Raw genomic sequence first — 57448 nt, 5'->3', positions numbered from 1 at the left:
CCGGATGGTCCAAGTGCCGGAAGGGAGGAAACTTTGGCTGGTCGACGGAGATGGCGCTACATCCCCACCGCGGCCTGTCGTCGATGGTCGACCGCAAGGGCGCCAATGGACCGTGAAAAGCCCTTCAGATGGCACTACTTTGCGGCCACATACCTCGTGACTTTCACTGGTCAAACGTCGCAAGCGCCCGTCGAAGCGACAACGGTCGCCCGGTACCTTTGGAAGGCATATGAGCGGATCAAGAGGCCGGCCGGGCTGAATCCTTTGGATAGCGTTGCATTGTTCGGCATGCTGGAAGCTCTAACCGATGGGATCGCAATCGAAATGGCCGACTTTCATCGTCTAATGCTGAAGATAAAGCTACTGGGTGCCTTACCAGAGCATGCGTTCTTCGCGTCCGGAAACGAGCTCGACCAGATGTTCATCCAGCTGAAGCCCGGGTTCATCGAACAGGTCGAGAAGAACGAACGTACACTCTCCACGACGGAGAATGCAGGAGCATGAAGAACGACCCGGACCGTCTCGAAGCAAGGCATCCAATGCCGTCTCAAGAAGCTGAGCTCCTAAACGAGATCGGCCAGCTCGGACGGGCGCTTTCAAAGGCTGCGAAAGTTGCCCAGACGGCGGCCGGAGGCAGGCCGGACTGGACGGACGTCGCCGACCTAGGGTTGCTGCGGGACAAAGCGCGATCGATAGCTGAACTGTCGAACCGGCTCGGATCTCTCCATGCCGATTGGACGCAGCGGGCGGATCAACGGTTTCTCGAGTTGGAGAGCGATCTGCGCGATGCCTGCTCGTCGCATGGGTGGCACGTGGATGGCCAATGGCCGACCCTCTACGTGGAGCGCGCATTGTCCATCGCCATCGATGACAAAAAGAAATCGGTCTCAGTGGCCGGTAGACGGGTCACACAGTCAAGGGTGGCAAGCGTGATCGCCGCCCTTGAACCACTGGTCCGTGAGCTCCTTCCTCACACATTCTCCTCAGAGAGGTTCATCAACGACGTTGCGGGCGCATATGACGAGGCTCGATCAGACTCGACGCAAGTACCGATCCTCGCCGTCTATCGCAAGCTGATCATCCGTATCCAAAGTCCAGTATTCTGGAAGGATGCCCGGGATGAGACATTCACGAGCCTGACTCTCGATCAGTTTCGCGCAAGGCTCTCCCGCGCATTGGAAGAGGGCGTCACCACCAGCGCCGACGGTCGTGATCTTCGGCTGTTGCCCCCGTTGGACACCAAGGATTCTCTCTTTCTCTATCAGCCAGCCGAGGCGAGGTTCGGTTACGTCGGCCGTATCGAATTCTTGTCCGCGAAGTCGGACGCACGGTAGCACCATGCGCGATACGACTGATAGGACGTCACCGTCCACATGTGACCAACCGTCACCCGCCATGGCGCGGGCATTGATCCGAAGCCTCAATCGAGGAACGGCGATCGCAGAAGGCTTGAAATACATTCATGTGGGCCATGAGGCATGGCTGGCAGCCCAGGACGAACTCCTCGCGGAGGTGGCAGAGGACACACACTCCGACACGAAATTCGTCCGCGGTGTTTATGGGGCAGGCAAGAGCCACTTCCTCGCAATGGTACAAGCCTCTGCCCGTACCCGCGAATGGGCCACATCCCACATCGAATGTAAGGTTGATGGCGTTCAGATCGACCGCTTCGAGACCTTGTATCCGCGCATCACGCAAAAGCTACTGGCGGCAGATATTCCTACCGTGGTGCGGGACTCGTCTGATGCGCCTGTGGATTCGATGCGGTTCGTTTTGGAAAAGTGGGCGCGCGCGCAGGCTGGACTCGTCGGGATCCGGGATGATGGTCTGACTCGTCCGTTCGATGCCGACGCACGACTCTACTCTCGCCTTGAGGCAGGCCTATTGCGCAGCAATCTTCCTCCCGATTTCATCCGCGCCACAATCGCCTTCGCCCGCGCTTTCCTAGCAGCCGACTTTCAGACCATGAGTAGAGCGTGCGCGTGGATGGGAGGAGCCAACGAGCGGGTCGAGCTACCCCTTCGATACGTTCTGAGGCCAATGTCTAGCGATCGCAGCAATGGCTCGATGGCGCTTCGCCCGATCGGCAAGGGAACTGCCAGAGATGCGATGCGCGGTCTGCTCTGGCTCTTGCGAGCGGCGGGTTACACGGGTTTGGTGCTGTGCATCGACGAGGTGGAAGAGCTCGCGAAGCTCGGATCCCGCCGGCGGCAAGATCAAGCATTGCAGGCATTGCGTGAGTACGTCGATCACGCCGGCGGGGAGGGGGGATTCCGGAACCTGTGCATGTACCTCGCCGCAACACCAGAGATGTTCGAAGGAGAGAACTACTTTCCTCGGTATGACGCACTGGCGACTCGCATACAGCCGCTCGGTCCGCGGATAAATTGGCGTGGTCCCGTCATCGATCTAGACCGGACGCCGCTCGACGCAGCGCAAATGCGAGAATTGGCGGGGCGAATCTGCAAGATTCACCATATCGCTTACGGTCGATCTGACAATACCGACCTCTCACAGGAATTGGTGTCGAACCTGGTAGTAGGCGTACTCGAGGCCCGGTACCGCGTAGCAAGGCCACGCCTCCTTGCCCGCGTCTTCGTGGATGCGCTGGAACGGGCGCGCCAGGAAAGGCAGGCGCCCAGACCGTCCGACATAGGAGACATCGTCGCGCGGGCGGCCGGCCAAATCGCCAAGGAGGCCGCCGGGTGACGGGCCTATCTCGAGCCGCGATACGGCGTCTTCGGAGCGGTTTGGTCCCGAGTTGGGAATTCGAGTTCCTATCGGTCGGCTATGACGACGTACGGCGGGCCGTGGAGTCATCGTTGGGGGAGTTGAAGCAGTCGGGTCGAGCGGAACCATTGTTCGTGCGGGGCGAATGGGGAACAGGGAAATCCCATCTGCTGTCGTTCATTCAGGCAACGGCTGCGAAGAGCGGCTTTGCGAGTGCGATGGTCGAACTAAATGCAAGAAGCGCAGCACCGAGCCACCCCCAACGCTTCTTTCCTGTCCTCGCGGAAGCAATGCGTGTTGGGACCTGCGGAGGCTTGCGGGCCGCGGTGATCGAACTTCTGCATCGCACTGAGACCCGCCGTGCACTTCGGGAGTTTGCCGAAACCTCTCGTGCCGCCGATCTCGGCCGAGCAATCACGAGCCTTTGCCGTGAGTACGAGCTAGGCAATCGACTAGAGCTGAGCAACCACCCTGCATGGAGGCAACTATATGGAGCGGACCTCTGTTGGTCGGATAGTCCATCGAAACGGGAACGAGCGCTGGCTCGCATCGAAGCGGTTGCGTGCCTTTTTCGCGCAGTGGGTCTGAATGGATTGGTGCTTGTGCTCGACGAAGCCGAGACGATCGATCAGCTTTGGAACGTTCGCTCTCGCTCGTGCGCGTACGGAGTGCTTGAGCGGGTTTGCAGAATGGAAGCTACCTGGTGTGTCCTGAGTACAACGATGCGGTTCGATCGTACGGTTGCGCGAGACCTGGATGACGCCATCACTACGAATTCTCTTGCGAGGGAGTTTCTGGCTACGTGGCGCCGCGGGGAACGTCGCACGGTCGAGCCACCCACTGTCGACGCACGGAACGCCCAGGATCTCGCCGCTGCCATACAATTGCTTTACGAGAGTGCGTTCGCGCAAGTGCCCGATAGCGAATCCGCGGTCGAGCGATGCCTGAGCAGTTGGGCTAGAAATCCCAGCCGCAACCCTCGTCGTTTGATCCGGCTTCTTGTCGACGAACTCGATTGCCGGCGACCGCTTCTTGATGTCGGTGAATGCGCTCACGCAACGCGGGGTTAGTAGTAACCATCCCATCCGGTGTGCGCTTGATTCTCGTGAGGAACCCCAGTGACCGATATGCTCAATAGAGCGGCACGTAGCGCATTGATGTCGCGAATCAAGGGGAAGAATACGAGTCCCGAGCGCACCGTACGAAGCCACCTGCATGCCGCTGGATTCCGCTTCAGACTTCATGATCGGAATCTGCCTGGAAGTCCCGACATCGTGCTACCGCGACTTCGAACAGCAATATTCGTGCATGGCTGCTTCTGGCATCGGCATCAGGGCTGCCACAAGACCACAACGCCCTCGACGCGTCGTGCGTTCTGGACAGCCAAATTCGAAGCGAATGTGAAACGAGATGCCCGAAAGATTGCCGAGCTGAAGGCTTGGGGATGGCGCGTTGTCGTCGTCTGGGAATGCCAAGTGAGCAAAGGCACCTTAGAGAGCCTACTGTCTGGGCTCCATCAAATGAAATTCAAATCGGAGCATTCCGACTTCCTGCAACCTAAAGCCCCTAAGAAAGGCCGACAGCATAGTTAGAGCGAGCCTCGATGCTCTGCTCGACTTGCGTGACGTTCAAGAGCAGCAAGGAATCCGCGAGGCAATCTCAGGCCGCTATTGCGAACTCTGCGCACGAAGCCGTCCGTTGCCTTCACTGACAAAGGTCGTCCTTCGTGCCTTAGAAAATTCATGAGGCTAGCTCTATTTGCAAATGGGTTTTCAGATACTTTTGAAACTCTGCGTCCATCGCCTAGATTCCACGCCGCATTCGGCCAGCGATCTCGAGCCGACAATTCCGGATCGTCCTCACCGCTGTAGTTGCCGGGCTTCAGGAGGCGTTTTCCGAGCCACTTGGCAACGGGCACCGTGACTGCGTTGCCGATCAACCGCCAGCGGATGGAAGCTCTTTCCACAGTTGAAGCGGGGTCGGTCCATCCAGCCGGGAATCCCTGAAGCCGTTCGGCGTCCCGAATGTGAGGAGTTGCGACGAGTCCTTCCGGGAACAGGATTGCGGGTGCCGAAGGTATGCCTAGACCAGAACCACCCTTGAGCGGAGGTACCGAATCTACCGCTAGTCCAACTCCAGCGTTCCCTTCCGTCCAATAGAAACCCAGCGGTACGGTCAGTAGGGCTGTAACCGATGTCAAGGGACCGGCATCATCTGCCAGGAGAACCGCGCGTGGATCGTACTCAAGAGAGGCGACTATGAATACTCTACGCCTCCTCTGAGGTACGCCAAAGCAGAAGCTGTCGACAATGCGGTAAGCCCAGTGATAACCGAGCGATTCTAGACTCTCGATGATCTTCTTGATCGCGGAACCTCGATCAAGTTGGAGCATGAACGAGACGTTCTCGATGATCACCCACTGTACGGGTCGTTTTCGAAGAAGGCGGAAGACATGTTCGACGAGAGATGATTGGCCGCCGGCGATGCCTTTCTTGTCTCCGACCTGCGTCAGGTTCTGGCACGGAAAGCCAGCGCAGACGAGCTCAGTCTCGGTCGGCAGCGATCGCATCGTCCGGACGTCTGCTGCCAGCGGTATTCCAGGAAATCTCTTCGCCAATACCGTCGTCGCCGCATCATCATTTTCGCAAAGAAGTACGGTGTGATGGCCTGCTTTGGACAATCCAAGTTCAAGACCGCCGATGCCTGCGAACAGTCCTGCGCAGGCAAGGGTCCCGCTGAACGCCTCGTTGCGCCGTTCAGAAAGTGACTTTGGGGGGCTGGCACTGGAAGAGGCTTTGGTCATTGGTCCTTGCCTGGCTTGCGGCGCTGGCTTGCAGAAAACAACTCGACCTGCACAGCGAACCCCTCACGGTCGAGATGCTCTCGAATGAGGCGTCTGATCAGCGTGCTCTTCTTGTGCCCACGGGCTTCGCAAAACGCTTCGAACCGCTCTGCTTCCCGGGATGGCATCAATACGGAGATCTTTGTCGTCTCGGACACCGGCCCTCTCCGCAGCTGTCAGACTTTCAGTCCTTTTTCCGGTGCGGTCAAGTGCACATAAGTGCGCACTATTGCGCGCCTGCCAGCACCTGAGTGCCCGTAGCGAACGGTGAGGCTGTTAACGGAACGACGGGGGCCGCGAGAACCGGGGAAGGCTTTATCGAATGGGTACTGCGATCGAATGTCGGTTTCGGCGGCTGCGGGTCTGCGCTTTGCTACGCGGCCGTACGAAACAGCCCTCCGTGGCTTGCTACAGCCAGTGCACTATCCGAAACGACTCGCCGCAAGTTGAGATCAAATCCTGCCCCCGCAACCAATCACGCCCGCTGACCCCCGGTCAGCGGGCGTTTTGCTTTCTGGCGTCGCCGCTGCGCGATCTCCCGATAGAGCGCCTCCGGGCTGACGGCGATCTCAGTGGCAAGCGTCCTCCAGGCACCCCGACCCGGCAGCTGCTGTCCGGATGCGGCGAGCCAGCCGTTGAGGCGGTCGGCCACGGTCCTCAGCGAGAGGATCTCGGCGCGCTGTCGCGCCCGCTGGACCTCGTGCGCGAGACGCGCCGTCCAGGCATTCGCGAGATCGCGATCGGTCGACAGCGCCCGTCGCAGTGTGGACTTGTCGATTACCCGCGTGCGGCCCGCGCACAGCGCCACGGCGTCGCAATGGTATCGCTCAGAGAAGAGCGAGGCTTCCGCCAGCACGTCGCCCGGCCGGGCCCGCTGCAGCGTGAGTTCGCCGCCGCCACCGAGGCTGCGCACCAGCCGTACCTCGCCTTCGAGCACCACGTGGATAACGGTCACACGGTCGTCGTGTCGAAACAGCGCCTGGCCGGCCTTGAAGGCGCGCTCGCCGGTGGCGAGGCGGGCGAGTCTGTCGATCAAGTGGGCGGACATGATCTCCATCATGTCCTCGTCGCCGCCCTCGTGGCAACGGTGGCCCGCATGATCAGGGTTCTCATCGTTCTGCTCGTCGCCATGGCGTCCGTGCCGACGGCCGCCCAGCATGGTGGGCACGGCGCCGCCGCGCCCTATGCCGGCCAGCAAGTGCGCGCCATCAAGAGCCTGTCGGCGGAGGATGTCGAGGAGTTGCGTCGCGGCGGCGGCTGGGGACTGGCCAAGGTGGCGGAGTTGAACGGCGTGCCGGGGCCGGCACACGTCCTCGAACTGGCGGACAGGATTGGCCTGTCGGCCGAGCAGGTCGCGTCAGTCCGCGCCGTGTTCGAGCGCATGCGCGTAGCGGCCACCCGCGAGGGGGAGCGGTTGATCGGCCTCGAGATGGCGCTCGAAACGAGTTTTCGCGAGCGCACGGTGACTGATGAGACGCTGCGCCGCGCGCTCGGGGAGATCGAGCGCAGCCGCCTGATCCTTCGATACATCCACCTCGCCGCGCACCTCGAGACCGCATCCCTGCTCATGCCCCCGCAGATCGCGCTCTATAACGACTTGCGCGGCTACGGCGCCGATCCTTGCCGGGACGTTCCCGTCGGCCACGACCCGGTCCTGTGGCGCAGGCACAATGGCTGCCGCTGAGACTTAACGCGTCGTCGATGCGGGGTTGATCCAGCGGAAACTCGGGCTGCCGACGCCGGCGAGGCGCTTCAACGCCGAAGAATCGCCAGTCAGGGTGCTGCGGAAGAACGCGACCTCGAACGATCCGATGGCATCGTTCATCGCACGTCGCTTGAAGTTCGTTCGGAACATCCGGCTGCGGCGCAGGGTGAACAATCCGTCGGACAGGTCGTCGTGGTCGGCGTCCTCGAACAGCACCCAGTAGTTGCCGGGCTGCCGCATGCGGCGCTCGTTGCGCGGGATGTCCCACACGCTGAGCAGGGCGTAGTTGCGCACGACGGGATCTGCCGATTTCAGTTCCGATTCGGGAGGGAAGGCCTCCTGGCTCGAGATCAGGAAATAGGCCTGCGGGCCGATCCGGTCCGCCGGAGGCCCGAACAGGGCGCCGTCGACATTGATGATCGCGACGATGCGCGGATCCTCGAGCCCGGCCTGCAGCGCCGACCCGCCCCCCGCCGAATATCCCAGCACGCCGACCCTGGCGAGATCGAGCCGCCCCTTCGCGAACGGCGCTTGTCCGTCGGCCAGGGCGTCGAGCACAGCGACGATGCGCGACGCCTGCCTGACGACATGCCGGCCGCCGCGCTCGATCGTCTCGGCCAGTTCGGTGTCGGTTGCCAGTTCGAGCGACTTGCCATGATCGGGATCGTCCGCCGCGATGGCAGCGAAGCTGTCGCAGCCGACCACGACGAAGCCGTGGCTGGCGAGGTTCTCGAGCTGGATGCTGCTCTGGCTGCGGGTGGCACCCCAGCCCGGTGAATAGAGCACGAGTGGCGCTGGGCCGAAGCCGGCGAGCGGCGCGTCGACCAGGATGCTGCCGGCGCGTGGCCCCTCGGCGGGATACCATACGGTCGTCTGCAGCGGCCGGCCTTCCCTGTCCTTGAGGACGAGTTCCATGCGGCCCACGGCGTGCGGGCCGGCGGGCGACGGCCGCCGCGGAATGAACACGTACCAACCGACGACGACCGCGACGAGCGCGACCAGCAGCGCGATGCGGACGAGGTTCATCCGTCCTGATGACTTTCGGCCTGGGCCAGAAGCGGATTGAGAGCGGCGGCGATCTGCGCCGCCGGCTTCTCGCGGAACATGTCGAGGTGAGCGCTGGCGATCTCGACCTTCTGCAGCCGGCCGGTGACGAGGGGTTGCCAGCCCATCAACTCATCGAACAGCCGGCCGCGCAGCGTCTCCTGGCTGCGGAACAGGACGGTTTGCAGCGCCGCGGGCTTGGGGCGGTGGCGCGCCGCCGCCTCGTAGATGTAGTTGTCGAACCAGTAGCCGGCGAACGGCTCGGCGTCCGGGGGCGGTCCGCCGGGCGCGTCATGGCCCAGGCGCCGGAGGATGGGCTTCCAGAGCAGCTCCTTGAGGCCGATCTCGCCCTTGCGGTACTGCACGATGCGCTTGCGCCGGGCCTCGAACTGGAGCCGGCGATGGCGTCGCTGCTTGTCGCGCTCCGACATCGTCTCGCGATAGCCCGGCGCCCAGGTGTCGAACAGCGCGACGAGCAACACCCTCTCACCCATCGCCTGGAGCTGGCGTGCCGCCTCGAAGGCGAGCGCGCCATAAACGCAATGACCGCCCACGACGTACGGCCCGCTGGGCTGCGCCCAGCGAATGAGACGCACGGCGTAGGTCGCGAAGTCGTCGAACGTGCACCACGACAGGTCAAGCGGACCGTCCGGATGATAGGCCTGGATGTCGATGAAGGGCCGGTCCGCGCCGAGCTCGCGTGCCAGCAGGTAGTAGACCGACTGGTTGTTCATCACGATCATCGGGGTTCGGCTGCCGTGGTCGTGGAACCGCACGATCTGACGCGACGGTTCCTGGACGACGATGAGCGGCTGGTCGGCCGTGGGCTGGTCCGCCGCCGCGATGGCTCGTTGGGGGATGCCGCGCACCGCCGGGCACTCGGTCCACCTCCGGTCGGGAGTCGTCACGATGGCCTCGAGGCAAGAACGCCACATCTCGAGGAAGTCGCGCACCGTCGAGGCGTCGAAGAGGGTCGCGTCGGCCTCGCACGACATGCGCCAGCCTTCGTCGCGACCGATCACGTAGAAATTCAAGTCCCACTGGGTGCCCGACGAGAACGAGGGCACCGAGACGAGCGTGAAGGCGCCGTCAGCGCCCTCGGTCTCCGACGTGCCGGAATAGGATCGGTGGACGACGAGGTTGACGGCCTGCAGCCGCGCCCCGGCGGGCCGCGGCACCAGGGTCGAGGCGATCTCGAACGGCAGCCTTTGATGCTGCAGCGCCTCCTGCGCCACCTCCGCCGCCTTGCCGGCGAGCGCTGCGAGGTCGGCACCGTCGTCGATCGGCAGGCGGAGCGTGATGGAATTCACGGTCGGGCCGGCCAGCGCCTCGGCGGCGGCCTCCTGGCGGTTGGCGACCTGCGAACCGAACACGATATCGGTCCGCCCCGTCAGGCGCCGCAGCATCAGCGCGAGCGCGGCCGCGGCGAGACCAAACAGCGTGACGCCGTGGCGGTGTGCATAGGCGTCGATGGCTGCGCTGAGCGTTGGCGGCATGAGGATCGATGTGATCTCGCCGTGGTCGCCCCTGCGGTCCGCCGGCTCGTGATCGGGAGGGACGACCGTGCCAACGGCTCCCTGCAGCTGCCGACGCCAGTAAGCGCGCGACTCGTCGAGGTCCGAGCTCGCGAGCAACTCGCGCTCCCACAGCGCATAGTCGGCGAATTGCAGGTCTGGTGCCGAGGCGTCGGGCATGGCGCCGGCCTCGATAGCAAGCGCGGCGGCGCGGAACTCGGCGACCAGAAGGCCGATCGACCAGCCGTCGGCGATCATTCCATGGAACGTGAGCAGCAGCATGCTGCGATCGGCGCCGAGGCGCAGCAGCGAGGCGCGCAGAAGCGGCGCCTGGGTGAGATCCATAAGCTCGAGCGCCTCGATCCTGGCGATCTCCTCGGCGCGCGCCAGGCGTTCCTCTTCGGAGGCGAGCGCCGACAAATCGACGTTGCGCAATTTGATCTGGCACGATGGATGAATCATCTGGGCGAGCCTGCCGCTGTCTTCGCGGAAGGACGTGCGCAGGATCTCGTGGCGCTGGACCAATGCGCGCAACGCCCCCTCGGTGGCCTCATGAGACAGCCGGCCCTCGACCAGCCAGCGCATGGCGACGTTCAGTCCGTACGGGCGCCGCGAATGGGCCACCGCCCAGAATCGCTCCTGCAGGAGCGTGCAGGGAAAGGTCGCGGCCGCGGTGGCGTCGCGGGACGCCTGTGCATCATCCTGTCGACCGATGCTCATGACGGCAGGTTACGCCGCTGCGCCCCATGCCGGAAGTCGGCGAGCGACGGCGCCGTCCTGGCACCAGGGCTGCGGGACGCCTTGCCTTTGCCCTCGACGATCTTCGCCAGGGTCGCCACGGACGGATTCTTCATGAGATCCCGCGGATCGACGGGAACGCCGTCACGGTCGAGGCGGGCGGCGATGCGGAAGATCTGCAACGAGTCGGCACCAAGCGCGAAGAGCGGCTCGTCCAACCCGACATCGGGCCGCCCTAGGACTTCGGCCCAGACCGAGGCAATCCCGGTTTCGATCGGCGTGCGGGTACGCTCCGATGGCGGGTCGGGCGACGACGGCGAAACCGGCAGCGGAATCGGCAGGGCGTTGCGGTCGAGCTTGCCGCTGGACGTGAGTGGCAGGGCAGCAAGTTCCACCCAATGCGACGGCACCATGTAGTCCGGCAGACGTTCGGCGAGCGCGGCGCGCAGCTCGGCCGTCCGTCCGCCGGCCGGCGCGACGTAGGCAACGAGCGAGGCGTCGGAGGTCACGTCGCGGCGCAGCAGCACCGCACAATCGCGCACGCCCGCGAGGGAGCGCAACGCGTTCTCGATCTCCTCGAGTTCGATGCGGAAGCCGCGCAGCTTGACTTGCCGGTCGGCCCGACCGCGCAGCTCAAAATCTCCCGACGGCAGCAGGCGCGCCTTGTCACCGGTGCAATAGAGGCGCTGCGGCGGGCGCCCCGCCAGCGCGATCGTTCGGAAGGCCTGTTCCGTGAGTTCGGCGCGGCCGAAGTAGCCCTTCGCCAACCCGTCGCCGCCGATGAAGAGCGTACCCAGCGCACCGGCCGGGACGAGCTGGTCCCGGTCGTCGAGCACGTACAGCCGGGTATTGGCGATCGGCCGGCCGATGGTCACGGCGGCTCCGTCGCGCCGCACCTCGTAGCCCGACGAGTAGATCGCCGTCTCGGTCGGTCCGTAGAGATTCCACAGACGGCCGCCACCCGCCAGCAGCCGGTCGGCCAACTCCCGCGGCAGTGGCTCGCCCGCGGTGATCATGCGCAGGCCCGGGTGCGAGTCGAAGCGCGCCTCGAGCAGCATGCGCCACAGGGTGGGCGTCGCCTGCATCAGCGTCGCGCGCGACTTGTCGGCCAGCGCGACGAGCTCGAACCCGGTCTTGACCTGGTCCGTGTCGGCCATGACCACACGCGCACCCGCGATCAGCGGCGTGTAGAGCTCTGTCGCCGCGACGTCGAAAGTGACCGCGCTGGAGGCGACGACAACGTCCTGGGCCGTGACCTCGCACATCCGGGCGACGCAGGTGATGATATTCGTCAGCGCGCGATGGCCGAGCTCGACGCCCTTGGGCGTGCCGGTCGAGCCCGACGTGAACAGGATGTAGGCCGACGCCGACGGCGACACGCGGGGCAATGGTTGGCCGCCCGGCGCACTGTCGGAGGCCAGGCCATCGAGGCTCACGGCAAAGGCATCCGGCGCGACTGCCCTCAGGCGGCCGTCGAGGCAGACGATGCCGTCGATCCGGGCCGCCGCCGCGATCTGGCGCAACCGCTCGATCGGCTGACTCGGGTCGAGCGGCACATAGGCATGACCGGACTTCATCGTTCCAAGCAGGGACACGAGCAGCGCGCGCGAACGGTCGACGGCAACGGCGATACGACCCTGCCGCACAGGACCGGCCTCCAGCAGGGCGTGGGCGAGCGCCGTCGATTGCCGGTCGAGCTCGGCATAGGTGAGGCTGCCGGCGGCGTCGATGCAGGCGACCGCGTCCGGCGTCCGCGCCGCCTGCTCGGCGAACAGCTCGTGGACACACTTGTCGCTCGGGTAGGCCGCCGCCGTGTCATTGACTGCGTCGAGCACGAAGCGCTCCTGCTCGGCCGACAGGAGCGGCAGGCTTTGCAACGGCGTATCGGGAGCCGCGGCGATGGACTCGAGCAGACGCCGGTAGTGCGCAATCCAGCGCGCGATCGTCGCCTCGTCGAACAGGTCGGTGTTGTAATCGCAATCGACGCGCAGCCCGGCCGAAGACTCTATGACGTTGACGAAGACATCGAAGTTGACCGCGGCCTTGCCGTTGGGCGTGACCTTGGCGCGTGGGCCGCCGAAATCGAGCACGTCGGCGATGCGCTCGAGATTGAACTGGATCTCGGTCAGTGGCATGCGATCGGCCGACCGCTCCACCGGCAGGGCACGCACCAAGGTCCCGTAGGTGCATCGCGGATGGTCGAAACCCTCCAGGATCCGCAGCGCCGTGGCCCGGACCTGCGTGGCGAACGGCGTCTCCCACGACAGCGGCGCGCGGAAGGGCAGCATGTTGACGCAGTGGCCAACGAGGTCGGGTTGGTCGTCGGTGGCCTGGCCCGCCACCGGCACGCCGATCGCGATGTCCGCCGCGCCGGTGAGCCGGCCGACGACGGTCTGCAGGGCCGTGAACAGCACGGAGAAGAGCGTGGCGCCGTGCGCGGCGCCAGCCTTGCGGACGGCGGCGAGCAACATCGCATCGAAGTGCGTGGCGTAGGAAGCGCCGGCATAGGAGCGCTGGGCGGGGCGCGGCCGGTCGGTCGGCAGGTCGGGTAGGGGCGGGATGTCGCGAAAGAGCGAAGTCCAGTATCCGAGATCGGCCGCGCGCGCCTGCGGCGACGCCGCCAGGGTACGGGCATACTGCGCGAAGGATGGCGCTTCCGGCAGCGCAGCGCCCTGACCCGAACGGGGGGCGCGATAGCAGGCCGCAAGCTCGTTCAGGATGATGTTGATCGACCAGCCGTCACAGACGATGTGATGGGCGGTGAACAGAAGAACATGGCGATCTGGCGCCAGGCGCAGCAGCTGCGCGCGGACCAGCGGCCCTTTCCACAGGTCGAAGGGTGTGCGTGCGTCGGCTCGCACGACGGCGGCGCACGCGGCGTCGGGGTCGGGCGCGGCCGACAGGTCCTGCAAGCCGACGTCGAGCGTCAGCCGGGGGACGAAGTGCATCTGCTCGTCGTCGCGGCCGACGCGGCCGCGTAGTGCTTGGTGCCGCGCGACGACGGCGTCGAGCGCGGTCGCAAGCGCACCGGCATCGAGCTCGCCCTCGAAGGCGATGCTGATCGATTCGTTGAAGGCGCACGACGCCTCGTCGCCCATCTGCACCGCCGTCAGGATCTCGATCTGCGGCTCGGTGAGGGGGGCGGATTCCGGCCGCGCGGTGAGCGCAGGCACCGACGACCGAACGGTGTCGAAGATGCCGCCGGCCGCGAGCGCGTCGAGCGAAGCGGTGAAGGCGCGCTCGATGGCGGCGATGTCGGCGTCGCTGTGCTCGGTCGTCAGGAAGCAGGGATAGGCTTCCTGCACATGCACCCCTAGCAGCCGCATCTGTGGCCAAAACAGCGAGGCGAGCGGGCCGTCCGCGGCGAAGTTGAGGTAGAACCAGCTCGAATAGCCTTCGGCGCGCGCGGCGAGACCGCGGCGCTCTAGGTCGCTGTTGAGCCGGTCCACCAGCCCGCCCATGCGCGTGGCGAGCCGCTCCTGCAGCGACGGACCCTGCGCCCGCAAATGCAGCAGCACGGCCTTGGCGGCGGCCAGCACCAGCGGATGGCGCACGAAGGTGCCGGCGAAGAACGTCGGCGCCGTCTCGGGCACCGACTCGTCGCCATAGCGCCACGTGCCGCCATCGAGCGCGTCCATGAAGCGCGCCTTGCCCGCCAGGATTCCGATCGGCATGCCGCCGCCCACCACCTTGCCGTAGGTCACCATGTCGGCGGCGACGTCGAACACCGCCTGCATGCCGGCGGTGTGGACGCGAAAACCGGTGACGATCTCGTCGAACACCAGTGCGGCGCCCTTGGCCTCGGTGATGGTGCGCAGGCGCTTGAGGAACTCGACCGGGCGCAGCGCCGGGTGCCGGCTCTGGACCGGCTCGACCATGACGGCGGCGATGTCGGCGCCGTTGGCCTCGATCCAGTCGAGGCTGCGTGGATCGCCGTAGGGGAGGACCGTCATGTTCGCGACCGACTCGGGTGGGATGCCCGGTGCGACCGGCAAGGCGCGCGGCGCGCCGCCGCCGCCAGCCTTGACCAGCACCTCGTCGAACTGGCCGTGGTAGTCGTTGTTGAAGACAACGACCCTCTCGCGTCCGGTGACGGCGCGTGCAACGCGCATCGCCGCCATCACCGCCTCCGAGCCGGTGTTGCAGAAGGTGACACGCTCGCTGCCCGTCAGCTCGCGCACCAGTGTCGCGACTTCGCCGGCCAGCGGCGTCTGCGGTCCGATCGGAAAACCGTCCTGCAGCTGGGCGGCGATGGCCTCGGTGACGAAATCGGGTGAATGGCCGAACATGGTCTGGCCGTAGCCGTTGACGAGGTCGACGTACTCGTTGCCGTCGACGTCCCAGATCCTGGAGCCCTTCGCCTTCTGGGCGATCACCGGATAGACGAGTTCCTTCCAGTCGCGCCGGAAGCCCGCGGCGGTGCGCGGATCGGCAAGCACGTCGCGGTCGCGTTGCGTCCTGGCCTTGGCAAGCGGCGTGCGTTCGTTCACGCGGCGCACCAGCTCGTCGACATAGGCGCGTTGCGCAGGCGTCAGTTCCTGCGTACGAGCGGAGGGGCGGCTCACGCTGACGCGCGCGGCCGCCGGGCTGTCGGGAATGGCCGGCGGAGGTGAGAGTGGCGTGCTGCTGGGCACCTGGCCGTGCAATGCGCGCAACTGTTCGGCGAACAGCGCCTGCATCGCCTTGAGTTGCACCTCGAAGAGCGTCGCGGGCGAACCTGCTGCGGATGCCGGAGGGGCCGACGCCGGCGCGGCGGATGCCGGTTCGGGCGATGGCGGCAGCATCGAATCGAGATGCTTCGCCAGCAGGGCGGCAGATGGCAGATCGTTCAGGAGCTGGCGAAAAGTGATTTTGGTCTGGAACTTCTTCTCGATGGCGCGCGCCGCCTGTCCGAGCAGCAGGGAATCGAAGCCCAGTTCCACGAAGGTGACCTGCGGGTCGATGTCCAAGACGCCGGAGTGTTCCTGGAGGATGGCCACGACCTGATCCTGCAGGGTGGTGACGCGGGCCACGGCGGGCCGGGCCGGAGCGACGGTCGTCGCTGGCGCGGCGGCGACGACGGGTGTCACGGCAGCGGGGGGCATCGCCATCGTCCGCTCGATCCAGTGGCGGGTTCGCTGGAAGCGATAAGTCGGAAGGGAAATCCGCCGTCCGCTCGTGCCGGCGGAGGCCCAATCGGCGACGAGACCCGCGCACCACAGCGCGGCGGTGGCCGGCGCGAGGTCGCCGGCATCGGCGTCGGCTACGCTCGCGGTCACGCCCCGCAACGACTTCCGGCCGACCATCTGCACGGCAAGCGACGACAGGCCATGGCCCGGCCCCACTTCCAGCAGGAACGGCTCGGTTCCGCGTGTGGCGGTCGCGACGGCGTCGGCGAAGCGCACCGGCGCGCGGCAATGGCGGGACCAATAGGCAGGATCGGTCGCCTGCGCGTCGCTCGCCCAGTCGCCGGTGACGCACGACGCGAAGCGCAGACGAGGCGCCGACAATGGCACCCCGCGCACGGCGGCTTCGATCTCGGGCAGGGCGGGGTCGACGGCGCGCGAATGGAAGGCGTGCGATACGGCAAGCGGCCGACAATTCACGCCCTTGGCGGCCAGACGGTCGTTGAGGGCCTGGACGTCAGCCGCCGGTCCGGCGGCGACGCAGAGCGACGGTGCGTTGATGGCGGCGATGTCGAGCGAATCGCCGAGTTCAGCCTTCAGTTCGGACTCGGAGAGACGGACCGCCAGCATGGCACCCGGCGTCATGGCCTGCATGATGCGCCCGCGCTGCGCGACCAGCCGGCAGCCTTGCTCGAAGGAGAAGACGCCTGCCAAGGCTGCGGCGACGAACTCGCCGACGCTGTGGCCCACCATGGCATCGGGCTGCAGGCCCCATTCCATCCAGAGTCGCGCCAAGGCGTACTCGAAGATGAAGAGCGAGGGTTGCGCCACCAGCGTCGAAGTGTCGGCGGGTGCGGCCGGATCGAGAAGCTGGGCGCCTAGCCCGTCGCCGACTATGGGTGCGGCGATGGCGATGCCCCGGTCGACCAGGTCGCGAAAGCCGGCGTGGTCTCGGTAGGGACCGCGCGCCATGCCGGGGAATTGAGCGCCTTGGCCGGGGAAAAGGAAGACGAGCGGCACCTTGTCTTGGGTGACGGACGCCGATGGCGGCGGCGCGCGCAGCGCCGCGATCGCCTGTTCGCGCGACGCGACGGCGACGGCCGCACGCTGCGCAAAGACCCGCCGTCCAGCCTGCAAGGTGAAAGCGACGTCTTCGAGCGCGACATCGGGATGGCGCTCGAGATGGTCGGCCAGGGCCGATGCGGCGGCGGCGAGAACCTGTTCGTTGCGGGCGGAAAGCGGCAGCACGTGGCGCTTCCGCTGCACCGGACGCGCGACAAGGGCGGGTGCTTCCTCGAGCACGACATGCACGTTGGTACCGCCGACGCCGAATGAACTCACGCCGGCGCGGCGCGGGCCGCTTTCCTGTAGCCATGGCTGCGCCGAGGTCGGGACGTAGAACGGACTGCCGGCGAGATCGATGTGCCGGTTCGGTCTGACGAAGTTGGCCAGCGGCGGGATCTCGCGCTGCTGCAGCGCCAGCGCCGCCCTGATGAGGCCGGTGACCCCGGCGGCAACGTCGAGATGTCCCACGTTCGCCTTGGCCGAGCCGAGGGCGCAATGCGGTCGGTCGACCGTGCCGAGGTCGAAGCCGCGCAAAAGGCCGGTGAATTCGATGGGGTCGCCGAGCGGCGTCGCGGTGCCGTGGCACTCGACGTAGCCGATCGACCGGGCATCGACTCCGGCGGCGGCCAGCGCGGCGGCGATGACCTCGGCCTGGCCCTGCACGCTGGGTGCGGTGAAGCCCACCTTGTCGCTGCCGTCGTTGTTGACGCCGTAGCCCCGGATCACCGCGTAGATGTGGTCGCCGTCCTCGACGGCGTCGTCGAGACGCTTCATCAGCACGAGCGCCGCACCGTCGCCGAAGATTGTACCCGCGGCCGCGTCGTCGAACGGGCGGCAGACGCCGTCGGGCGAGACCATGCCGCCCTCCTGGTGCAGGTAGCCGCGCTTCTGCGGAAAGGTGATCGACACGCCGCCGGCCAGCGCCATGTCGGTCTGGTGGAGCAGCAGGCTCTGGCAGGCCTGCGCGACGGCGAGTAGCGAGGTCGAGCAGGCGCTCTGCACCGTCATGGCGGGTCCATGCAGGCCGAGCTTGTAGGCGATGCGCGTGGCCAGCGTATCGGGCAATGCGCCGAGCAGCGCATCGTAGGAGCCGACCTGGTAGTCGCTCGCGAACTTGTCGGCGCCCTGTTGCCCCGCCAGCACATGGGTCAGGAGATAGGTGCTGAGGCTGCAGCCGGCGAACACGCCGATCGCACCGGGATACCGCGCCGGATCGTAGCCGGCGTCTTCCAAGGCCGCCCAGGCGCACTCGAGCAGAAGCCGGTGCTGCGGATCGGTGAGGGCTGCCGCCTTGGGCAGCATGCCGAAGAACTCGGCGTCGAACTTGTCGACGTCGGCCAGGATGGGACGGGCGCGGACGAAGTTGTCGGCGTTGCGGATGTCGGCGGGAAACGAGTCCTCGAGCTCTGTGTCGGAGAAGCGCGTGATCGATGACACGCCGTTACGCATGTTCGCCCAGAACGTGGCGAGATCGTCGGCGCCCGGGAAGCGGCCGGCGATGCCGACGATGGCGATGGCGTTGTCGGGCAGGCTCATCGAAGGGTTCGCGCGCCGCGCAGCCGCTTGAGGGCGGCGGCCTGCTGGTCGGCCCGCCGGCGCGCGGTGCCGGCGATCGTGCGGGTCGCACCTCGATCGATCGCGCGCGCCAGCTCGCCGACATTGGGATGCTGGAAGAGCGCAAGCACCTCGACGTCGGGCCACGTCCGGGCGATCAGGGCGTGTGCCTCGACCAGTTTCAGCGACGTTGCGCCGAGATCGAAGAAGTTCGTCTCGAGGCCGATCTGCGGCGTTCCGAGCACGCGCGCGAGGATGTCGGCCAGTGTGCGTTCTGTGGCGCCGTGCGCTGACGCGACGGTTGGGCCGGGGAGGGCGCTGCTCGGCGCCGGCAGGCGGGCGACGTCGACCTTGCCATTCGTCGTGAGGGGAAAGGCATCGAGCACGACGATCTGCGCCGGTTGCATGTGCACGGGCAACAGCCGCGCCGCCGCGGCGCGGGCGGAGGCTTCGACCGAAGGATCGGCCGTTGCGCCAGCCGCCGGCTTCACGTAGCCGGTGAGGAGCGGCGCGCTGCCGGTGCCGCGTGTCGCCGTCACCACGGCGTCGCCGACCTCGCGGGCGCTGCGCAGCACCTCTTCGATCTCGCCGAGCTCGACCCGCTTGCCGTCGATCTTCACCTGTCGGTCGCGTCGGCCGACGAATTCGATCTGGCCGTCGGGTCTCAGGCGGGCGAGGTCGCCGGTGCGGTAGAGCGTGGCGCCCGGATAGCCGGGATCGGGCACGAACTGCGCCGCGGTGAGACGGTCGTCACCGAGATAGCCCGACGCGAGGCCGAGCCCACCCGCGTAGAGCATGCCGGTCTCGCCGTCCGGCACGGGCTTCATGTCGTCGTCGAGCAGACGCACGTAGGTGCCGGCGATCGGCCTGCCGATGGGGACCGGCCCGTCGCCCCAGCCCTCGCGTGGCACCGGGTAGCAGCAGGTGAAGGTCGTGTTCTCGGTCGGTCCGTAGCCGTTGACGATCCGGCAGTTCGGCAAGGCGGTCAGGGCGCGTCGCACATGCGTGGGCGACAGCACGTCGCCGCCGGCGAGGAGCTGGCGCAGGCCGGCGAGCGCATCGAGCTGATGGTCGACCAGCATGTGAAACAGGCCGGCGGTGAACCATGCGGTGGTCGCGCCGTTGTTCCGGATGGCGTTGGCGATCTCCTGCAGGGAGGGCCGTGCTCCGCTGACCAGCACGGCTCGCGCACCGTGCAGCAGGGTCCCCCAGATCTCGAGGGTGCTGGCATCGAAGGCGAGGGGCGAGTTGTGCAGCACGACCTCGTCGGCGTCAAAGTGGCAGTAGGTCTGACCGCTGACCAGGCGCACGACGGCACGATGCGGCACGCGCACGCCCTTTGGTCTGCCGGTCGAGCCCGACGTGTACATCACGTAGGCGATGTCCTCCGGCCTCGCGCGATCGGCCAAGCCGTCGGCCGATTCTTCGCGTGCGGCCGCCATCGCTTCGCCGAAACCCACCACCGGCACCGACAAGGACGTCGGCCCGGCCGCTGCCGAAAGCACCAGACGGGTGCCGCAATCACGCACCATGGAATCGATGTAGGTCGCGGGCATGGCCGGGTCGAGCGGCACGTAGCCGGCGCGGCACTTTAGCATCGCAAGGATGGCGACAAGGGAGTCCAGCGAGCGGCCGGCCAGCAGTCCCACGAGGTCGCCGTCGCGGACGCCCTGCCGTTGCAACCAGCGCGCAAGCTGGTTCGACCGCTTTTCGAGTTCGGCGTAGGTCAGGCTTCCTTTGTCCTGGATTGCCGCCACGGCCCCAGCCGCTGAAACGAGCATCGAAGAGAAGCGGGCGGTGATCGTCTCACCGATCGCGTCGAAATCGAAGGCATCGGCGCCATAGCGGGTGGCGCCCCCCACGCCTGGTTGCGAACCTGCCATCGGGTTGCTCACCGCCCCACCTGAAGCATTGCGTCGGCCATGCCAGCCCCGGGCACGTGCCGTTCCCTATCCCCGTTGCAAGCGTAGCAAAGTCGGCAATGAAATCAATGTTTTCAGGCTATTCCGCGGCGACTTTCAACGGTTCTTGCAGTCGTCTGCGGCATACTCTCAGCGCGTGGAGAGGCTGCCGAAATCGATCGTGCGCAGGTGATCGGCCAGGCGCAGGGCAAGAGCCACGATGGTGAGCGTTGGCGGAGCGGCGCCATAGGTCGGGAATACCGAGCTGCCGGCGATATAGAGGTTAGCCATTCCGTGCACCCGGCAATTCGGGTCGACGACGCCCGTCGACGGGTCTGTGCCCATCCGCGTCGTGCCCATATGATGGTCACGCGGATGATGGTCCTCCCAGGACTCGTCGTCCCGGAGAATCCAGTCGTCCATGTGGAGCCGGCCGAAGCCCAGGCGTGCCAGCTCCTCGCCCAATATCCGGCACAAATGGCGCGACGTGCGCTTGTCGATCGGCGACAGCCTCCAGTCCAGGCACACCTGCTGCTGGCCCAATCTGTCGCGCTCCGTGTCGAGCGTTATGCGGCTGTCGGGGTTCGGCGCGGTTTCACAGTAGGTGCTGACGCCGAACACGAGTTCATCCGTCACGTAGCGCCAAAGCGCGCCGGCGGTGCCGTCGAGGTCGCCGAGAACGGTCGCAATGGCGCCGCCCAGGCCGCCGAGGTCGCCGCGCGCGAGACCTTTGCCGGCCGCGCGTAGGGCTAGGTAGCCGCGACTTTGCTCGTCGGCGCACTCCATCATGGCATGAGCATTGAGCAGCTGCTCGCGGCGCTGCAGGTCCGCCGGCAGGGCGGGGGCGAGCCTGAGCGTCGCCTCCTCGCGCTCGAGCTGCACCGACGCGGGCAGGCTGTAGGCCAACTGACAGGAGCCGCCGTCTCTCGGCACGACATAGCCCATGATGGCGCCGACATGGTCGGCGAAGAAGCGCCCGACGAGGTCGCGTTCGTTGCCGAGACCCTGCTTCGCCACCCCGTTGGAGGCCAGCAGAAGGCGCGCGTTCTCGATGCCGCCGCAAGCCAGCACGACGACTTTCGGATGGATGATGCCGGACTTGCCGTCCAGCGTCCGCAGGCGCAGGACCGCCACCCGGCGGACATCGTTCGTCGCGACGATCTCGACGAGATTGGCATTGAGCAGCACGTCGACGTTTGCCGCCGTCTGCAGGTCTTCGAGATAGCGCAACCCGAAGCGGGTGGGCGGCCCGATCGTCCAGTTGACGGTGACGAGGCGCCGCGCGTCGAACGGCAGGAGGCCGGGCACTCTCGACACTGCGTCGTCGTCGTGGATGTAGGGCCCCAGCTCGCACAGCGCCTGGGCGCGCGCATAGAACGGTTCGAGCTCGTCCCGCGTCAGGGGCCAACCGCTGTGGGGAACCCAGGCGCGCTTCTCGAAGTCGATCGCATCGAGGGGGCGGCAGTAGGAATTCCAGTGGTTGGTGGTGCCACCGAAGTAGCGCAGGCGGCTTTCATCGAGCGGAATGTACGGCAACCCGATGCTCCTGCCCTTGTTGAGCGCGAGCGTTTCCGGTTCGGGTTCGAGTCCGCCGCTCTCCACGAGGCAAACGCGGCGTTGCGAGCCGGCCAGCGCGAGAGCCAGGCTGATGCCCGCCGCGCCGGCGCCGACGATGCAGATGTCGGTGTCGACGATCGTGGTGTCGTCGAGTTGACGAAGGTCTCGGAACATGGGCGACCCGTCAGATCAGGCTGGCGAGTGCGCAGAGACGGGCCTCGCTGCGGGCCAGCAGCCAGCCATCGATCAGGACGGTGTCACCCCTCGAAAAATCCTCGCGTCGCCGAACCTCGACGATGCCTCGCAGATGAGAGACCGCTGCCGCACCTCCGCCGCTCGGCAGGGGCCCTCCGAACAGGGCGCGACATAGAGCGCTCGCCGAACGGTCTTCGGGCGCGATGGCGAGGTAGCGCCGACCGATCAGGCATGCGGCATCCCAATGGGCGATCAAGCTCCGGAGCCCGTCGCGCCGCGGCGCCATGCCCGAGGCGGGCGTCGCGAGCAGGCCGCAGACCAGGAGCGAGGTGACCAGGGAGCGTCTCGGGATCGTGTACTGGAGCATGGTCCTGGCCATCCGTTGAGAGGCGAGGCCATGCTTGTAGCAATGCTCCGCGGTGGCGTGCCTGAGGCAAAGCCGTGACCGGTCTCAGGGAACGTGAAGAATGCGACGAACGTCGATCGGCGCGGTCTCCTCGGGCGTGACGAAGACTCCGAGATGGCGCGCGATCGTGCCCACGCGACGCTTGCTCGACAGGACCGCCAACGGCACCGAGAGAAGCAATCCGCTGACGACGGGCAGGATCCACGGTACATAACCGGGCGCGAGCAGGCCGAGCGCGACCAGGGCCGCCAAGCCCGTCAGTACGTGGCCGGCATGACGCCGGAGTGCGACCGGCCAGGGCGTGTCACGGTCGCCTCGCGGCTGAGGGGGCCAGCCCACCGCGTTCCCGGCCAGGATGCGTGCGACGAACGTCGTGTGAAACAGCATCAACACCGGCGCCAGGAGAGTCGACAGGACGACTTCGAAAATGAAGCTGACGATCAGGGCGGCCCGTCCGCCGAAGCGCCGCGCCGAACGCGTCGAGCCCAGGCGCAGGATCAGCGACAGCGACTTCGGTCCGAGCAGCAGGACGAGCGTGAAGCCGAGCAGCCCGTAGATCTCCGGCCAGTGATACTGCGGCCAGTTGGGAAACAGCGACCGCGTTGGACCGAAGTAGACTTCGCCCGTCAGTTGACGATCGACGACCATCGCCGAGCTCAGCATGAGAAGCGCGAGCCAGAGCGGTGAAGCCAGATAGGAGAATATGCCCATCCCGAGATGCAGCCTGCTCATCCAGTGCAGGCCCGGCGCGCCGAGCAGGCGGGCGTGCTGGAGATTGCCCTGCACCCAGCGCCGGTCGCGCACCGCGTAGTCGAGCAGGTTGGTCGGCAACTCCTCGTAACTGCCGCGCAGCTCGGGCAGCAACCAGCAGTACCATCCGCCGCGTCGCAGGAAGGCCGCTTCGACGAAATCGTGGCTGAGGATCTCGCCGCCCAGCGGAGGCTGCCCCTCGAGCGTCGGCAGCCGGCACAAGCGGGCGAACGCCGACGTCCGAAGGATGGCGTTGTGCCCATAGTAGTTGGCCTCGCTCGCCTGCCAGAAGCTGGTTCCCACGGCGAGCATCGCGCCGGTCAATCGGCTGGAGAACTGCAGCGCGCGGGCGAACAGGGTCTCGCGACCGGCGGGCACGATGTGGGTCTGGATGATCCCCGTGCGGGGGCTGGCCTCCATCAGCGCCGCGAGCCGCACAAGGGTGGTGCCCTGGACGAGACTGTCGGCATCGAGAACCACCATGTGTGGATAGCCGGTGCTCCGCGACGTCACCCATTCGGCGATGTTCCCGGCTTTGCGGCCTTCGTTCGACGGCCGCCGGCGGTAGAACAGCCTGTCCTCGGCGCCGAGCTCGCCGCGCACGCGCCGCCAGATTCGCTCCTCGTCGTGCGCGATGGAGGCGTCGCGGGTGTCGCTCAGGACGAAGAAGTCGAACGCATGAAGCTGGCCGGTCGCCTCGAGCGAGCGGTGCATGACGGCAATCCGCGCGAAGACTTCGGCCGGCGCCTCGTTGTAGACGGGGATGAGGACGGCGGTACGCTGCCGCAGGAGCGGCGGCGCGCCCTCCGTCGGACCCGCGCGGCGCAGCGAGAGCGGGTGCAGCCGCAGCGCGCCCAGCACGAACCCCAGGACGCCGGTCCAGAAGGAAAGGGCGATCCAGGCGAACACCAGCGCGAAGACGGGCAGGAAGGCGATCTTGAGGAACTCGGGACCGCGGGCGCCGACGATCGTCGAGGCCAGGAACGTGCCGGCGGTCGTCGTGACGGCGACCAGGACCAGGACGAGCAGGCGGCGCCAGCCCGCGCGCTCGGCGAAACGGTCGAGGCACCAGGGATCGCCGGCGCCGTTCATGGCCGCCAGGTGTGGATCCAGGTCTCGGTGAGAGTCGTGCCGCGCAATTCGAGGGTCGCGCGCAGGTCGGTGGGCTTCCTGCCGTCGGGCTCGAAGTCGATGAACACCCGCCAGCGCGCCCGCGCCGGAAGGGGCTCGACGTAGGTTCGCATGAGCCTGCCGGTCGTCAGCGACACGTTGGCCGTGACCGGCTGGGCCGCGGCCATGCCCTCGAGCTCGCCGCCGGCGAACTCGACGACCAGACGGCGTTGACGCGGCGAGTCGGGCACGGCACCGGATCGCGTGGCGACGACCCGGGCCAATGCCGTCGATGCCGGCTCGTCGGCGAGCGCGAAGACCCTGTAGCGATACTCCTTGCGCTCACGCTGCTTCGCGGGCCATCGCGATACCCAGAAGGCGACGACATTGTCGTTGGTCTCCGCCTGGCTGGGGATCTCGACCAGCCGGACCTCGCCGTCGCCCCAGTCGTCCTTCGGTTCGATCCAGATGCTCGGCCGATCCTGCAGGTTGGCGCCGGTGTCCTGGTAGTGGACGAAGTCGCGCTCGCGCTGCAGCAGCCCGAAGCCCCGCGGGTTGGTGTCGGCAAAGGAGGAAACCGCCAGGGACGACGGGTTCGAGAGCGGCCGCCAGATGTGCTCGCCCTTGCCGGTGTGCAGGGCGAGGCCGTCGGCATCGTGGATCTCGGGTCGATAGTCGTCGCGCGACGGCGCCGTCTTGCCGGCGAAGTACATGGACGTCAGCGGCGCGATCCCGAGGGTGCCGACGTCGCGGCGGAGGTGGAGGATGGCATGCGTGTCGACCACGGTGCGCTTGCCGGGCCTTATGACGAACGAGAAGGCGCCGGCGACGGAGGGCGAGTCGAGCAGTGCCCAGACCGTGACGCTTGCCGCGTCCTTGCCCGGCTTCAGGATCCAGAACTCGCGAAAAGCCGGGAACTCCTCGGGTCGTCCCGAGGCGGTATCGACGGCGAGGCCCCGGATCGAGGTTCCGTAGACCTGGCCGCGACCGATGGCACGAAAGTAGCTGGCGCCGAGGAAGGACACGATCTCGTCGAACTTGTCCGGACCGTGCAACGGGTGGGTGATGCGAAAGCCCGCCAGCGCGAGTTCGCCGGGCGGTGCCTTCAATCCGGTGTCGCTGAAGTCGAAATTGTCAGGCGAGAGTCCGACCGGCCGGACGGTTCCGTCCTCGATGACGGAAATCGCCACGGGCTTGTCATAGATGAACCCTGCGGGGAAGAACTCCACGCGAAAGGGGCTGTTCGCGTCTCTCCACACCGCGGTGTCGGTGCGCCAGCGCAGGGCCCGATACTGGTCGTAGCCAAGCTCCCGCATCGGACCGGCGATGGACTTCGATTCGCGATAGGGCTCGCCCGCCAGCTTGGCCGCCATCGCCTCGACCGAGGCGAAGGTGAAGATGCCGTCCTGGGCGCGAGACGGCGGCGCGGCGAGCGAGCAGGCAACGAGCAATGCGAGGAATAGCGCCACGGCGGACTGCATGTCGCCCGCTTGAACGTCCCTGACTGCTCGCGGGTTGCCGGCACGCTAGGCGCGGCGCGCAAACGTCTCTAAGCTCGCGCGACGGCGATTCGATCGGTGCCTTCTTGCCTCTGCTTTCCCGCCTGGCGTCCTACTGGGGCGTGACACGACCACGCCGGTTCGACCGGGCGATTCCTGCCTCTCTCGGCGGCGCGGGCTTGATCGCGACCGCCGCTGCCGCGCTTTGGTTCGCCGCGGCCGGTGAGCTCGCGCCGACCGGTCCGCGTGCAATCTACCTGCTCTATGTCGCGATCCTGTTCGCCGTCGCGCTCGCCGCGGTGCGTTGGCCGCGGATCGCCGGCACGCTCCTCGTGCTCGGCGCGATCGACCTGTGCTGGGGGCTGGCGTCTCCCGGCTTGCTGCCGCCATCCCGCGCCGAGCCCCAGCGCTTTGCCTGGCATGCGCTGCTGCAGGTCGTTCCCATCCCGTCGCTGGACATCGTCAGTTCCAACGGCCTCGCGATCCGCCACAGCTCGCAAGGCACGCGCGGCCGGGATCCGGGGCCGGGCGGCCTCGCGGGACGCACCGTCGTGGCGACCTATGGCGGCTCGACCGGCTACGACATCGGTGTCGGCGAGGGTGACACCTGGAGCGACCGCCTCAACGAGGCGTTGGGCCGCGCGCGCTACTTCGTCGTCAATCATGGCGTGCCGGGTTACACGACGGTGGAGCATCTCCTTCAGACGGCCTTCTACCAGGAGAAGTTCGGACGGCTCCCGTCCTGCGCGGTCTACTACGTCGGCTGGAACGACCTGCGTAACGCGCACATCCCCGCCCTCGATCCGGCCTATGCCGACTTCCATCTGCCGAGCCAGGTCGATTCGCTCAAGGTGCGGCGCGTCGGCGGCGGCAACGTGACCTTCTCGCCCTTGCTGACGGTGCTGGCGCGCGTGCTGAGCGCCGAGGTCGACACGGTCCGATATGCCGTCGATCCCTATGCCTACCCGCCGCGCTCGGGCGACGATCCGGCGCTGACCGCGCTGTTTCGGCGCAACGTGCAGTCGATCTCGCGGATCAACCGCGAGCGCGGCGTGGCGACCGTCTGGGTCGGCCAGCTCGTCAACCGCGAGCGCCTGGCCGGCGACGGCCGCTACGGCTGGCTGCCCCTGGTGCGCGATCGCGACGTATGGCCGATGCTGCAGACCCTCAACCGCGTGCTCGCCGAGACGGCGACGGCCCTCGGCGACAGCGTCGTCATCGTGCCGCCCGACACGTTCGGCCCGGACGATTTCGTCGACAACGGACATTTCTCCGCGCGCGGCGCCAGGCGCTTCGCCGACGCCCTGGTTCCGGCGGTGCGCGAGGCCTGTCGCTAGGCGGCGGCGAAGAAGCCGTGCAGGGAGTACGGAACGTGATACGGCAGCCGCGCGGTGAAGAGCGGCCGCGCCGCCATGTCGCGCGCGTCGAGCCCGACGATGTCGGTGCGCTTGCGGGTCGAATCGAAGACCAGCGCGACGATCACGCCGTCGTCCTCGCCATCGGTGCCGGTCGGCACGAAGACCGGCTCGCCGACGAAGCGGTCTGGTCCCACGTCGTGAAGACCCGCCGCCCCGCTTTCCAGGTCGACCTTGGCGATGCGCTGCTGCAGGCCTTGCGTGCTGGCGGCGGGATTGCAGGCGACATAGCCGTAGCGGTAGCGGCGACCCGCGAAGGCCGGGTTGATGCGCGGGAATTCGTTGGCCGTGCCGCAGCCGTAGTCGCGCGCCTCGACCCGGCCGGCCGCAGGATCGATGCGCAGTCGGGTCAGGGCGGCCATGCCCTGCGCGGGCCAGGGCGAGCGCCAGTAGTCGCGCAACGCCTGGCCGATGGTGAGATAGTCAGGATAGCGCGCGAGATCGACCACGATCGCGCCGTCGTCCTCGTAGCCGTTGGCGAAGTGGAACTGGAAGAAGGGCTCGGTCTCGACGATGCGGGTCGGCCCGCGTCCGTCGCGTGGCACCAGCAGGATCAGGGTCGGCTTCGACGGCTCCCAGTGCAGCGCGGCGTCGAAGCTCGATAAACCGAGCATCACCGACTGTGTGCGCACGAGGATCGGCCCGAGGCAGAACACCAGGTAATGCTCGGTCAGCACGAAATCGTGGTTCATCACCGGGTAGGGCAGCGTCACCGTCGGCAGGCACACGACGCGGCCATCCTTGACGCGATAGGGCGTAAGTGTCGTGCGTGGGCCGTAGTCGATGCCGAAATTGAACAGCTCGCCCGTCGCCGGATCGATCTTGGGGTGGGCGGAGAAGGCTTCGACGGTCCCGCCGAAGTCGGCGACCCCGCGCGTCTCCAGCGTCTCACCGTCGAGTTCGAAGGGCGGGCCGCCTTCCCACAGCGACAGCAGCCTGCCGTCCTGCACGACGACCGAGGTGTTGGAAACGTTGGCCGGCCGGCGGAAGGCGTTGGCGAGCATGCCGCCGGGGCGCATCTTGCCGAAGCCGCGCCGGCGGATCCGACCGGCGGCGGTCTCCTCGAGGTAGTTCGGGGTCCGCACATAACGGTTGCGGTAGTGCACGCCCGCTCCGTCGAAGCGGATGGCCTGCACCATGCCGTCGCCGTCGAACCAGTGGGCGAACCAGTCGCCGGCGAGCTGGTTGCGCCCCGCGCCGTTGCGGTAGAGCGTGCCGCGCAGCGACGGCGGAACGGTCCCGTCGATATCGTCGATGCGATGGTCGTGCTCGTCCTCGAGCGAGACGAAGCCTTCGCTCCAGGAATGCGCCGCCATTCCTATTTGCCGGCGCCGAACTTGTAGGCGAGGCCGGCGCGCACCGTGTGCATCGACGGCTGCACGCTGGTCCCGGCCGTCACCGCCTTGCGCTCGAACCGGCTGTAGCGATATTCGAGCCTCGTCGTCCAGCCGCCGAAGATGACCGTCTCGACGCCCGGCCCGACGGTCCAGCCGTTGACGACGTCGTCCTGGGTTGCGCTCGCGTTGAAGCCGCCGACCGACGCGGACGCGGTCGTCGTGACGTGCTCGCCCGTGTATCCGCCCGCCGCGTAAAGCAGCGTCGATGGCGACGGCAGGAAGCCGACGCGCGCCAGCGCGTCCCACGACATGTTGGTGCGCGACGTGATGGTGAAGGTGCCGCCGCCGGCATTCAGGGTCTGCAGCGACTGGGGGCCGGTCCAGGTCAGGTCGCCCAGCACGCCGAGCACCAATCGCGGCGCGACATGAAAATCGTAGCCGGCGAACACCGTGCCCAGCAGCGCGTGGCCGCCCGCGTCGAGCGAGCTCGACGCATTGCCGAAGCTGGCGTCGAGGCGGTTGATCGAGGCGCTCGCGCCGGCGCCGGCGCCGAGATAGATGCCGGTCCAGTCGCGCGCCGGACTCTCGCCGGCAACGCCGGCGGCCGCGTCGTCGCCAAAGCTGCCGAACTTGTAGGTAAGGCCGACGCGGGCGGTGTGCGTGGTCGGCTGGACGACGAAGGACGTGCCGGGCGCGGCTTTCGATTCGAACTGCGTGTAGCGGTATTCGAGCTTGGTCGACCAGCCGCCGCCCAGCCGCGTCTCCACGCCGGTGCCGATCGTCCAGCCGTTGAAGTACTCGTTGCGCGAGAAGCCCGCCAGGGCGCCGCCGGCGAGCGCCGTGCCGTCGGTGCGCAAATTCTGGCCGCTGTAGCCGCCGATCAGGTAGAGCAGGGTCGTGGGATGCGCCAGCACGCCAGCGCGCACCAGCGCGCTCCACCCGAAGTCGGCCTTGCGCGTCAGGCTGGCCGACACACCCGGCGCCTGGGCGGATGCCGAGCCGCCGATGTTCGACCAGGTGCCCTCGACGAGGATGCCGACCAGCGCGCGCGGCAGGAGCTGGTAGTCGACGCCGCCATAGACCGCGGCAAGGATGCCCGAGCCGGCGCTGCGGTCGACCGTCAGGCCGACGGTGCCGGTGGACGTCACGGCGCTTTCCAGGGCACCGGCGCCGAAACCTGCACCGACATAGAAGCCGGTCCAACTCGGGCCGAAGGCGCTGGCCGGTATGTCGACGGCGCGCGCGCGATCCTGCGCGCCGGCACCGACGAAAGGCGCCGCGGCTGCCGTCAGTGTGAATGCAACAAGCCTGAGGAGCACGACGGGCACACTATCACAACCCGCCTGGCCTGGCATGGCATCTCGCGGCTAGGAGACGGTGTTGCGCGGCACGTCGCGGAACGGCTTGTCGGTGTCGATGCTCGGCTCCCGGGGCATCTTCAGCACGCGCTCGGCGATGATGTTGCGCTGGATCTCGTCGGTGCCGCCCGCGATCGACGTCGCCGGTACCGAGACCAGGATCTCGGCGATCACGCCCTTCATCGGGCCGTCGTCGCCGCTGAGCAGCGCGTCGGCGCCCGAGATCTGCGTGTGCACCCTCGCCGCGGCGCGCGCGACATTGCTCGCGATCAGCTTGCCGAGCGACCCTTCCGGTCCCTGCGGCCGGCCGAGTTCCTGCGCCGTGCGGGCGCGCCGCGCCAGCCATTCGGCCGACTTCGACATGATCAGCACTCTCGCGATCTCCTGGCGCAGCACGGGATCGTCGATGCGCCCGGTCTCGCGCGCGCGCGTCAGGATCAGGTCGACGCGGCCGGCGCGTTGCGGATACCACTTGTAGGGCTCCATCACCGTGGCGATCTCGGCGCGCTCCTCGTCATAGGCGCGGCCCTCGCGGGTCGAGCCGACGGCCCAGCTCCTGAGCGCATCGGCGCCGCGCCGCTCGTGCATCAAGGTCGTGGTCGTCACCTGCCAGCCGTCGCCGACATTGGCGACCAGGAACTCCGGCATCACCTCGGCGTCGGTCATGAACACCTGGTTGAAGGAGGCGTGGCCGTTCATCTGCTTCAACGGCTGCACCTTCACGCCGGGCTGGTGCATGTCGATGATGAAGTAGGAGAGGCCCTTGTGCTTGGGCTTGTCCCAGTCGGTGCGGGCGAGCAGCAGGCCGTAGTCGGCATGGTGCGCGCTGGTCGTCCACACCTTCTGGCCGTTCACCACCCACTTGTTGCCGCGAAGCTCCGCGCGCGTCACGGCGCCCGCCACGTCCGAGCCGCTGCCGGGCTCGCTGAAGAGTTGGCACCAGGTGTCCTCGCCGGTGAGGATGCGGCGCAGGAACTTCTGCTTATGCAGGTCGGTGCCGTGCGCCAGGATGGTGGCGGCCGCCAGGGTACGGATGCCGGCCTTGGCGACGCCGATGGCGCCGCTCTTCTGGATCTCTTCCTCGACCGCCGGCACGAGGCCGGGTGACAAGTCGCGGCCGTACCATTGCCTCGGCCAGCCGGGTACGCCCCAGCCCGAATCGATCAGCTTGTTGCGCCATTCGACGAGGCCGAGGTCGGGATTCCAGTTGGCCGCGAGCCAGGCGCGGACCTCGGCGCGGACGGAGGCTTCGGTGAGTTCGGTCATCGCTTCCTCCCTCACGCGGCCCAGCGCTGCATCATCAGCTCTCGATGATGCGTGGCGTCGCCCAGGAACACCTCGGAGGCCTTGGCGCGCTTGAACCAGAGATGGGTGTCGTTGTCCCAGGTGAAGCCGATGCCGCCGTGGATCTGGATGGCGTGGATCGCCGTCTGCAGGTAGGCCTCGCTGGCCTGCGCCTTGGCGAGGCAGGCGATGGCGGGGATGTCGCTGTCGCCCTCATCGAGCGCGGCGGCGGCATAGTAGGCCGCCGACTTGGCGAGCTCGACATCGACAAGCATGTCGGCCTGCTTGTGCTTCATCGACTGGAACGAGGCGATCGGCCGGCCGAACTGCATGCGCATGCGGGCGTAGGCGAGCGCGTCCTCGCGCAGCCGCTCGGCGCCGCCCGCCATCTCGTTGGCGAGCAGGATGGCTGCCTCGTCCATGGTCCGCGCGAAGGCCGCCGCCGCCTGCCCTGCCTCGCCCAGCAGCCGGGCGGAAACACCGTTGAATTCGAGCCGCGCCATCTTGCGCGTCGGATCCATGGCCTCGACAGCGCGGCGCGCCAGTCCCCGTGCGTCGCCCGCGACGGTGAAGAGAGTCGGCCCCTGCGGCGCCCGGGCCAGGACGACGATCAGGTCGGCGGTATGGCCGTCCAGCACGAAGCTCTTGTGGCCATCGAGCGTCCAGCCGCCGCCCGACGAAGCCGCCTTCAACGTCGTTCCCTCGGCATCCCAGCGGCCGTTGTCCTCGACCCAGGCGAGCGTCGCCACCGTCTCGCCCGACGCGATGCCCGGCAGCAGCGCCCTCTTGTCGGCCTCGCTGCCCGCGTTGAGGATCGCGCCCGCCGCCAGCACGGCCGTCGAGAAGTAGGGGGCGCAGGCGAGCGCGCGGCCCATCTCCTCGAGCACGATGGCCTGCTCGCCGAAGCCGAAGCCCTGGCCGCCATAGGCCTCGGGAATGCGCACTGCCGTCAGGCCCAGATCGACGTTCATTTTCTGCCAAGCCGCACGCTCGTATCCGGCCTCGGTCTCCATCAGCCGTCGCACCTCCTTGGTCGACGACCGGTCGGCGAGGAAGCGGCGCAGGTTGGAACGGAACTCTTCCTGCTCGGGCGAAAAACTGAACTTCATGGCTTGCTCTTCTGGTTCAACACGGCGAAGCGGTCCTTCGGCGCCTTCTCGCGCGCCTTCGGCCCGTAGGTGCCCATCTCGATGCGATGCGGGATGGTCATCATGTAGTTCTTGAAGGCGCCCTCCATGGCCTGCCGGAAGCCCTGCGCGTCCATGGTCTCGTTGACCGACGCCTTGGCGAACTTGAGAGCGAACGGATCGCGCTCGGCGATGCGCTGGGCCAGCACCATGGTTTCCTCCTCGAGATCGGCGCGCGGCACGACTCGGTTCACCAAGCCGGCCTTTTCGGCCTGGGCGGCGGTAATGAAGTCGCCGGTGAAGAGGAACTCCTTGGCCTTGCGCGGGCCGAGATCCCACGGCATCGAGAAATACTGGACGTGCGCGCCGCCCCAGCGCACGGCGCGGTCGGCGAACAGCGCATCGTCGCTGGCGATGATCAGGTCGCAGGCTGAGGCGATCATCATGCCTCCCATGATGCAATAACCCTGGACCTGGGCGATGGTCGGCTTGGGCAGGTCGCGCCAGCGCATGGTGTTCTCGAAGAACCGCTCGAAGATGCGGCGGTACTCGCCCTTGAAGCCGGCCTCGAGCGCCGCCTTCTTCTGGTCCTCCATCTCCTGCGGGCTGCCGAGGTCGTGACCCGCCGAGAAGTGCTTGCCGGCACCGGCCAGGATGATCACCCGCACCGACTCGTCGTCGACGGCGCGCTTGAAGGCGTCGTCCAACTCCTCGAGCAGGATGCGGCTCTGCGCGTTCAGTACGTCGGGCCGGTTGGTGGTGATCCTGCGCACCGCGCCGGACTGCTCCTGGAGAAGCGTGCCGTAGGTCCTCATGCCGCCTTCCTCAGTTCCGGCGCCAGCCCGGCGCCCATCAGGTCGACGAAGTTGTCGCAGTAGAAGCGTTGCCTCTGCGCCTCGCCGATGCCGGCCTTCTCCATCGAGGCTTCGAAGCGCTTGATCGGGTGGCGACCGCCCTCGACATGCGGATAGTCGGACGAGAAGAGGCAGATCTCGTCGCCCGAGTTGGCGATGATCCAGCCGGTGTCCTCGTGAGGATAGGGCGTGACCCGGACCTGGCGGGCGACGAACTCGCTGGGCCTGAGCGACATCTTCTGCAGCCGCTCCTCGTTCTTGTAGAAGGCGTTGTGGGCGCTATCCATGTTGCGCATCCAGCCCGGCACCCACGACGCACCCTGCTCGATGACGCCGAACTTCAGCCGCGGGAAGCGGTCGAGCACGCGGTCGACGATCAGCGCCGTCAAGGCCTTCATGGGCGGATAGGCGATGGCCATGTAGTCGATCGACTTGAAATTGTCGTCGCCGCCGTGGAAGTCGGGCACCGGCGGCAGACCGTTGTTGAAATAGGCGGCCTCCAGGAGCTTCCCGCCGCCGCCGACATGGAACACGATCGGCAGGCCTGCTTCCTGGGCCGTCGCCCACAGCGGATCGAAGCCGACATGGCTCGGCGAATGGGCGTCGGGACAGCGCGAGGGGATCATTAGTGCCTTGGCGCCGGCCTCGATCGCCTCGCGGGCGCAGGCCGCCGTCTTCTCGAAGTCGATCAGCGGCACGTAAGCCGTCGGTAGCAGCCGCCTGTCGACGCTGCAGAATTCCACCATGTGCCGCGCGTGGGCGCGCGCGACGGCATAGGCGAGCTCGGGATCGCGGCCGCCTTCCAGCACGTTCGAGTAGTTGAGCAACGCCGTGGTGAACATGAGCTGGCTCGAGAAACCCAGGAGGTCGATCGAGCGCGGCCGGTCCTGCTTGCGCCAGGAGCCGAGCGCGTCCCAGTTCTTGGCCAGCATGATGCGCGATTCGTCGAACGGCATCAGCGCGGTCTTGCGACGGTGCTCCTCGCTCAGATGGCTGTGAAAGCCGCCGCGGCGCGGGAACAGCACAGCGTCCGTCACCTTGGCGCGCGACCTTGCATCGAGATGGTCGTCGAGGAAGCCCGGCACCTCCATGATGTGCGCATCGGCATCGTGAATGACGCGGCCGCTGGCGTAGGGCATCTTCCTCTCCGGAACGCTTGTCGTTTGCGGGAGACTAGCATGAGCCCCGACATTTCCCACGCCGTGCGGCTCCTCCTCGAGGCGCGCCGTTCCGGCAAGCAGGTGGCGCCGCCGTTCGCGCTGCCGGATCGCTCTGCGGTCTATGCCATTCAGGACGGCGTCGCGCGCGAGACCGGGCCGGTGTCGGGCTGGAAGGTCGGCGCGCGCACGCCGACCGCCGAACCCAATTGCGCGCCGCTGCTCGCCGGCACGCTGGCCCGGTCACCCGCATCGTTCGACGGCAAGGCGATGCACATGATCGGCATCGAGACCGAGATCTCCTTTCATGTCGTGCGCGACATCGCCCCGCGCGGCGCGCCGGTCGGCCGCGACGAGGCGCTGGCCGCGATCGGCGACGCGTTTGTCGGCATGGAGGTGGTCGACACGCGCCTCGCCGATTTCGACAAGGCCGATCCCGAATGGCTGCTGGCCGACAACCAGATGAACCATGCGCTGGTCGTCGGCGACAGCGTGCCCGATTGGCGGTCGCTCGACTGGGCCGGACTTCGGGTCAGGCTGACGATCGACGGCCAGCCGGTTGTCGACCAGCAGGGCGGGCTGGGTGCGGTCGATCCGGTGCGACCGCTGGCCTGGATGATCGACCATGCCGTGCGCCTGCGCGGCGGCATTCGCCGCGATCAGGCGATCACGACCGGCTCGTGGACCGGCCTGCGATACTTCCCGCCGGGCACGAGGGCGCTCGGCGAGTTCGTCGGCCTGGGAAGCGTCGAGGCAACGTTCTGATGGCAGGCAGAAGGCGACTTTTCCGCTTTTTCCTGAATCAGTACATGTAGATCGAATCGGTGTAGGGCCAGCCGTACGGGAAGCCGGACGCCCAGGGCGCCCAGTTCCAGCTGAAGTCGTTGAGTGCCTGTGCGGTCGTCGCCCGCTCGTCGGCGAGGTTCCGCTCGAACATCATCCGGCGATAGGCGGAATAGGCCTTTTCGTTGCCGATGTAGAGGCAGACGCAAACCGTCGGGTCCGGATAGATGTAGATCAGCCGGTCGCCCTTGATCTCCTTGAGGAAGCGGTGCGGCGGCAACTGGCGGAAGAGGGCTTGGCGCTCGGGCGTGTTGGCGGGCAGGAAGCGGAAGCCCGCGGCGATCATCAGATCTTCCTTCTTGGCCACAGCGTCGAAATTGTCCCTGCTGCAGGCGGTCAGCGCCGCACAGAGACCGAGGGCCACCAGTATCCGACCGAAACCGCGCATGTACTCCCCCATTTCCTGAAGCCGCATCATAGCCGATCGCGTCATCGCCCGCTCCATTTCGGCGCGCGCTTGGAAAGGAACGCCTCCATGCCCTCGCGAAAGTCGGCGCTGCCGTAGGTCGCGCGGATCAGGTCGTCGATGTCGGCTTCGCCCATCTTTTCCTGCAGGCGGCGCAAGGCCTCCTTGGTGACCTGCAGGGTGATGGGTGCATGGCCGGCCAGGGTTCTTGCCAGTTCCATGGCGCGCGCGTGCAGCGACGCGACATCGGGCAGCAGCTCGCTCACCAGCCCGATCGACAGGGCGGTTTGCGCGTCGACCAGCTTCGCAAGCAGGATCATCTCCTTCACGCGTTGCGGCCCGACCAGGGCGACGAGGCGGGCGTAGTTGCCCATGGAGAGGCAGTTGCCCAGCGTGCGGGCGATGGGGAAGCCGAACTGCGCGCCTTGGGCGGCGATGCGGAAGTCGCAGACCGCGGCGATGGCGGCGCCGCCGCCGGTGCAGAAGCCGGCGATGGCCGCCACCGTCGGCACCCGGCAGCGCTCGACGATGCCCAGGATGCGGTCCATCTTGCGCTCGTAGGCGATGCCGTCCTCGCCGCTCTCGAAGTCGCGAAACTGGGCGATGTCGGTGCCGGCGGCGAAGGCCTTGTCGCCCGCGCCGGTGACCACCAGCGCCTTGACCTCGCCCGCGCCGGCGATCCGCTCGCAGACTTCCGCGAGCCCCTCGTACATGGCAAAGGTCAGCGCGTTGCGGGCCTGCGGGCGGTTGAAGGTGATCCAGCCCACGTCGCCGCGCTTGTCGTAGAGCAGTTCTTGGGTCATGTCAGAAGCCACCATGGCATTGGAACGACTCCTCAAGGGCTTCGCGGATTTCCGCCTGGGATACTATCGCGAACATCTCAATCTGTTCGAGAAACTCGCAACCGAGGGCCAGTCGCCCGAGATCCTGATCGTGGGCTGCGCCGATGCGCGCGTCGATCCCGGCATCCTGACGCAGACCAGGCCGGGCGACATCTTCACTGTGCGCAACGTGGGGGCCATGGTGCCGCCGGCCCAGCTACCGCCCGACCAGCGGCACCACGGCACGTCGGCCGCCATCGAGTTCGCCGTGCGCGGCCTCAAGGTGAAGCACATCGTCGTGCTGGGGCACGCCTTGTGCGGCGGCATCGCCGCGCTGGTCGACGGAGCGGCCGGTCAGTTCGCGCATTTCGACTACATGTCGACCTGGACCAGCATCGCCAAGGAGCCGCGCGACCTGCTGCTGCGCGAGCTGGCAGGACGGCCGCGCGGCGAGATCCTTCGGGCGATGGAGCAGGCAGGGGCGGTCAACAGCGTACGCAACCTCATGACCTTTCCGTGGATCGCCGAGCGCGTCGCGGCGGGGTCGCTGGTGCTGCATGCCTGGTGGTTCAACCTGACCGAGGGTCAGCTCTACGCCTTCAACACCGACGCGGCGGCCTTCGAGCCGGTCCTCGGCGTCCAGCTCCAGCCGGCGGTAGTGGCGACCACGGCGCTGTCGGCGATCGCTCCCGAACGTCTCGTGGCGCGGCTCGCCGGACACAAGCCCGCATTCTGACTCTTCGATAGCCGTCGAAGGCAGGGGGTCGAACGACGCTCCGATGCAGACGGCGTCGGCATCGGCCGGAATCCATCGACCCTATTAGGCCGTCCGCTGCTCGCCGACGTAGAATGCACCCATGAGCGTCATGTCCGGTCGCGATGGAGAGTGCGGCGCGGGGAGTTTCTGCAATTCCTGCATCGGGGTTTCCGTTTCGCGAGCCCCTGCCTGGCCGTCTTCCCGACGCGCCGCCGCGACTTTCCGGCCTTTCCGCCACGGAAACATGTTCGTGTGCGTACGACGTCCCGCCCGGTGTCCACGCCGGCGTCCCGGGAAATGTCCCGCCAAGTGTCTCACCGTGTGTCCCAGAAAGTGTCCATGGGACGGGAGGTGGCGCACGGTGGGACACTCGGGCCGAAAAGCCTTGTGCCATCGGCGTCGGAGGTGTCCCAACCGGATGGGACAGTGGGACAGTTTGGGACACCCGGACAGGCAGCGGAGCGACCGCTACATCTGGGCGGGCGCCGAATTGATTCCCGTTTTCCAGTTCGGCCGGCCCAACATCCTGGCGTTGGGTCAGAGGTGTCAGGCCTCGCCGGCCAGCGAGCGGATCGCGGCATCGACGCCGCCCGGCGCGAAGGGCACGCCGGCCGTTTTCATCGCCAGTTCGGTCGTGGCGAGACAGCCCAGCAGCATCGGCTCGTTGAGATCGCCCATATGACCGATGCGGAAGACCTTGCCCATCAGCGGCCCCAGCCCGCCGCCCAGCGACAGGTTGTAGCGTTCCAGCGCGACCTTGCGCATGAGGTCGGAACTGTGGCCTTCCGGCATCATGATCGTGGTCACGGAGTTGGAGAGCCGATCGGTCGTTTGGCCGAAGAGCTGCGGACCCCGGCCGTCGGCGCCGCCGTTCGGGCCGCCCCAGGCACGCACCGCGGCGCGCGTCGCTTCGGCGAGCCGGGCGTGGCGGGCAAAGGTGGCGTCGAGCCCTTCCTCCTCCAGCATCTTGATAGACTCCTGGAGGCCGAAGAAGAAATGGACCGGCACGGTGCCGATGAAGCGCTGCGGCTTGCGGGCGGCCATGAGTTCCCAGCTGAAGTAGTATTTCGGCAGTTTGGATTTGCGCGCCACCGCCATCGCCTTGTCGCTGACCGCGGTGAGGGCGAGACCGGTCGGCAGCATCAGGCCCTTCTGGCTACCGCCGACGGTGAGATCGATGCCCCAGGCATCCATCTTGTATTCCATCGAGGCGAGCGAGGAGATGGTGTCGGAGAGCAACAGGGCCGGATGCCTCGCCTCGTCGAGGGCGCGGCGGATCTCCTGCATCGGCAGCACCATGCCGGTCGCGGTCTCGTTGTGGACGGCAAGCACGGCCTTGATCTCATGCGCCTTGTCGGCGGCGAGGCGCTCGGCGAGTCGCGCGATGTCGACGCCCTTGCGCCAATCGGCCTCCACCGTCTCGACCCTGACGCCGACCTGGCGGGCCATGTCACCCCAGCCCATGGAGAAGTAGCCGGTCTCGACCACCAGCACTGTGTCGCCGGGCGAGAACAGGTTGGCGATCGCGGCCTCCCAGGCGCCGTGCCCGGTCGAGGCGTACATGAACAGCGTCTGGTCGGTCCTGACGATGCGCTTCACGCCGGCATGGACGGCGTGCTGGATCTCGAGGAACTCCGGCGACATGAAGTCCAACACCGCGCGGTCCATGGCGCGCAGGATGCGGTCGGGAATGTTGGTGGGGCCGGGATTGTTGAAGAACTGGCGTCCGCGCGGCTTGGCGTTGACCTGGGAGGATGGTGCGGCGGGCGCTGGGGCGTTCACTTTTCTCGGGGCTCCGATCAACAGAAGTATCGGACCGTAGGTCCGCCGCCCTTGGCGGGACAAGCGAGGCTTGCGATGCTCTGCCATTAGCTGAGTGAGGGCAAATGACCACCGCGCCGACCAATTCCGCCATCATCGCCGACTACCGCGCCCGCACCCCGGGCTCCGGCGCACTGTACGAACGCGCCCGCAAGGTGCTGCCGAGCGGCATCACCCACGACGCGCGCTATCTCGACCCCTATTCGATCCACGTCGCGCGGGCCAAGGGGCCGCGCAAGTGGGACGTCGACGGCAACGAGTACGTCGACTATTTCGGCGGCCACGGTGCCATGCTGCTCGGCCATTCGCATCCCGCCGTGGTCGAGGCGGTGAAGCGGCAGATGGATTCCGGCACGCACTACGGCTCGAGCCATGAGCTCGAGGTGCGCTGGGCCGAGCTGGTGGGCGAGCTGATCCCCTGCGCCGAGAAGGTGCGCTTCACCGCCTCGGGCACCGAGGCCTCGCACATGGCGATCCGCCTCGCCCGCGCCTTCACCGGCAAGGACAAGATCGTGCGCTTCACCGGCCACTTCCACGGCTGGCACGACAACGTCGCCGCCGGCGCCACCTCGCACTACGACGGCACGACCACGCCGGGCGTGCCGCAGGGCGTGGCCGACCTCACCATCCTGATGCCGGCCGACAACATCGACGCCGTCGTGAAGCTGATCGAGACGCGCGACGACATCGCCGCCGTCATGTTCGAGCCGTCGGGCGCGTCGTGGGGCCAGGTGCCGCTGCCGCCGGGCTTCGTGCAGGCGGTGCGCGATGTCACGAAGAAGCGCGGCGTGGTCATGCTGATGGACGAGGTGATCACCGGCTTCCGCTGGTCGTCGGGCGGGGCGCAGAAGGCGCTGGGCGTCACGCCCGACCTCTGCATCCTGGCCAAGATCGTCGCCGGCGGGCTGCCGGGCGGCGCGGTCGCGGGCAAACGCGAGCTGCTCGACCGCATCGACCATGCGGCGACGGCGGCCAGGGGCCAGGAGAAGATCGCCCATCCCGGCACCTACAACGCCAACCCGCTGTCGGCCGCGGCCGCCGTCGTGGCGCTGTCGCTGGTGCGCGACGAGGACCTTGCCGAGAAGGCCAACAAAACGGCGGCCGAGCTGCGCTCCGCGCTGCGCCAGGTGCTGATCGAGGAGAGCGTGCCGTGGGGCATCTACGGCCAATCCTCGACTTTCCTGATCTATCCCAACCCGTCGGGCGATCCGGTCGATCCCCGGACCTTCGATGCCCAGAAGGTGCCGTTCGCCAAGCTCAAGGGCGCGCGCGGCGCCGGCAACCTCACCGGCAAGATCCGCATGGGGCTGATGACCCACGGCGTCGACATCATGGCCGCCCCCGGCGGCTTCGTGTCGGCGACGCACGGCGGCGCGGAGATCGAGAAGACGGTGCATGCGCTGCGCCAGACGGTGCGGGCCCTGAAGGCCGAGCGCGAAGTGAAGGTGGCTTGATGTACGGTCTGACGAAGCCGGTCTCCGCGACCGAGTTCACGCGGTTGCCGGAGAAGTTCCGCAAGAAGCGGCGCTCGGCGTGGGGCGACGCCAATGCCGTCGGCATGGAGCTCGATTCGTTTCTCGAGGGACCGAGCTTCGACCGCGGCGGCAACCTCTACGTCACCGACATCCCTTTCGGGCGCGTGTTCTGCGTCAGCCCGGCGGGCGACTGGACCCTGGTCACCGAGTATGACGGCTGGCCGAACGGACTGAAGATCCACAAGGACGGCCGCGTCTTCATCGCCGACTACAAGCGCGGCATCGTGCTGCTCGACCTCGCGAGCGGCGCGGTGACGCCGCTGATCGAAACCCGCGCGTCGGAGAGCTTCAAGGGGGTCAACGATCTCTTCTTCGCGGCCAACGGCGATCTCTACTTCACCGACCAGGGCCAGACCGGCCTGCACGATCCGACCGGTCGCGTCTATCGCTACGAACCGTCGGGCCGGCTGACGATGCTGGTGAACACGGTGCCGAGTCCCAACGGCATCGTCATGAACAAGGCCGAGACCGTGCTCTATGTCGGCGTGACGCGCGGCAACGCGGTGTGGCGCCTGCCGCTGATGGCCGACGGCATGGCGAGCAAGGTCGGGCTGTTCATCCAGATGTCGGGCGGCCACGCCGGGCCCGACGGCATGGCGCTCGACGAGGAGGGCGGGCTGGTGGTGGCGCATCCCAGCACGACCGCCTGGCGCTTCGATCATCTCGGCCGGCCGACGCACCATGTCGATTGCGGCGACGACATTTTCTGCACCAACGTCGCCTTCTCGGGCCGCGATCTCTACGTCGTGAACTCGCGGCCGAGCGCCAAGGTGCCGGGCGGCACGATCCTCAGGGCGACCATGCCGGTCGCCGGCAAGAGGATGTTCTCGCATGCCTGAGATCAGCGCGGCCCCTTGCCGATGTGCGCGATGGCCTCGATCTCGACCTTGATCTCGGGCGAGGCCAGGGCCGCAACCTCGACCAGGGTGGAGGCCGGGAAGTTGCCCTTGAAGACTTCGGCGCGCGCCTTCCAGACCTTGGTGTTGTTCTTGATGTCGGTGACGTAGATCGTGACCTTGACCACGTCGGACATGGCGCCGCCGGCGGCTTCGACCAGGCCCTTGATCTTGCCGAAGATCACCTTGGCCTGCTCGTACTCGTCCATCTTGTCGAGGTTGTCGGCGCCGCGCGCCACCATGCCGGAGATGTAGGCGATGCCGTCGACGACGAGGCAGTTGGACCAGCGCTCCGGCGGCGGCTCGGGTGCGGCGGGCGATGTGACGCGGCGGATGGTCATGGACGTCTCCTTTCCCTGGTTGGCGCGATTATAGTGCCGCGATGAGCCTCCTGGGAAAGCGAGAAGAACTGTTGGCCGGCCTGGCGCGCGGCGAGAGCCTGCCGGCGCGCTGGTACACCGCCCCCGCCGTCGCCGAGCGCGAAATCGAGCGCCTCTTCCGCCGAAGCTGGCACTACATGGCGCCTCTGTCGGAGCTGGCGGCGGTCGGCGACTACGTGACCGGCCATGTCGGCAGCATTCCCGTCGTCGTGCTGCGCAACGAGGCGGGGCTCGCAGCCTTCGTCAATGTCTGCCGCCATCGCCGCCACGAGGTGATGAAGGGCCGCGGCAACGCCCGCACCTTGCGTTGCGGCTACCATGCCTGGACCTACGACCTCGCGGGCGGCCTCAGGGCTGCGCCGCGCACAGCGGCCGAGCCGGGCTTCCGGGTCGAGGACTATCCGCTGCTGCCGCTGCGCGTGGAGACACTCGGCCCATGGGCCTTCATCAACGCCGACGCCGGCGCGCCGCCGCTCGTCGCGCGCTATGGCGGCCTGCCGGCGCTCATCGAACGCACCGGCATCGATCTCGGCACGCTCCGGCTGCACTCACGCACCGAATGGGATTCGGACGCCAACTGGAAGACGATGCTCGAGAACTATCTCGAGTGCTACCACTGCCCCATCGCCCATCCGGGCTTCAGCGCCGCCATCGACGTGCGGCCGGATGCCTATCGCGCCGAGGCGCGGGGCTGGATACTCAGCCAGGCCGGCCGGGTGCGCGACGAGGCGCTGGCGGGCCGGGCCCGGACCGGGCTCTACGATGTCCGCGGCGACGTGGCGGAGGCGCAGTATCACCTGCTGTTTCCGAATCTCACCCTCAACGTCAATCCGGGCTTCCCGAACCTGTCGCTCGACGTCTGGATGCCGGACGGGCCGGGGCGCACCAAGGGCTTCAGCGAGCAGTACTTCGCGCCCGGCGTCGACGAGGGCTTCGCGCGCGACCTGATCGAGTTCAACCGCCAGGTCGGCGAGGAAGACGATGTGCTGACATCGTCGGTGCAGCGCGGCCTCGCGGCGGGCATTCCCGAACGCGGCCGCTTCCTGACCGGCGCCGAGGAACTCGTCGGCCGGTTCCAGAGGATGGTGGTGGAGGCGGTGCTGGGCTGAGTGCGGCGCGATCAGGCAATGCGCGTCTGCGCCGCCTCGAAGAGCTGACGGAAGTCGTCGAGCACGAAATAGGTGCCCTGCAGCCTGTCGATCGTGTAGGGCCGGCGCATCACGCTCGTCGCCTCGAACGGCAGATGCTCGACATCCTTGCCTTCGATCGCGTGCTTCACCTCGGCTGCCGAGGAGAGGATGCCGGCGCCGTAGGCCTTGAGGCCCTTGCGCGTGCGGATCAGGCCGAACTCGACCGTGTACCAGTAGAGCCGGGCGAGCAGGTCGATCTTCGATCCCGCCTCGACGCCGCGCCGGCCGTAGAGCTGCATGTAGTCGGCGAAGACCGGCAGGCTGAGCAGCGGCACGTGGCCGAAGAAGTCGTGGAAAAGGTCGGGTTCGACCAGGTAGTCGAGTTCGGCGCGCGTGCGGATCCAGACCGTCACCGGGAATCGCCGGTGCGCGAGATGATCGTAGAAGGCAGCGTCGGGGATGAGGCCCGGCACGCCGACGAGGCGCCAGCCGGTCAACGGCTCGAGCCGGTCGCTCACCGCCTCGAAGTCGGGGATGCGCGCGCCGATGCCGATCGTCTCGAGGCCCTCGAGGAACTCGTCGCAGGCGTAGTGGCGCGCGAGCGCGGTCTGGCGGTCGAGCAGGAGGCGCCAGACTTCCTGGTCTTCCGTCGAGTAGCGGGCGTGCTGCGGCACCGTCCAGTCGGACGCCACGTCGGCATAGTCGCCGCGCAGGTTGGCAATCGGGGCACTGTGCATTCGCTCAGTATGGGGCGGCAGCGCTGAGGGAATCCGCGCGAAGTGGGAGTCCCGGAGGGATGATTTTGGAGCTATTCTTCCTGTTTCGGCTTCTGAGTAGGGAAAATGCCCATGATCGAGTTGGACGACATCGATAAGCGCATCGTGGCGGCCCTGCAGGCCGACGGCCGTCTCGCCATGGTCGACCTCGCCGACAAGGTCGGCCTCTCGCCCACGCCCTGCCAGCGGCGGGTGAAGCGCCTGGAGGAGGACGGCGTGATCGGTCGCTACGCCGCGCTTGTTTCCCCGCCCGCGCTCGGGCTGGCGCTGCAGGCGCTGGTGCAGGTGACCCTCGACGATCATTCGGAGAAGACCGTCGAAGCCTTCGAGATGGCGATCCGCGACAGATCGGAGGTGATCGCCTGCTACGCCGTGACCGGCGACATGGATTTCCTGCTGCACGTGCTGGCGCCCGATCTCGAGAGCTTCAGCGCATTCGCGATGAAGGCGTTGTTGCGCATGCCTGGCGTCCGTGGGACCCGCTCATCCTTCATCATGCAGGCGGTGAAGAGCGAGCTCGCCTGGGCGCCTCAGCCTTCGCTCAAGGCACGTAAGTAAAGCGCGCGGTCGATGTTGCCGCCGCTCAGGATCAGGCCGACTCGGCGGCCCTTCATCTTGTCGCGCTCCTGGGCGAGGGCGGCGAGCGCGGCCGCGCCGGCGCCTTCGGCGAGCTGGTGCGTGTCCTCGTAGTAGGCACGCATCGCCGCCATCACTTCGGTGTCGCTCACTTGGCAGATGCGGTCGGCACCCTCGAGGATCACGGCGAGCGCCTCGGCGTCGGGACCGCGCACCGCCATGCCGTCGGCCAAAGTATCGGCGCTGTTGGTCGGCACGAGCCTGCCGGCGGCGAAGGAGAGGGCATAGGCCGGCGCCCCGGTCGAAACAACGCCGACCACGCGGGTCGTGGGACTGAGCGCATCGCGCGCGGAGATGACGCCGCAGATGCCCGAGCCGAGTCCGATCGGCACATACACCGTGTCCAGGGGCGGGGCGGCGCGAAACAGCTCGAGCGCGTAGCTCGCGACGCCGGCCACCAGATCGCGGTGGAACGACGGGACCATGGTAAGCCCGCGCTCGCCGGCGAGCTGCGCCGCCGTGTCCTTGGCCGCATCGAAGTCGTGCCCTGCCTCGACCAGCTCGGCGCCGAAGGCACGCATGGCGGCGTTCTTCTCGTTCGAATTGCCGTGCGGCACGACGATGATGGCGGCGATGCCGACCCGGGCGGCCGCCAGCGCGATGCTCTGGCCGTGATTGCCGCGGGTGGCGCTGACCACGCCCTTCGTCGCGGGCGCACGCTCCTTGAGCCGTCGCATGTAGACCAGCCCGCCGCGCACCTTGAAGGCGCCGATGGGCGTGTGGTTCTCGTGCTTCACCCAGACCTCGCAGCCCGTGCGCTGCGCCAGCAGCGGCCAGGCATACTGCGGCGTCGGCGGCATGGCGGTGTGCACGATTTGCGCGGCTTGTTCGATCTCCGTGAGCGACAACATGGCGGCACTTTGGTCTAAGATGCGACCCGTTCCAATCGGAGTAGTCAATGCCGATCCTGCCGCGTGCGCTTGAAGTCCAGGGCGAAATCGCCGCCATTCGTCGTGACATCCATGCCCATCCCGAGCTTGCCTACGAGGAGCACCGCACCTCCGACATCGTCGCGGCCAAGCTGCAGGAATGGGGCCTCGAGGTGACGCGCGGGCTCGGCAAGACCGGCGTCGTCGGCACCTTGCGCAAGGGCAACTCGGTGAAGTCGATCGGGCTGCGCGCCGACATGGATGCGCTGCCGATGGACGAAACCAACGATTTCGAGCACCGCTCGCAGAACACGGGGCGCATGCATGCCTGCGGCCATGACGGCCACACCGCCATGCTGCTGGGCGCCGCCAAGCTGCTCGCCGAAAAGCGCGACTTCGAAGGCGCGGTGCACTTCATCTTCCAGCCGGCCGAGGAGGGCGGAGGCGGTGGCAAGGCGATGATCGACGACGGGTTGTTCGACAAGTTCCCCTGCGATGCGATCTTCGCCATCCACAACAAGCCCGGCCTGCCGCTCGGCATGATCGCCAGCAAGCCCGGCCCGCTGCTGGCGGCGGCCGACCGCTGGGATCTGCGCATCACCGGCACGGGCGGCCATGCCGCCCATCCGCATCTCAGCGCCGATCCCCTGGTCGTGGCGTCCAACCTGGTGCTGTCGCTGCAGACCATCGTCAGCCGCAACATGGATCCCTTCGCCAACGCCGTCGTCACCGTCGGTTTCGTCAAGGGCGGCTCGGCCTACAACGTGATTCCGACCGAAGCGCATGTCGGCGGCACGACCCGCACCACCAAGCCCGAGGAACGCAAGCTCGCCGAGAAGCGCATCCGCGAGATCTGCGACGGTGCCGCGCGCATGTACGGCGTGAAGATCGACGTCGAGTACCGCTACGGCTACCCGCCGACCATCAACAACGCCCAGCGCGCCGCCTTTGCGATCGACGTGGCGGCCGGCGTCTGCGGGCCTGACAAGGTGCGCGACAACGTGCAGGCGAGCATGGGTGCCGAGGACTTCTCCTACATGCTGGAGAAGGTGCCGGGCGCCATGGTCTGGCTGGGCAACGGCGGCCTCGACGGCCAGGGTGCCGGCCTCCACAACTCGCGCTACGACTTCAACGACATGGCGATCCCGTTCGGCGTCAGCTTCTTCGTCCGCACCGTCGAACGCTTCCTGGGGGAGCAGGCAGCGACCTGACCTGAATGGAGTTCTTCCGCGTCTACGGCCGGGTCATCGGCCTGCTGCATGCCGAGCGCGGGTTGGCGATCGTGCTGGCCGTCGCCAACGTCGTGGTGGCGGCGCTTCAGTTCTACGAACCGGTTCTGTTCGGACAGGTCGTCGACCTGCTGTCGAGCGCCCGCGACAAGAGCACGGAGACGCTGTGGCGCGAGGCCGTCCACCTCCTCGTCCTTTGGGCCGCGGTCGGCATCGGCGGCATCGTCGCCAACATCGTGGTCTCGCTCCAGGCCGATCGCATGGCGCATCGGCGGCGACTGGGTGCCATGGCGAGCTACTTCGAGCATGTGCTGGTACTGCCCTTCGCCTTCCACAATCTGCAGCATTCGGGCCGGCTGCTGAAGATCATGCTGACCGGGGTCGACCATCTGTTCGGCATCTGGCTCTCGTTCTTCCGTGAGAACCTCGCGACCTTCGTGGCCCTGTTCGTCATGCTGCCGCTCAGCCTGTTCATGAGCTGGCAGCTTGGCCTGCTGCTGATCGTGCTCATCGTGTTCTTCGCCGTCGCCAATGCCTGGGTGGTGAGCAGGACGGATCGCCTGCAGGCTCAGGTCGAGGAGTATCACAGCGAGTTGGCCGGCCGCGCCGGCGATGCTCTCGGCAACGTCCATCTGATCCAGAGCTTCGTGCGACTGGCGGCGGAAGCGGGCGAGATCCACCGCATCATTGGCCAGACGCTGGCGGCGCAGTATCCCGTCCTCAACTGGTGGGCCCTGCTCTCGGTGCTGACGCGCGCCGCTTCGACCGTCACGGTGATCCTGATCTTCGTGCTCGGCACATGGCTCTATACGCAGGGCAAGGCGAGCGTCGGCGAAATCGTGAGCTTCATGGGCTTCGCCACCCTGTTGATCGGCCGCATGGACCAAGCCTCCGGGTTCGTCAGCCGCATCTTCTTCCAGATGCCGGCGCTGGCCGACTTCTTCCGCGTTCTCGATACCCAATCGACGGTTCAGGATCGGCCCGGGGCGCGCGATGTCGGGCGGCTCCGTGGCGCGGTCGAGTTCGACGACGTGAACTTCTCCTACGACGGCAAGCGCCCCGCGCTGGTCCATCTCTCGCTCCGGGTTCCCGCCGGCTCGACGGTGGCGTTCGTCGGACCCACCGGAGCGGGCAAGAGCACCGCCTTGTCGCTGCTGCACCGCATGTGGGATCCGCAATCGGGTGCGATCCGAATCGACGGCATCGACCATCGCGACATCAGGCTCGAGTCGCTTCGCCGCAACATCGGAGTGGTATTCCAGGACTCGACCATGTTCTACCGCTCGATCGCCGACAACCTCCGGATCGGCAAGCCCGATGCCGGCCGGGCCGAGATCGAGCAGGCGGCCCGGCTCGCCGAGGCGCACGACTTCATCCAGCGCCAACCCCAGGGCTACGACACCCTGGTCGGCGAACGCGGCGCCACCCTCTCGGGCGGCGAGCGCCAGCGCCTGGCCATCGCCCGTGCCCTGCTCAAGGACCCGCCCATCCTGATCCTCGACGAGGCGACCAGCGCGCTCGACGCGGTGACCGAGGCGCGTATCCAGAAGGCCCTGAAGGTGCTGATGAAGGACCGAACCACCTTCATCATCGCCCATCGGCTGTCGACCATCCGCGAGGCCGACCAGGTGGTCGTCTTCGAGCACGGCCGGGTGGTCGAAAGCGGGGGCTATGACGCCCTCCTCGGCAGGAAGGGAGCCTTCGCCAATCTCGTCGCCACCCAACGGGCTGGCATAGAATCTGCCTGATATCCCCTTGGCGGCCGCGCGGCGTCCGCCTAAGAGTCCGCGCAGGGAACCGCACCGAGGGGGCATTCGATGAGCAAGTGGATGAAGTGGCTGGGCGGCGCGGCGGCTGCCGCGATGGCGCTCGGCGGCGTGCCGGCGCAGGCGCAGACGGCGATCAAATTCACCCTCGACTGGGTCTTCCAGGGTCCGACGTCGCCGTTCCTGGTGGCGCTGGAGAAGGGCTACTACAAGGCCGAGGGGCTCGACGTCACCATGGATCCGGGCCAGGGCTCGGCCGGCGCCGTCCAGCGCGTCGCGACCGGCGCCTACCAGATCGGCTTCGCCGACGTGAACGCCTTGATCGAGTACAATGCCAAGAATCCCGGCAAGGAAATCCTCTGCGTGTTCATGGGTTACGATTTCCCGCCGTTCGGCGTCTATGCCCTGAAGAAGAGCGGCATCAAGGGGCCCAAGGACCTGGAAGGCAAGAAGCTCGGCGCGCCGGTGTTCGACGCCTCGTTCCGTCTCTTCCCGGCCTTTGCCAAGAAGAACGGCATCACCAAGTGGGAGCACGTCAACCTGACACCCCAGCTACGTGAGCAGAGCCTGGTGCAGGGGACCGTCGACTTCATCTCCGGTCACTACTTCTCGTCGATGCTCGATCTCAAGGCCCGCGGCGTGTCGTTCGACGACATCGTCGCCATGCGCTACGTCGACTACGGCATGGACGTCTACGGCAATGGCATCATCGTCTCGCCGGAAATGGCGCAGAACGAGAAGGCCGTGAAGGGCTTCATCGCCGCCACGATCAAGGGCTGGAAGGACGTCATCGCCGACAACAAGGTCGGCATCGCCGCCGCCAAGAAGCGCGATCCGCTGATCAACGAGGCGCTCGAGACGGAGCGCCTGCAGCTGTCGCTGCAGACCAACATCTTCACGCCGTACGTCAAGGCCAATGGCATGGGCGACGTCGATCCGGCGCGCTTTGCGCGGTCGGTCAAGGACGTGTCCGATGCCTACGGCCTGCCGAAAGCGCCCGATCCGGCGAAGGTCTTCTCCGGCAAGTACCTGCCGCCCAAGGCCGACCGGATGGTCGCCAAGTAGTGACCTTCGTCGATCTGAAGGGTGTCAGCCTCACCTACAGACTCGGCAAGGAAACGACACTCGCCCTCGCCGATGCCACGTTCGGCATCGACAAGGGCGAGTTCATCGCCGTAGTTGGCCCATCGGGCTGCGGCAAGTCGACCATCATGAAGCTGGTCACCGGCCTTTTGCCGGCAACCAGCGGAGAGGTGCGTGTCGGCGGGCAGAGGGTGACGGGCCCGATCAAGGGCGTCGGTATGGCGTTCCAGAACCCGACCTTGATGCCGTGGCGCACTACCCTCGACAATGTCCTGCTACCCATGGAGGTGGTCGAGCCGCACAAGCGGCGTTTCCGCAGTCATCGCGCCGAGTACGTTGGTCGCGCCATGAAGCTCCTCGGAACGGTCGGGCTCGCCGACTTTGCCGAGAAGTACCCTTGGCAACTCTCGGGCGGCATGCAGCAGCGTTCCAACCTCTGCCGCGCGCTGATCCATGAGCCCGAGCTCCTGATGCTCGACGAGCCGTTCGGCGCGCTCGATGCCTTCACCCGCGAGGAGTTGTGGGGTGTGATGCAGGCGCTGTGGATCGAGAAGCGCTTCACGGGAGTGCTGGTGACCCACGACCTGCGCGAGGCGGCGTTTCTCGCAGACACAGTCTATGTAATGAGTCGGCGGCCGGGCCGCATCGTTCTCAGCAGGAAAATCGACATTCCCCGGCCACGCACGCTGGCGACAACCTTCGAGCCTCACTTCGTCGATATCGTCCACGAACTGCGCGACCGCATCCACCAGGAGCATTCATGACCGCCGACATCCGGCGCGAGGCACTGAGGCACGCCATGCCCTGGCTGGTCATGGCCGGCCTGCTGATCGTATGGGAGATCGCCTGCGTCGTGTTCGACGTGCCGGAGATCATCCTGCCGCGTCCGAGCAAGATATTCGTCGTGTTCTGGGAGCGCCTCGACATCCTGCTTCGGTTCTGCTGGGACACGCTGTGGACGACCCTCGTCGGCTTCCTTATGGCGATCGCGGGCGGCCTGTTGCTCGGGCTGGCGATCGGCGCCTCGCCGTTCGTCTATTCGGGCCTCTATCCGCTGCTGATCGCGTTCAATGCCATTCCGAAGGTCGCGATCGTGCCCATCCTGATGATCTGGGTGGGCGTGGGCGCGCTCCCGGCCATCATCACTGCTTTCGTCATCAGCTTCTTCCCGATCGTGGTCAATGTGGCGACCGGCCTCGCCACGATCGAGCCCGAAATGCGGGACGTCCTGCGCAGTCTCGGCGCCACGCGCACCGAGATCCTGACCAAGGTCGGCATTCCGCGCGCCATGCCCTATCTCTTCGCCAGCCTGAAGGTCGCGATCACGCTCGCCTTCATCGGCTCGGTGATCTCGGAGACGGTGGGTGGCAACCGCGGCATCGGTTTTTTGATGCTGTCCGCCGGCGCCCGAAACGACGCCCCCACCACCTTCGCCGGCCTGTTCGCCATCGCCATCATGGGTGTGCTGATGTACGCCGTCTGCGCGTTGGTCGAAAAGCGCATGACGCGCTGGGCGTTCCGCGGCGAGATCGTGAGCTGACACTCCCGCGGGAGGCGCACTCCTCGGCCCCTCCCCGCGCGATGGAGAGGGGCCCTGCCGGCATCATTTCGCGGCGAGCTCGCCGGCTTCCTTGCGGACGGTGTTGACGGCGGCCCGCGCGGCCTGCGCCATCAGGCCGGAATCGTTGGCGATGGTCACGAACCGGAAGCCCTTGCCGATCATCTTGGCGGCGTAGGACGCCGTGCCGTTGTGCAGGCCGGCGAACAGGTTGCGCTTCTTGGTGGCGGCAAGGAGTTTGTCGTAGATCGCCATGATCTGGGGCTCCTCGCGATCGAGCATCGGCTTCAGGCCAAGCGAGAGGCCGAGATCGGACGGGCCGACATAGATGCCGCTGATGCCCGGCACGTCGAGGATGGCGTCGATATTGTCGATCGCCTCCTGCGTCTCGATCATGGGGATGACGAGCACCTCGTCGTTGGCGATCGCCTGATAGGGCGTCGCCTCGCCGTAGGCACCGGCGCGGATCGGGCCGTTGGAGCGCTTGCCCTTGGGTGGATAGAGGCAATAGGAAGCCAGCGCCTTGGCCTCTGCGGCATTGTTGACCATCGGGCAGATCACGCCCCATGCGCCGCCGTCCAGCACCTTGCCGACGATGCCGGGCTCGTTCCACGGCACGCGCACCAGCGGCGTGACGGGATGGCGGTCCATCGCCTGGAAGCATTGAACCATGGAGAGGTAGTCTTGCACGCCGTGCTGCATGTCGACGGTGACGCTGTCCCAGCCGCACTGCGCCATCGTCTCGGCCGAGAAGCCGTTGGGAATCGCCAGCCAACCGTTGACGCAGGCCTTGCCCGCCTGCAGGCGTCGTTTCAGCATGTTCACCGACATTTTTGCGTTTCCTCGCTCGCGTTGATCGCGGTCGAGTTTACACAGCGGCGGAGAGATGGGTGACGGTTTTGTCGTTGAGTGCGGGCCGCCTGGCGGTCGATCTGGCGCCATCCGCCGGAGGGTCCATCCTGCGCTTCACCGTCGATGGTGCCGATATCCTGAAGCCCGCGGCGGCGGGCACGGTCGATTCGGGACGCGGCAACGAGGCGGCATGCTATCCGCTCGTTCCGTACTCCAATCGCATCGCGAATGGCCGTCTCGCCTTCGGCGGTCGGCGCGTCGAGGTCGAGCCGAACTGGCCCGGCATTCGGCATCCCATGCACGGTGACGGCTGGTCGGCGGCCTGGCAGGTCGAGCACGCCGATGAGAGCACCGCCGATTTGCTCTACGTCCACGACGGCCGGTCCGGCTGGCCCTTCCGCTATCGGGCCCGGCAAACCTTCCGGCTGACCGGCGATGCGTTGACCGTCGCCATGACGATCGACAACCGTGAACCGCATGCCGTGCCGGCGGGCCTCGGCCTGCATCCCTTCTTCGTACGCGATCCCGATACGCTTCTGACGACCCGTGCGCGCCTGGTATGGCTCGCCGACAAGGAAGTCCTGCCGGTTCGACAGGCGCCGCTGCCGCCGCACTGGGACTTCGCCAATGGCGGCTCGGTCGAAGCGGCCGCGCCGCTCGATAATTGCTTCGAAGGCTGGGATGGGCGTGCCGTCGTCGTCTGGCCGGGCCGGCGGATCCGCCTGCACCTCGAGGCCAGCGACCTGTTTCGTTGCCTCGTGATCTTCGTGCCGCCGGGCAAGCCGTTCTTTTGCGTCGAACCGGTGAGTCATCCCAACGGACAGGTGACGCGGACGTTGCTGGCGGCCGGAGGCCGGCGCGCCGGTCACGTCGCTTTCCGCATTTCCACGCCATGAGGTAGCCATGCCAGACTTCGCGATCTATCCCAGCCTCGAAGGCCGTTCGGTCTTCGTGTCCGGCGGCGGCAGCGGCATCGGTGCTTCGATCGTCGAGCACTTCGCCCAGCAGCGTGCCAAGGTGGCCTTCGTTGACATCGACGAGGCCGCGTCGACGGCATTGGCGGCCAAGACCGGCGCGCTCTATCGGCACTGCGACATTCGCGACGTGGCGGCCTACCAGGCCGTTCTCGACGAGATCGCCCGAGCCCATGGCTCGATCACCGTTCTGGTCAACAACGCCGCGCGCGACGATCGCCACAAGCTCGAGGAGGTGACGCCGGCGTTCTGGGACGAGCGGATCGCGGTCAATCTGCGCCACGCTTACTTCGCCATCCAGTCGGTCGTTCCCGGCATGAAGCGGGCGGGCGGCGGTTCGATCGTCAATTTCAGTTCGGTCAGCTATCACGTCATGACCCCGAACCTCTCCGTCTACCAGGCAGCCAAGGCCGCGGTGATCGGCATGACGCGCGGCTTGGCGCGCGATCTGGGACCCGACGGCATCCGGTTGAACGCCATCACCCCGGGCTGGATCATGACCCAGCGCCAAATCGATCTCTGGCTGACGCCCGAGTCCGAGAACGCCCTGATAGCGGCGCAATGCCTCAAGGAGAAAGTCTATCCGCCTGACATCGCGCGCATGGTGCTATGGCTCGCCGCCGATGACAGCCGGTTGGTGACCGCACAGAACTTCACCGTCGATGGCGGCCGATCGTAGTGGCGTCGATCGCCGATCCGACCTGGCGCCGCATCTCCTGGCTGATCCTGGGGATCGGATCGCTGATCGTGGCCGGCGGCCTCGCGCTGGGCTGGGGCAGCTTGCGGCTGGTGCTCTACGGCGATCGTGCCGACGGCCGTGTCGTCGAGATGGTGCGCGAAGACGACATGTACGCGCCGGTCGTGCAGTTCCGACAGCGCGACGGCACGCTCCTGCAGGTGACTGACCTGGGCAACGGCGTCCCGGACTTCGCGGTCGGCGATCGCGTCACCGTCTTCTATGCGCCCGATGATCCCGGCCGCTTCAGGCTCGACACGTTCGGTCGCCTTTGGGAATCGGCGGTGCTTCTGGCGGGCTTCGGTTGCTTCTGGCTGATCTTCGGCGGCATCGCCTGGGGCCTCTCGACCGGCGCCGATCTACCGGTCTTGGGGGAACGCGCCTTCGCCTTCATCGCCGCGGCGGCGGGACTGGTCGGGATCCTGGCCACATGGAACGCGCTGTCGCTCTATGCCGGTGGAACGCATACCGAGGGCGTCGTCGTCGAAATCCGCGAAAGCCGCTCCGTAGAGCGTGAGACGTCGGTATCTTCGACAGGCCGCGAAACGAGTCGTAGCGTCGAGCGCACGACTCACACGCCGATCATCCGCTTCCGCACGCAGCAGGACCGCGAGATCGAATTCTTCGGACGCGGCGGCACGGGCGCATCCTTCGAGGTGGGGGAGCGGGTGCCGGTCGTCTACGATCCGGCGGATCCGATGCATGCCCACATCGTGTCCTTTGCCAATTTGTGGCTTCCCGCGGCGATCTGCTGGGCGATCGTGCTTCTGTTCGGCGGCGCCGTCTGGTTGTCCCGGCGGTCACGCAGGGCTGCGCCCACATAGGTGTCTTCCTGCGAGTTCCGCCTGTCCGCCGGAAGACGGACAGTTTCGGCCCTTGCGGACTTTCCGACACTCATGCGCCAGCGAGACATCCGGGTGAATAATCAGTCGGATCAAGGGCTTGTGATGTCTCGCGCGATGAGACATCGATGACACATCGGCCTGTGGATGAGTGGACTCGCTGGACTCCGGGGACGATGAGGATTCGTGGACGAATCGCCTCGGAGGCCGATGCCATCGGCATCCGGCCCGTCCACGGCGAGTGGACGCACCGAGGACGCAGCGCACGCCAATGGCCGACGAGTATCCGTCCCCGACGGCAGGATTCTAGAGATCGGCGCCCATGATCCAGTCGGCGAGCAATGCGGCGAGCTCGCGCGGCCGTTCAAGTGGTGCCATGTGACCGCAGTCCTCGATCACCTCGAAGCGTGCGTATGGCAGATGCCGGGCCATGCGCGCGGTTTCGTCGAAACTGCGCAACCGGTCCTGGCGGCAGGCCACGACCAAGGCCGGACATCGGATACGCTCGAGGTCCGCATAGCCGTCGCACCGGACAAGGGCGGCTTGACGCTTGCGTACCTCGGGACCGAGTCGGCGCTGCATGCTGCGCAGACGATCGAGCAGCGCGGGATCTCGCTCGCGATCCGGATGCAGGCCGGCCGCGACGCCGTTGGCGCGAGGTGGGAGGTTGCCGGGCCTGCCGCCCGACTGTCGCGCGATCCGCTCGGCTTCGGAGTAGCCACGTGCCGAGGAAGCGACGAAGGCGACTCCGGTCACGCGCTCGGGCGCCATCAGCGCGAGCACGCGTGCCACGAAGCCGCCCATGGAGAAGCCGATGAGCACGAACCTCTCCGGCGCTCCCCCCAGCACGCGCCGGGCCATGCCCTCGAGCGTATCGTCGGCATAGACGTTGCCGTGGTGCAGAGCGCCCAGTCGCTCGAGGTCGTGCGCCATGTCGGTCCACAGGTCGGCGTCGCACATGAAACCGGGCAGGAGGACGAGATGCCGTGTCACGCTTCGAGGCGCCACTTGCGCAGGGTGATGAAGCGGGCTGCCGCAAGTCCCACCGCCATGGCACCAACCACGAAGCCCGCCAGCACCGCCGATTCGAGGCCGCGGGTCACATCGCCCGTGGCGAACAGCACGATCGCCTGGAAGGCATAGATTCCGGGCACCATGATGATGATGCCGGGCACGGTGAGCGCCATGCGCGGTTCGTGCAGGTGCGGCCGCAGCCACGACGCCAGCAGGCCGACGGTCAGGGCGCCGATGAAAGTCGCCAGCGGCAGGGCCATGGCGTGATCGTGCAGCGCGAGCCGAACTCCGTTGCCGATCAAGGCGAGCCCGCCGACCACCAACACGGTGCGCGACGAACTGTTGTAGAGGATGGCGAAGCCGGCGCCGCCCAGGAAGCAAGCGACGGCGCGCAGCAGATATGTGGCAGCGTCGACAGGCGGCGGCGGTGCGTCGGAGATACCGGGAGGCACGATGGCCGCAACGATGGAGAGGCCGAGAGCGGCGGCGAGCAGTATGAAGAACGCGTAGCCGAGCCGCACGAGGCCAGCGACGGTCTGATGCTGGATCAGGTCGAGCAGGGCGGCGACCAGCGGGAAGCCCGGCACCAGGAACAGCGCCGCCGCGATGAAACCCGCCGCGCCGAGCGGCGGCATCCCGCCGCGCTCCAGCAGAACGGCGGCCACGGTGTAGAGGCCGGCGGCGATGGCGGCGCAAAGCGCGGTGACGGCATACTGATTGAGCCGGCCGCGTGCCAGGAAGAGGCGCAGCAACTGCCCGAGGCTCCCCGCCGCGAACGCGGCGAAGACGCCAGAGGGATTGCCGCCGTTGAGATAGGCGAAGGCGCCCGAGGCGACGCCGACGGCAAGCGAGACCACGACGGCCGGCCGCAACGGTTCGGCGGCGGCGATGGCATCGAGGTCGGCCGCCAGGGTTCGAGTCGTCAGATCTTCCTTGGCATCGCGCGCCAGCCGTTCGAGGGCACCCAGCCGCCATGCGTCGATGCCGGGCGGGCCATTGTCGCTCGCCAGCGTCACGTGCATGCCATCGCGCCAGGCGGTCGCGACCATGCCGTCGACCGAGATGTGTACGACTAGACGCTCGATACCGAGCCGGGACGCCACCGTCTCCATCCATTCGCGGACGCGAAAGGCGGCACTGCCGGCCTGCAGCATCATGCTGCCCAGCCGCATCGACGCTTGCAGGGCTTCGTCGAGGGACGATACGGCGTTCAAGCGTTGTGCAGGCCCAGGACCTCTGCCGTCTCGGCGCGGACCCGCTTGAGCAGTGTGGCGTCCTGCCTGAGATCATGGCCGTAGGACGGGATCATCTCCTTGAGCTTGGGCTGCCAGTGACCGACGAGCTGCTGGTGGAAGCAGTTCTCCAGCATGTGGACCATGATCCACGCCGCCGTGGATGCGCCCGGCGAGGCGCCGAGCAGCGCCACGATCGAGGAGTCGGCCGACGATACGATCTCGGTACCGAACTCCAGTGTGCCCGTGCGCAGGCGGTCCTTCTTGATGATCTGGACACGCTGGCCGGCAACGGAGAGCTCCCAATCCGCCTCCCTCATCTCGGGATAGAACTCGCGCAAGGCCTTGTAGCGATGGCTCGAGGTCTGAAAGACCTGCCCCATCAGGTACTCCTCGAGCGGGAAGTTGTCTCGCGCGACAGCCAGCAGGGGCAGGATGTTGGCAGGCCGTATCGACATCGGCAGGTCGAAGAACGAGCCGTGCTTGAGGAACTTGGTCGAAAAGCCGGCGTAGGGGCCGAACAGCAGCCAGCGCTTGCCGTCGATGATTCGGGTGTCGAGATGGGGTACCGACATCGGCGGCGATCCCGCCGCCGCCATGCCGTAGACCTTGGCGACGTGGCGATCGACCACCTCGGGCTTGTCGCAGCGCAGCCAAATCCCGCTCACCGGGAAGCCGGCAAAGCCGCGCGACTCGGGAATGCCGGATTTCTGCAGGAGCGGTAGCGCACCGCCACCCGCTCCCAGGAAGACGTAGTGCGTGTCGATCGACCGCTTCTCGCCGGTGGCCTCGTTCTTGACGTCGACGCGCCAGCCGCCGCCAGGCAGGCGATGGAGATGTTCGACGTGCTGCGAGAAGTGCACCGAAAAGCGGTCCTGCTTGCGCAGATAGTCCAGCAGGTTTCGGGTCAGCGCGCCGTAGTTCACATCGGCCCCGTTGACGATGTGCGTGGCGGCCACCGGCTGGCCAGGGTCGCGGCCGCGCATGACCAGCGGCGCCCATTCGGCGATCTTCGAATAGTCCTCGGAATACTCCATACCGTGAT

48 protein-coding genes (2 of these 48 cut by a window edge) are annotated in these 57448 nt (G+C 67.1%); 21 read left to right on the top strand and 27 right to left on the bottom strand.

Translation table 11 applies throughout. From position 1 onward, the window contains the following. The 5 genes from KIT25_18425 to vsr all read left to right on the top strand — a co-directional run. Nucleotides 1-504 carry the 3' end of a hypothetical protein gene (locus KIT25_18425; GenBank protein UYN94006.1) on the top strand. Its footprint begins 900 nt before the window's first position, so 504 of the gene's 1404 nt are visible here — the last part of the coding sequence; its start codon lies off the left edge, out of view; it ends in the stop codon at nt 502-504. Next, nucleotides 501-1334, top strand: coding sequence for a hypothetical protein (locus KIT25_18420; GenBank protein UYN94005.1), 834 nt, complete (start codon nt 501-503; stop codon nt 1332-1334). The genes KIT25_18425 and KIT25_18420 overlap by 4 nt, the downstream gene beginning before the upstream one ends. Nucleotides 1335-1395: 61 nt before the next feature. Further along, nucleotides 1396-2709 carry a DUF2791 family P-loop domain-containing protein gene (locus KIT25_18415; protein ID UYN94004.1) on the top strand — a complete coding sequence of 438 codons (1314 nt, stop codon included), beginning with the start codon at nt 1396-1398 and terminating at the stop codon, nt 2707-2709. Further along, nucleotides 2706-3800 carry a DUF2791 family P-loop domain-containing protein gene (locus KIT25_18410; protein ID UYN94003.1) on the top strand — a complete coding sequence of 365 codons (1095 nt, stop codon included), beginning with the start codon at nt 2706-2708 and terminating at the stop codon, nt 3798-3800. The genes KIT25_18415 and KIT25_18410 overlap by 4 nt, the downstream gene beginning before the upstream one ends. A gap of 57 nt (nt 3801-3857) precedes the next feature. Further along, the gene (vsr, locus tag KIT25_18405; GenBank protein UYN97983.1) at nt 3858-4322 is read left to right on the top strand and encodes a DNA mismatch endonuclease Vsr; all 465 of its coding nucleotides are present in this window, start codon (nt 3858-3860) and stop codon (nt 4320-4322) included. Here the strand turns inward: vsr and dcm are convergent. From dcm to KIT25_18390, 3 genes are all read right to left on the bottom strand, one after another. Next, on the bottom strand, nt 4319-5533 hold the full coding sequence (dcm, locus tag KIT25_18400; protein UYN94002.1) for a DNA (cytosine-5-)-methyltransferase: 1215 nt from the start codon (nt 5531-5533) through the stop codon (nt 4319-4321). The two genes, vsr and dcm, sit on opposite strands and share 4 nt — an antisense overlap. Further along, the gene (locus KIT25_18395) at nt 5530-5730 is read right to left on the bottom strand and encodes a hypothetical protein (protein ID UYN94001.1); all 201 of its coding nucleotides are present in this window, start codon (nt 5728-5730) and stop codon (nt 5530-5532) included. Before KIT25_18395 ends, dcm begins: the two co-directional genes overlap by 4 nt. A 317-nt stretch (nt 5731-6047) precedes the next feature. Beyond that, entirely contained in the window at nt 6048-6632 is a 585-nt protein-coding gene (locus KIT25_18390) for a Crp/Fnr family transcriptional regulator (protein UYN94000.1), read from the bottom strand. A 36-nt stretch (nt 6633-6668) separates the two neighbouring features. On the opposite strand from KIT25_18390, the gene KIT25_18385 reads away from it, so the two are divergent. Then, nucleotides 6669-7256 (top strand): hypothetical protein, encoded by a 588-nt coding sequence (locus tag KIT25_18385; GenBank protein UYN93999.1) that lies wholly within the window; start codon nt 6669-6671, stop codon nt 7254-7256. Nucleotides 7257-7259: 3 nt separating this feature from the next. On the opposite strand, the gene KIT25_18380 is transcribed toward KIT25_18385, so the two are convergent. The 8 genes from KIT25_18380 to KIT25_18345 form a co-directional block, all read right to left on the bottom strand. Next, nucleotides 7260-8303 (bottom strand): hypothetical protein, encoded by a 1044-nt coding sequence (locus KIT25_18380; protein ID UYN93998.1) that lies wholly within the window; start codon nt 8301-8303, stop codon nt 7260-7262. After that, nucleotides 8300-10555: a hypothetical protein gene (locus tag KIT25_18375; protein UYN93997.1), complete on the bottom strand. Its 2256-nt coding sequence runs from the start codon at nt 10553-10555 to the stop codon at nt 8300-8302. The genes KIT25_18380 and KIT25_18375 overlap by 4 nt, the downstream gene beginning before the upstream one ends. After that, nucleotides 10552-18279: an amino acid adenylation domain-containing protein gene (locus KIT25_18370; GenBank protein UYN93996.1), complete on the bottom strand. Its 7728-nt coding sequence runs from the start codon at nt 18277-18279 to the stop codon at nt 10552-10554. Before KIT25_18370 ends, KIT25_18375 begins: the two co-directional genes overlap by 4 nt. Next, on the bottom strand, nt 18276-20180 hold the full coding sequence (locus tag KIT25_18365) for a non-ribosomal peptide synthetase (protein UYN93995.1): 1905 nt from the start codon (nt 20178-20180) through the stop codon (nt 18276-18278). The genes KIT25_18370 and KIT25_18365 overlap by 4 nt, the downstream gene beginning before the upstream one ends. Nucleotides 20181-20348: 168 nt before the next feature. Further along, the gene (locus tag KIT25_18360; GenBank protein ID UYN93994.1) at nt 20349-21929 is read right to left on the bottom strand and encodes a GMC family oxidoreductase; all 1581 of its coding nucleotides are present in this window, start codon (nt 21927-21929) and stop codon (nt 20349-20351) included. A 10-nt stretch (nt 21930-21939) separates the two neighbouring features. After that, nucleotides 21940-22317, bottom strand: a complete 378-nt coding sequence (locus KIT25_18355; GenBank protein UYN93993.1) for a hypothetical protein — start codon at nt 22315-22317, stop codon at nt 21940-21942. Between the two features lie 84 nt (nt 22318-22401). After that, nucleotides 22402-24198, bottom strand: a complete 1797-nt coding sequence (gene mdoH / locus KIT25_18350; protein UYN93992.1) for a glucans biosynthesis glucosyltransferase MdoH — start codon at nt 24196-24198, stop codon at nt 22402-22404. Continuing rightward, the gene (locus KIT25_18345; protein ID UYN93991.1) at nt 24195-25697 is read right to left on the bottom strand and encodes a glucan biosynthesis protein; all 1503 of its coding nucleotides are present in this window, start codon (nt 25695-25697) and stop codon (nt 24195-24197) included. Before KIT25_18345 ends, mdoH begins: the two co-directional genes overlap by 4 nt. A 104-nt stretch (nt 25698-25801) precedes the next feature. On the opposite strand from KIT25_18345, the gene KIT25_18340 reads away from it, so the two are divergent. Then, complete coding sequence (locus KIT25_18340; GenBank protein UYN93990.1) at nt 25802-27052, top strand: hypothetical protein; 1251 nt, start codon at nt 25802-25804, stop codon at nt 27050-27052. Here the strand turns inward: KIT25_18340 and KIT25_18335 are convergent. The 6 genes from KIT25_18335 to KIT25_18310 are packed head-to-tail and all read right to left on the bottom strand — an operon-like array spanning nt 27049 to nt 34229. Further along, nucleotides 27049-28446, bottom strand: coding sequence for a carotenoid oxygenase family protein (locus tag KIT25_18335; protein ID UYN93989.1), 1398 nt, complete (start codon nt 28444-28446; stop codon nt 27049-27051). The two genes, KIT25_18340 and KIT25_18335, sit on opposite strands and share 4 nt — an antisense overlap. A gap of 2 nt (nt 28447-28448) precedes the next feature. Next, nucleotides 28449-29786 carry a porin family protein gene (locus KIT25_18330; protein ID UYN93988.1) on the bottom strand — a complete coding sequence of 446 codons (1338 nt, stop codon included), beginning with the start codon at nt 29784-29786 and terminating at the stop codon, nt 28449-28451. A gap of 48 nt (nt 29787-29834) precedes the next feature. Next, nucleotides 29835-31091 carry an acyl-CoA dehydrogenase family protein gene (locus tag KIT25_18325; GenBank protein ID UYN93987.1) on the bottom strand — a complete coding sequence of 419 codons (1257 nt, stop codon included), beginning with the start codon at nt 31089-31091 and terminating at the stop codon, nt 29835-29837. 11 nt (nt 31092-31102) lie between these two features. Further along, entirely contained in the window at nt 31103-32218 is a 1116-nt protein-coding gene (locus KIT25_18320; GenBank protein ID UYN93986.1) for an acyl-CoA/acyl-ACP dehydrogenase, read from the bottom strand. Continuing rightward, complete coding sequence (locus KIT25_18315; protein ID UYN93985.1) at nt 32215-33051, bottom strand: enoyl-CoA hydratase; 837 nt, start codon at nt 33049-33051, stop codon at nt 32215-32217. Before KIT25_18315 ends, KIT25_18320 begins: the two co-directional genes overlap by 4 nt. Continuing rightward, nucleotides 33048-34229 (bottom strand): amidohydrolase family protein, encoded by a 1182-nt coding sequence (locus KIT25_18310; GenBank protein ID UYN93984.1) that lies wholly within the window; start codon nt 34227-34229, stop codon nt 33048-33050. Before KIT25_18310 ends, KIT25_18315 begins: the two co-directional genes overlap by 4 nt. A 39-nt stretch (nt 34230-34268) precedes the next feature. On the opposite strand from KIT25_18310, the gene KIT25_18305 reads away from it, so the two are divergent. Then, entirely contained in the window at nt 34269-35012 is a 744-nt protein-coding gene (locus tag KIT25_18305; protein UYN93983.1) for a 2-keto-4-pentenoate hydratase, read from the top strand. Nucleotides 35013-35049: 37 nt separating this feature from the next. Here KIT25_18305 and KIT25_18300 read toward each other — a convergent pair whose 3' ends face one another. Together KIT25_18300 and KIT25_18295 are read right to left on the bottom strand one after the other, a co-directional pair. Beyond that, nucleotides 35050-35523 carry a hypothetical protein gene (locus KIT25_18300; protein UYN93982.1) on the bottom strand — a complete coding sequence of 158 codons (474 nt, stop codon included), beginning with the start codon at nt 35521-35523 and terminating at the stop codon, nt 35050-35052. Next, a complete protein-coding gene (locus tag KIT25_18295) occupies nt 35520-36314 on the bottom strand; it encodes an enoyl-CoA hydratase/isomerase family protein (GenBank protein UYN93981.1) in 795 nt (264 codons plus the stop codon). Before KIT25_18295 ends, KIT25_18300 begins: the two co-directional genes overlap by 4 nt. Here KIT25_18295 and KIT25_18290 point away from each other — a divergent pair. Then, entirely contained in the window at nt 36313-37053 is a 741-nt protein-coding gene (locus tag KIT25_18290) for a carbonic anhydrase (protein UYN93980.1), read from the top strand. The genes KIT25_18295 and KIT25_18290 overlap by 2 nt on opposite strands. Nucleotides 37054-37620: 567 nt before the next feature. On the opposite strand, the gene KIT25_18285 is transcribed toward KIT25_18290, so the two are convergent. Beyond that, a complete protein-coding gene (locus KIT25_18285) occupies nt 37621-38943 on the bottom strand; it encodes an aminotransferase class V-fold PLP-dependent enzyme (GenBank protein ID UYN93979.1) in 1323 nt (440 codons plus the stop codon). A gap of 17 nt (nt 38944-38960) precedes the next feature. On the opposite strand from KIT25_18285, the gene KIT25_18280 reads away from it, so the two are divergent. Further along, entirely contained in the window at nt 38961-40349 is a 1389-nt protein-coding gene (locus tag KIT25_18280; GenBank protein UYN93978.1) for an aminotransferase class III-fold pyridoxal phosphate-dependent enzyme, read from the top strand. Beyond that, nucleotides 40349-41269, top strand: a complete 921-nt coding sequence (locus KIT25_18275) for an SMP-30/gluconolactonase/LRE family protein (GenBank protein UYN93977.1) — start codon at nt 40349-40351, stop codon at nt 41267-41269. Before KIT25_18280 ends, KIT25_18275 begins: the two co-directional genes overlap by 1 nt. Nucleotides 41270-41271: 2 nt before the next feature. Here KIT25_18275 and KIT25_18270 read toward each other — a convergent pair whose 3' ends face one another. Beyond that, nucleotides 41272-41667 carry a RidA family protein gene (locus KIT25_18270; protein ID UYN93976.1) on the bottom strand — a complete coding sequence of 132 codons (396 nt, stop codon included), beginning with the start codon at nt 41665-41667 and terminating at the stop codon, nt 41272-41274. A 41-nt stretch (nt 41668-41708) separates the two neighbouring features. On the opposite strand from KIT25_18270, the gene KIT25_18265 reads away from it, so the two are divergent. Then, a complete protein-coding gene (locus KIT25_18265; GenBank protein ID UYN93975.1) occupies nt 41709-42815 on the top strand; it encodes an aromatic ring-hydroxylating dioxygenase subunit alpha in 1107 nt (368 codons plus the stop codon). Between the two features lie 11 nt (nt 42816-42826). Here the strand turns inward: KIT25_18265 and phhA are convergent, their stop codons facing one another. Next, nucleotides 42827-43573: a phenylalanine 4-monooxygenase gene (gene phhA, locus KIT25_18260; GenBank protein UYN93974.1), complete on the bottom strand. Its 747-nt coding sequence runs from the start codon at nt 43571-43573 to the stop codon at nt 42827-42829. Nucleotides 43574-43678: 105 nt separating this feature from the next. Between phhA and KIT25_18255 the strand changes: the two genes are divergently transcribed. Then, nucleotides 43679-44170 carry an Lrp/AsnC family transcriptional regulator gene (locus tag KIT25_18255; protein ID UYN93973.1) on the top strand — a complete coding sequence of 164 codons (492 nt, stop codon included), beginning with the start codon at nt 43679-43681 and terminating at the stop codon, nt 44168-44170. Here the strand turns inward: KIT25_18255 and KIT25_18250 are convergent. Further along, entirely contained in the window at nt 44143-45099 is a 957-nt protein-coding gene (locus KIT25_18250) for a threonine dehydratase (GenBank protein ID UYN93972.1), read from the bottom strand. The genes KIT25_18255 and KIT25_18250 overlap by 28 nt on opposite strands. Before the next feature lie 47 nt (nt 45100-45146). Here KIT25_18250 and KIT25_18245 point away from each other — a divergent pair, with 47 nt between their 5' ends. From KIT25_18245 to KIT25_18225, 5 genes are all read left to right on the top strand, one after another. After that, the gene (locus KIT25_18245) at nt 45147-46328 is read left to right on the top strand and encodes an amidohydrolase (protein ID UYN93971.1); all 1182 of its coding nucleotides are present in this window, start codon (nt 45147-45149) and stop codon (nt 46326-46328) included. A 5-nt stretch (nt 46329-46333) separates the two neighbouring features. After that, nucleotides 46334-48094, top strand: a complete 1761-nt coding sequence (locus KIT25_18240; GenBank protein UYN93970.1) for a glucan ABC transporter ATP-binding protein/ permease — start codon at nt 46334-46336, stop codon at nt 48092-48094. A gap of 81 nt (nt 48095-48175) precedes the next feature. Continuing rightward, the gene (locus KIT25_18235) at nt 48176-49177 is read left to right on the top strand and encodes an ABC transporter substrate-binding protein (protein ID UYN97982.1); all 1002 of its coding nucleotides are present in this window, start codon (nt 48176-48178) and stop codon (nt 49175-49177) included. Next, the gene (locus tag KIT25_18230; GenBank protein UYN93969.1) at nt 49177-49959 is read left to right on the top strand and encodes an ABC transporter ATP-binding protein; all 783 of its coding nucleotides are present in this window, start codon (nt 49177-49179) and stop codon (nt 49957-49959) included. Before KIT25_18235 ends, KIT25_18230 begins: the two co-directional genes overlap by 1 nt. Then, on the top strand, nt 49956-50735 hold the full coding sequence (locus tag KIT25_18225; protein ID UYN93968.1) for an ABC transporter permease: 780 nt from the start codon (nt 49956-49958) through the stop codon (nt 50733-50735). The genes KIT25_18230 and KIT25_18225 overlap by 4 nt, the downstream gene beginning before the upstream one ends. Before the next feature lie 63 nt (nt 50736-50798). Here KIT25_18225 and KIT25_18220 read toward each other — a convergent pair whose 3' ends face one another. Further along, nucleotides 50799-51572, bottom strand: coding sequence for a 2,4-dihydroxyhept-2-ene-1,7-dioic acid aldolase (locus KIT25_18220; GenBank protein ID UYN97981.1), 774 nt, complete (start codon nt 51570-51572; stop codon nt 50799-50801). A gap of 71 nt (nt 51573-51643) precedes the next feature. Here KIT25_18220 and KIT25_18215 point away from each other — a divergent pair, with 71 nt between their 5' ends. The 3 genes from KIT25_18215 to KIT25_18205 are packed head-to-tail and all read left to right on the top strand — an operon-like array spanning nt 51644 to nt 54139. Then, nucleotides 51644-52501 carry an aldose 1-epimerase gene (locus KIT25_18215; GenBank protein UYN93967.1) on the top strand — a complete coding sequence of 286 codons (858 nt, stop codon included), beginning with the start codon at nt 51644-51646 and terminating at the stop codon, nt 52499-52501. Between the two features lie 7 nt (nt 52502-52508). Further along, the gene (locus tag KIT25_18210) at nt 52509-53258 is read left to right on the top strand and encodes an SDR family oxidoreductase (GenBank protein UYN93966.1); all 750 of its coding nucleotides are present in this window, start codon (nt 52509-52511) and stop codon (nt 53256-53258) included. Continuing rightward, nucleotides 53258-54139 (top strand): DUF3592 domain-containing protein, encoded by an 882-nt coding sequence (locus KIT25_18205; GenBank protein ID UYN93965.1) that lies wholly within the window; start codon nt 53258-53260, stop codon nt 54137-54139. Before KIT25_18210 ends, KIT25_18205 begins: the two co-directional genes overlap by 1 nt. Before the next feature lie 324 nt (nt 54140-54463). Here the strand turns inward: KIT25_18205 and KIT25_18200 are convergent, their stop codons facing one another. The 3 genes in view from KIT25_18200 to mqo are tightly spaced (each overlapping or abutting the next) and all read right to left on the bottom strand, a layout consistent with a single transcriptional unit that may run on beyond the window. Then, nucleotides 54464-55150 (bottom strand): alpha/beta fold hydrolase, encoded by a 687-nt coding sequence (locus KIT25_18200; protein ID UYN93964.1) that lies wholly within the window; start codon nt 55148-55150, stop codon nt 54464-54466. Beyond that, complete coding sequence (locus KIT25_18195; protein UYN93963.1) at nt 55147-56385, bottom strand: threonine/serine exporter family protein; 1239 nt, start codon at nt 56383-56385, stop codon at nt 55147-55149. The genes KIT25_18200 and KIT25_18195 overlap by 4 nt, the downstream gene beginning before the upstream one ends. After that, nucleotides 56382-57448, bottom strand: the 3' portion of a protein-coding gene (mqo, locus tag KIT25_18190) for a malate dehydrogenase (quinone) (GenBank protein ID UYN93962.1). It continues 418 nt past the right edge of the window; only the last 1067 of its 1485 coding nucleotides appear in the window; the start codon falls outside the window, past its right edge — the gene reads right to left on this strand; its stop codon occupies nt 56382-56384. The genes KIT25_18195 and mqo overlap by 4 nt, the downstream gene beginning before the upstream one ends.

Origin of the sequence: Enhydrobacter sp. (assembly GCA_025808875.1) — a bacterium.
Lineage (GTDB): Bacteria > Pseudomonadota > Alphaproteobacteria > Reyranellales > Reyranellaceae > Reyranella.
This window is presented reverse-complemented; position numbering and strand designations above follow the sequence as displayed.

What these genes read in the sequence shown, in the direction of transcription:
- phhA (UYN93974.1), bottom strand. Translation starts at nt 43,573, where the DNA reads ATGCACAGTGCCCCGATTGCCAACCTGCGCGGCGACTATGCCGACGTG.
- mdoH (UYN93992.1), bottom strand. Translation starts at nt 24,198, where the DNA reads ATGAACGGCGCCGGCGATCCCTGGTGCCTCGACCGTTTCGCCGAGCGC.
- KIT25_18345 (UYN93991.1), bottom strand. Translation starts at nt 25,697, where the DNA reads ATGCAGTCCGCCGTGGCGCTATTCCTCGCATTGCTCGTTGCCTGCTCG.
- KIT25_18305 (UYN93983.1), top strand. Translation starts at nt 34,269, where the DNA reads ATGAGCCCCGACATTTCCCACGCCGTGCGGCTCCTCCTCGAGGCGCGC.
- KIT25_18240 (UYN93970.1), top strand. Translation starts at nt 46,334, where the DNA reads ATGGAGTTCTTCCGCGTCTACGGCCGGGTCATCGGCCTGCTGCATGCC.
- KIT25_18280 (UYN93978.1), top strand. Translation starts at nt 38,961, where the DNA reads ATGACCACCGCGCCGACCAATTCCGCCATCATCGCCGACTACCGCGCC.
- dcm (UYN94002.1), bottom strand. Translation starts at nt 5,533, where the DNA reads ATGACCAAAGCCTCTTCCAGTGCCAGCCCCCCAAAGTCACTTTCTGAA.
- KIT25_18285 (UYN93979.1), bottom strand. Translation starts at nt 38,943, where the DNA reads ATGGCAGAGCATCGCAAGCCTCGCTTGTCCCGCCAAGGGCGGCGGACC.
- KIT25_18355 (UYN93993.1), bottom strand. Translation starts at nt 22,317, where the DNA reads ATGCTCCAGTACACGATCCCGAGACGCTCCCTGGTCACCTCGCTCCTG.
- KIT25_18415 (UYN94004.1), top strand. Translation starts at nt 1,396, where the DNA reads ATGGCGCGGGCATTGATCCGAAGCCTCAATCGAGGAACGGCGATCGCA.
- KIT25_18370 (UYN93996.1), bottom strand. Translation starts at nt 18,279, where the DNA reads ATGAGCCTGCCCGACAACGCCATCGCCATCGTCGGCATCGCCGGCCGC.
- KIT25_18270 (UYN93976.1), bottom strand. Translation starts at nt 41,667, where the DNA reads ATGACCATCCGCCGCGTCACATCGCCCGCCGCACCCGAGCCGCCGCCG.
- KIT25_18235 (UYN97982.1), top strand. Translation starts at nt 48,176, where the DNA reads ATGAAGTGGCTGGGCGGCGCGGCGGCTGCCGCGATGGCGCTCGGCGGC.
- KIT25_18245 (UYN93971.1), top strand. Translation starts at nt 45,147, where the DNA reads ATGCCGATCCTGCCGCGTGCGCTTGAAGTCCAGGGCGAAATCGCCGCC.
- KIT25_18325 (UYN93987.1), bottom strand. Translation starts at nt 31,091, where the DNA reads ATGACCGAACTCACCGAAGCCTCCGTCCGCGCCGAGGTCCGCGCCTGG.
- KIT25_18335 (UYN93989.1), bottom strand. Translation starts at nt 28,446, where the DNA reads ATGGCGGCGCATTCCTGGAGCGAAGGCTTCGTCTCGCTCGAGGACGAG.
- KIT25_18225 (UYN93968.1), top strand. Translation starts at nt 49,956, where the DNA reads ATGACCGCCGACATCCGGCGCGAGGCACTGAGGCACGCCATGCCCTGG.
- KIT25_18380 (UYN93998.1), bottom strand. Translation starts at nt 8,303, where the DNA reads ATGAACCTCGTCCGCATCGCGCTGCTGGTCGCGCTCGTCGCGGTCGTC.
- vsr (UYN97983.1), top strand. Translation starts at nt 3,858, where the DNA reads ATGCTCAATAGAGCGGCACGTAGCGCATTGATGTCGCGAATCAAGGGG.
- KIT25_18310 (UYN93984.1), bottom strand. Translation starts at nt 34,229, where the DNA reads ATGCCCTACGCCAGCGGCCGCGTCATTCACGATGCCGATGCGCACATC.
- KIT25_18220 (UYN97981.1), bottom strand. Translation starts at nt 51,572, where the DNA reads ATGCTGAAACGACGCCTGCAGGCGGGCAAGGCCTGCGTCAACGGTTGG.
- KIT25_18365 (UYN93995.1), bottom strand. Translation starts at nt 20,180, where the DNA reads ATGGCAGGTTCGCAACCAGGCGTGGGGGGCGCCACCCGCTATGGCGCC.
- KIT25_18295 (UYN93981.1), bottom strand. Translation starts at nt 36,314, where the DNA reads ATGGTGGCTTCTGACATGACCCAAGAACTGCTCTACGACAAGCGCGGC.
- KIT25_18265 (UYN93975.1), top strand. Translation starts at nt 41,709, where the DNA reads ATGAGCCTCCTGGGAAAGCGAGAAGAACTGTTGGCCGGCCTGGCGCGC.
- KIT25_18250 (UYN93972.1), bottom strand. Translation starts at nt 45,099, where the DNA reads ATGTTGTCGCTCACGGAGATCGAACAAGCCGCGCAAATCGTGCACACC.
- KIT25_18375 (UYN93997.1), bottom strand. Translation starts at nt 10,555, where the DNA reads ATGAGCATCGGTCGACAGGATGATGCACAGGCGTCCCGCGACGCCACC.
- KIT25_18360 (UYN93994.1), bottom strand. Translation starts at nt 21,929, where the DNA reads ATGTTCCGAGACCTTCGTCAACTCGACGACACCACGATCGTCGACACC.
- KIT25_18315 (UYN93985.1), bottom strand. Translation starts at nt 33,051, where the DNA reads ATGAGGACCTACGGCACGCTTCTCCAGGAGCAGTCCGGCGCGGTGCGC.
- KIT25_18320 (UYN93986.1), bottom strand. Translation starts at nt 32,218, where the DNA reads ATGAAGTTCAGTTTTTCGCCCGAGCAGGAAGAGTTCCGTTCCAACCTG.
- KIT25_18290 (UYN93980.1), top strand. Translation starts at nt 36,313, where the DNA reads ATGGCATTGGAACGACTCCTCAAGGGCTTCGCGGATTTCCGCCTGGGA.
- KIT25_18210 (UYN93966.1), top strand. Translation starts at nt 52,509, where the DNA reads ATGCCAGACTTCGCGATCTATCCCAGCCTCGAAGGCCGTTCGGTCTTC.
- KIT25_18420 (UYN94005.1), top strand. Translation starts at nt 501, where the DNA reads ATGAAGAACGACCCGGACCGTCTCGAAGCAAGGCATCCAATGCCGTCT.
- KIT25_18275 (UYN93977.1), top strand. Translation starts at nt 40,349, where the DNA reads ATGTACGGTCTGACGAAGCCGGTCTCCGCGACCGAGTTCACGCGGTTG.
- KIT25_18255 (UYN93973.1), top strand. Translation starts at nt 43,679, where the DNA reads ATGCCCATGATCGAGTTGGACGACATCGATAAGCGCATCGTGGCGGCC.
- KIT25_18300 (UYN93982.1), bottom strand. Translation starts at nt 35,523, where the DNA reads ATGACGCGATCGGCTATGATGCGGCTTCAGGAAATGGGGGAGTACATG.
- KIT25_18385 (UYN93999.1), top strand. Translation starts at nt 6,669, where the DNA reads ATGATCAGGGTTCTCATCGTTCTGCTCGTCGCCATGGCGTCCGTGCCG.
- KIT25_18390 (UYN94000.1), bottom strand. Translation starts at nt 6,632, where the DNA reads ATGATGGAGATCATGTCCGCCCACTTGATCGACAGACTCGCCCGCCTC.